Origin of the sequence: Dongia deserti, assembly GCF_003574735.1 — a bacterium.
Classification (GTDB): domain Bacteria; phylum Pseudomonadota; class Alphaproteobacteria; order Dongiales; family Dongiaceae; genus Dongia_A; species Dongia_A deserti.
On the sequence record NZ_QORW01000026.1, the window covers coordinates 1 to 55,609 of the forward strand.

The following is a 55,609-nucleotide window of genomic DNA, read 5'->3' on the forward strand; positions in this document are numbered from 1 at the left end:
GCCAATGCGGATAAGCTTATCCATGGACGGCTCCCTTCAATGAGATCTGCAACGACCTCATTCTGGCACATCGATGCCGCGCGGGGGCCGTCCACACCATCACGAGTTTGCCTGCCACCTTTCCGACATGCCCATCGAAGCTCGTGGATGGTCGGACCAAGTCCGACCATGACGCAAGAGCCAGAGCGAGTGGAAGGAACAGCCAAACGTCAAACCTTCGGCCGCATCGCCTCGCGCGGCAGGCGCACAGGGAACCTGGCCCGGATCGCGTCGTCCACCGCATCCGGCACATGCCGCGGGAAGTTGCGTTCGAGGATCAGCTTGGTCTGCTTGATCGCCTTGTCGACAATGTTGGTCGAGCCGCGCTCCACCCATTCCTTCGGTGACGTGCGATCGCCGACAGTCGGATAGACGTATTCCTTCTGCATCAGCCGCAGTGTCTGCTCGGAGCCGAGATAGTGGCCCGGTCCTTCCAGGCAGGTCTGCCTGATGGTCTCGACCGACAGGCTCTCGTCGGTGACTTCAATGCCGCGGATGGTGCGCTGCGTCGCGCCGAGGATGTCGTTATCGATCAAGATGCTTTCGAGGCAATAGCCGAGCAGGCTCGCGTGCATGCCGGCGGATTCGTAGATCAGGTTCGCGCCCGCATTGCCGACCAAAGCATGGTTGTACGCCTTTTCGTAGCCGGCCTGCGCGTCGGGGATCTTGGAATCCGTCATGCCGGAGGCAGTGCCGCCCGTCAGGTCGTAGAACTGGAACATCTGCGCGCAGCCTGCCGAGAGCAACGCCTGCTCCGGCGAGCCGCCCGACATCGCGCCGGTGCGCAGGTCGGACACGAACGGCCAGGTGCCGAAGATCGCCGGCGCGCCGGGCTTGAGGGCGTTCACGTACACCAGGCCAGCGAGGCATTCCGCGACCGCCTGCACAATCGTGCCCGCCAGCGCCGCCGGCGAGGTAGCACCCGCCTGCGCCGCGGATAGCAGCAACACGGGCATGCCGCCTTCTACCGCGACTTCCAAGCACCGGCACGCATCCTGCGCGAACTTGAGCGGCGGCACGACGAAGCAGTTCGACTGGCTGACGAAAGGACGCGCGCGCCACTTGTCCTCGCCGCCGGCGATCATGTGCAGCATCTCGAGCGAAGCGCGCAGATGCCTCGGGTCCACCCAGCTGGTGCCGACATGCTTGGTCGTGCCCATCACGGCTGCATAGCAGGTGTTGAAATCCATCTCGAACGGATCGGGCAGGTCCCGGCACACGACGGCGCGCTGAAAGAAATGGATGTGCTCCATCTCATCGACGACGCGCGCGATGTCGTAGAGGTCCTTGGTTGTGCTCTCGCGATATTCGCCGGTGACTGGATCGATGATATGCACCGCCGCGCCGGCGGTGCCGAAATAGACCCTGGTGCCCCAGGGCTCCATGTCGAACTTGGGGTCCTGGGCCTGCAGCGGAAAGCGCCGCGCCGCCATCGCCACCGTGTCCTCGACCAGCGCCCGCGGGAAGGTGAGCCGCCCGTTCGAGCCGAGCTTTGCCCCCGCGCGCGTCATCGCCTCGATCCCGCTGGGGATCGCGTCGGCGAATCCGATCTGCTCCAGCACGTCGAGGGCCGCAGCGTGGATCTTCTGCATCTCCTCCTGGCTGAAAAGCTTGAAGCGCCCGCCATTCATTCCCGGCCAAACCGGGCGCTCATTCATGGCGAGCGGCGCCGCACGCAATGCACGACGCGCCTCCCGCCCCCCACGGCGCGGCGATTCAGCTTGAACAACGCTCATAAGATGACCCTTCGGGTGAAGCCTGACTTCCTTCTGATTTTCCCTTGAAAACAATGGGTCAACAAGCGAGACTATTTCACGGAAACATGAACCTGGCTCATGGAATGAAAGGCCGAGATCTGCCCCCGCTCTCCGCCCTGCGCGCTTTCGAAGCCGCAGCGCGGCATCTAAGCTTTCGGGTTGCGGCGGAGGAGCTAGGCCTCACCCAATCGGCCATTTCCCATCAGGTCGCGGCGCTGGAGCAGCATTTCGGCGCACGGCTGTTCGACCGGGCCGGCCGCCGGATCGCGCTCAGCGAGCCGGGCAACCTGCTGTTCCCGCTGGTGCGCGACGGCTTCGACCGCCTGACCCAGGGTGCCGAGCTGCTGCGGCGCTCCCGACTGACCGACGATTTGCGGGTGCAGGTCTATGTGACGGTCGCCGTGCGATGGCTGATCCCGCGCCTGCATCGCTTCCAGAGCGCCAACCCGAGTGTGGTCGTGCGCATCAATACCAGCGTGCTGGATTGGGAGTTCGACCCCCACATCGCAGACCTCGGCCTGATCTGCACGTCTTCGCCCGACCGGGCGGGCCTGCACTACGACCTCTTGTTCGAGGCGCTGCTGTTCCCGGTCTGCACGCCGGCGGTGGCGCAGAGCGGGCTAGGCCTGCGCCAGCCCGTGGACCTCGTGAACCACGCGCTGCTGCAGGTCTATACCACCGCCAACGACTGGCAGCTCTGGCTGAATGCAGCCGGCGTACCCAACCTCAAGGGCCGCGCCGCACCGCAATTCGATTCCTATCTGCTGGCGATCGAGGCGGCGCTCGATGGTCAGGGCGTCGCCCTCGCGCCGCATTTCATGGTAGCGGAGGATCTGAAGCTCGGGCGCCTCGTTCGTCCGTTTGCCGTGGAGGTCCGCCAGCCAGCCCGCTGGTATCTGGTCTGCCCGGCCGAGCGCCGCGCCGAACGCGCCATTGAGGCCTTTGGAGCCTGGTTGAAGGCCGAGGTGACAGGCGATCCCGCCATGTTGCAGGCCGCCTAGGGTTTTTGAGCTGGTTCAAGCATTTGCCCAGCCGGACTTGGGGCGGAAGGCCTTTTTGCCCCGATGCCGCCCTTGCAAAAACCCTGCTATTTACCTAGCTTCCCGCTCGACTTCCGGTGGCCGGCGGGGTGTAGCTCAGCCTGGTAGAGTACCTGCTTTGGGAGCAGGGTGTCGCTGGTTCGAATCCAGTCACCCCGACCATCCGGAAAAGGGCGTTTCTGGGGAGTTTGGGATGCAGGTGCGGATCTATCAGCCGGCGCGGAATGCGATGCAGTCGGGCAATGGTAATACCAGGCAATGGGTGCTCCAGTTCGTCTCGCCCGTGAAGCGCGAGGCCGATCCCCTGATGGGCTGGACCACTTCCGACAACATGCGTACGCAGGTGCTGCTGAAGTTCGACACCAAGGAAGAGGCGATCGCATACGCGCAACGCGAAGGTTACGCCTATACGGTCGAGGAGCCCGCGCCCAGACGGCTTCAGGTGAAAGCCTACGCCGACAATTTCAGATATGATCGCGTCGGCCGCTGGACGCACTGACAGCGGCATACGGCCAGACCCCGTAGCTCAGCCCGGATAGAGCAACTGCCTTCTAAGCAGTAGGTCACTGGTTCGAATCCAGTCGGGGTCGCCATTATAGATCGATGCCTTAGCGGTCTCGCGCCAAACGTTACTTTTTAGCCCAGCAAGCACATAGCAATCACCGCCTCGGACGTTAACTCTGCCGCGCTACCACTAGTCGCTTGCACTTTGTTCTCGTATTGTTCCCATATGGGCGCATGCCCGATACCGACCCGATGCCCGCCCATGAGAGGCGAGAGTCCATCAGCCACTACGCTGGCCCAGAGTGGGTGCCATGGGCCTATTGCCGTGACGAGCTGCGCTGCGGGCACAATGTGCGTTTGGATCTGGCCGCGATCATCGCGCGCACGGGCGACATGTCAGCCGATCGCTTCAGGCGCCGGCTGCGTTGCTCAAAGTGCGGCGGGCGTGCGCGGCTGGTGATCGGGCATCAGTGAAAGAGCCGCCGATCCCGCCGCATTCGACGCCCAGCGAGTGAGCGCATGTCGTGTATGATGCAACAGTCCCGCGACGACGGCATAAGGCGCTTTGCAGGGGTGGGAAATGCAGCTAACACAACGACTCGGATGGATAATAGCCGCTGCTGTCGCACCGATCGTACTAATTGATCTCTACAACGCCTACTCGTTGATAGAGCAGGAGCGCGCAAAAACCCATCGTCTTGCACTGGACTACGGTCGCAATGCTGCCTGGGAAATGCAGCGCATACTGGACGGCTTGCAAGGGGTGTTGCAAACCGTGGCGCTGTCGCCCAGCGTTCGCTCGCAGAATTGGGAGGTTTGCGAGCGGTTCCTCCAAGACGTGCTCGCGAAGCTTCCCCAACTGACGTCGCTCGCGGTAGCTGATCAAGGCGCCGTGGTGCGATGCGGACCAGGCTCAGCACCACCAGTGTCGGTGGCGGATCGACCCTATTTTCAGCAAGCCCTCAGCGGCAGGAGCTTCGTCGTTGGGGAGTATACCATCGGCCGCTTCAGTAACCGTCCAGTTTTGCCGCTCGCTATGCCCGTCGTAACTCCCGGGAATAAAGTCGAGCAGGTCGTCATCGCCGCCATCGATCTCCAATGGCTCAGCGCAATCCTTGCGGAACGGGGTGCAGCGCCAGAGGGATCAATTACGATGGCAGATCGGCAGGGCACAATCATAGCTCGCCAGCCCCTACCGGAGCGATTCATAGGCACTCGTATTCCGGACGCCTTTCTCCATCTGCTACACGAGCCCGCGGAAGGCAGCATAGAATTGACCAGCCAGGATGGCACTGAGCGGGTACTCGGCTACGAACCTTTGTCTGTGCCACCGTACGACATCTATGTCAGCGCTGGAGTTGGTGTCGATTATTCCTATGCCGGAGTTTATGCCGCGGCATTCCGGTCGCTTCTTGTCATAGGACTTGCGGTTTCGGTAGCTATTCTAGCGTCCACCTTATTCGGCCGCCGCTTCATCGCGCAGCCTGTATCACGTCTGGTGGCAACGGCACAACTCTGGCGTGCGGGGGATTTGAAAGCCAAGTCAGGCCTGAGCGGGCGCGACGAGTTCGGCACACTGGGGGAAGTGCTCGATGGTGCGATAGATCAGGCGCGCCGGCGCGAGGAGCGCATAACCATGCTTATGCGCGAAGTCACGCATCGGGTGAAGAATCAAATGGCCGTGATGCTTTCGATGGCGCGACAGGTCGGCCGTAACGCGCTCACCGTGGAGCAGTTCCAGAAGGCATTCAGCGATCGCATCATGGCGATGTCACGCTCGCACGACCTGGTGTTCTCCGGCGGCGAGGATGCGCGGCTTGCGGTGCTGATCCTCTCGCAGCTCGAGCCGTTCGCAATCGGCACGCGCGTGAGCCTCTGCGGTCCAGAAGTGTGGATCACCGCGCAGTCGGCGCAGCATATCGGCATGGCAATGCACGAGTTGGCAACCAACGCGCTGAAGTATGGCGCCTGGTCGAGCCCGGCCGGTCGCGTCGATGTCACCTGGAGCACCGTGGACGGCGAGCCGAAGGCCCTGCGCATCGTGTGGAAGGAGCATGGCGGGCCAAACGTGTTGCCGCGCGCGTCCATGGGCTTCGGCAGCACGGTATTGGAAAGCGTTGTCGGGCCTGCGCTCGGGGGTTGGTCGGAGCTGACCTTCGAGGCGACTGGCGTGCGGTGGACCTGCGAGTTCGCGGGACACTTCACCTCGACGCCGCCGGCTTCTAAAGCGGCGTAATTACGTACCTAATTTCGAGAATTAGCCATGTGCGGACGCTACGCCATCACGCTCCCGCCCGAAGCCGTGCGCCAGTGGTTTCAGACCATAGGCCGAGCTGCCGAACTGGCCAGCGTACTACAACGCCGCTCCCACAGCGGCGCTTCCTGTCGTGCGTCAAAGTAAGGAAGGAAGTCGCGAGCTGGTGCCTGATGACATGGGGCCTGATCCCATGGTTCTCCAAGGATGGCAACTCTCTTTCTCCACCATCAATGCCCGTTGTGAAGGTCTCCAGACGGCAGGGACATACGTGAAGAACAATACGCCGGAGCTGCTGGCGTAGCCCCCCAAAAAATTGCGCCGGCAGCGGCGGGGGACCACTGCCGGCGCGGTGCCACCTCTGGGGAAAGGCGGCTGTCGACGGGCTACCGTGGGGGACGGGCACCGCCGACAAAGACTAAACAGCCGGCAAAGAGCCCCAATACGAGTTCATCAGGCCTGGGATTATCCGCACCTTGACCGGTCACCGGCGCAATCATTCCCACCGGGAGCCGGTGGTGGGGCATCGGACGGGTTCTAATGGATACGTACATCGCGATACTCGTGCCCGAGGGCGCGAGCGGCTGGACTATGATTTACCGGGGTGCGTGGATGCCGCAGGGTGACTGCCGGTGCGCTACGGTTTCACCGATCCAGCTGAGGCGAGATCGTTTGTCTCGCCCGCAAGTTCCTCCGAATTGAGTGCCCGTGCTGCCAAGACTCGCCAGCACTCCTCCATGTTAGTGAGCATGTTGCGACGGGGCATATCCTCCGTGCCTTCGGCCATGTGCTTGCAGTCGGCGGCGAGCGATAGATATACGTCGGAACGCTTCATTGTGCTGTTCACATTTGACCGATCCAATTGCCCGTCCGGGTGAAGTAAACAATGAGCATCAAACCGCGATAGGAGCGGAATCCAATCGAGCATCACCTGGAGTGGTCTGCACTTTTAGGTGCGGTCGTTACTATCTTCCCGAGGGACCCGAGCCACAAAGTGACCGGACTCCCATAGTTCGGCAGCCACCGCGAGAGAACTACTACGCAACAGGTCCTTAGTCCGCTGGATAGCCTGTTCTTCGCTCTCTAGCTCCAGGGACTCGAAGTTTCCTACCGTGTCATCTTGATTGATGAGAAAGCAGCGGAACCTCGGCATCGTTCGAACTCGGCATTAGCCAGGTGTAATGCGTCAACAACACGCCGTGGCAATGTTCGTTCCTCGTTCTTAGCTTGCCAGAGCCCCCCAAGCCGAGGGCTCGCGAGCCGTTCAAAACGCGGCGCTGCGTCGTGCCGGCGACCGGCTTCACCAAGCCAAAGGGCGATAAAACTGCGCATCTCGCCACCAGGAAAGATCGCCAGCCGATCGCGCTCGCAGGCCTCTTGGACCACTGGGTGAGCATAGACAAAGTTGAGAGGAAGGAAACCGTCGTTGCGACGGCGCCGAGGCATTCGCGGTACAGTTCCATGAACGGATGCCCGTGCGTGCTCGAGCTGGAGGACATTGAAGCCTGGCTGCGGGCCTCACCAGATGAAGCCGCGGCACTGATGCGACCAGTGAAGGACGTGCTGCGGGAACGACCGCTCGGCAAGGCGATCAACAATGTGAAAAACAACGGGCCGGAGTTGCTGGCGCCATAGTGGCCGACGGCAACGGCAGCCTGGCCGCAGGTTGCCGCCGGCCTCGCGCCCATCGATGGCAAGCGATGTCCGCGTGGAGCGTAACGCTAGCGCGGCTTGCCAACCGGCGGCATGTCTGGTTCCTCCCTCCTCAGACGCTGCCGGCGCGGCGTCATGCTCGGGGATCATGAATGTCGGAGTCCCCCAGGGCGCTTATAAATACTACCCTTCGTGACGCTGAGCTTCGAGCGTCCTCGAGCAACAAGCAGTGGATATCTGAGGCTGCCTAGTGGATATCTGCGATTGAGCGGTGGATAACTTGCGCACACTCGTCAGCCTGAATAAAGAACCCCGCCAGCTGCTCAGCGCGGTCTATCTCTGCGGGCTGAATCGCACTCAAGCGCGGATGCTACGTCCGACTGCCGCCGGTATCCTTGACAGACTTCCCGAGTGCACGCGCAACATCCTCAACCATCGGGCCAGCCTTCGAGACAGCATCGCGCAGCTCGCCCGGCGAAACGCCGAACCGCTCGGCCCAGTAACGGCACTCGTACTCCTGGCTTACGTCAATGCGAAGCCGATCAGCGGCGTGCTTGGTGGGGTCATCAACCATGGCCGGTGTCCTTGATGCTATTCCAAACCTAGATCACGAAAACAGCTTCAACTCCCGCGAAGTTCCGGCCGTCGGTTTTGCTGGTCATGCAACGCGCCCGGCTGGCCGCGGTTGACGGCCTGTGAATTTCTTAGCCCGCAGGTGGAAAATGCAAAGCAGAATCCTTGGACTAACGAGCGCAGCTCTGGTGGGTGCCTTCATGGCATCGGCAAGTTGGGCCGCCGATGACGCCATGTTCTTGAAGGAAGCGATCCAGGGCTCCATGGCAGAAGTCCAGATCGGAGAGCTGGCCCAGAAGAACGGTGAATCGGAAGACGTGCGCGCCTTCGGTGCAACCTTGGTCGAGGACCACTCCCAGTCATTGGAGAAGGCTACCGACCTCGCCAAGGACGTCGGTGTGTCCGTGCCAGATGAACCCAAGCCGGAGGCGCAGAAAGAGTTCGAGGAACTCCAGAGCCTCTCGGGCGCCGAGTTCGACAAGGCGTTTGCCGAGCACATGGTGATGAATCATCAAAAAGAGATCGAGAAGTACGAGGAGCAGTCTCAGTCCGGTGAGGGAGAAGTGGCGGAGTTCGCGAGCGCGACCTTGCCGACACTGCGGCAGCACCTTGAAGCCGCTCGGAACCTGGCGCCAAACAAATAGACTTCGCAGGGGAGCGGTGGCATCATCGCTCCCCTGCCTGAGAGTGATGGGACCGCGCACTTCCTAATAACATCTTCGAGGATCTGCTGTCCGCCGCCGCAGCAGCGCAGCGGCCACGCTGTTGGTCTGGAGTGGCAGCGTCCGATCCTATGTATCAAGTCATTTCCGGTCCGCCGATCGAGACCGAGGCCGATCACTTCTTGCGCTGTCCTGATTGCGGAACATGGATCGATTGCCGTCAGCTTGGCGAACTCATCGCGCATGAGGACTGGTGCTCACGGCAAAAGAACAGAACTCCCATTCCTGGACGGGGCAGTCGGTAGCCGATTGGCCGGAACGATCGGCTAACAGTGCTGTTGACGCATTTGGCGACTCACGACGCAGGCGGTCGCTAGGGCGGCGAGGCTCTCCCCAGAAGCATCTCGCCGCCCTTTGCTGTGCCCGAAGGAGGAGAGCCATGCCGAAGGTTGTAGTCGTCGCGTTTTTAGCTGCCATAGTTCTGTCCGCCTGTTCCACGAATCGGGAGAGAACTACCCTGATGTTCCCCGAGTGCGAGAACGTTCCCGCAGCGGACCAGGGCAAAGTCAAGTGCATAAATCGACCAGAAACACCCGAACAGGCGGCACCGCCCGGGCTCGTCGGAATCGACTAAACCACGAGAGCCTACGGCCGGAGTTCATTTCCTTCGCGCGGTGCCACCTGATCGACCGTTCGCCGAACGGTCCTGATTGAGTGCACGAGGTGAAGCTGGACGGTTGGCGAGTTCAGGTGGTGATGCGGTCTAATGGCGGCACCAAGGGCAGGAAACAACGCTTGAGCATCATAGCGCCACCAATCGCGACCAAGGTCATGGTTATGGCGATAAGCGGGAAATACAACGCGTGCCAGAAACCGAGATGGTATGAGGCAACTTTCACCAGCCCAATGAAGATCGTGTTGGTGAGATAGATGATCAGGGTGTATCGACCCAGAACATCGAGAGCTCCGAGGTGCCATGACTCAGTCGCGCGCATGAAACCAGGAATCGCCACGACAGAGAGTGCCGCCGCGGCCCAGCGAGCGGCGACCGGGTCGTCGTCGGAGCCTGCCGGCACAACCACGACGAAGAGCATGAGCGCCGGTACCCACAGCAACCCCAGCCAACGCAGCGTGTCATCGTGATGACGACCTGCGATCACGCCGACAAGGAAGAAGAAGCTCAAGATCTGCAGCATATCCCACGCGAACCATCTGCTGCTGGGCAGCCACCAGAAGATCATCGCGATCAGCAGCAACCAGACAACCCGCCCACCGACCGCGCGGAAAGCCAACGGAAAGATGAGATAGATCACCGACAACGCATAGATGTACCACAGAAACGAAGAGAAGCTTGCGGTCGGCGCAAACAGCAACTCCAGCAGTTCCGCCGCACCATCCACTTTGTTGTCCACGGCAGGAGAGAACGATTGGAACGTCAGTTTCCCCACAAACACCAACAGCCCTATGAGCAGATATGCTGGCAATAATCGCATGATCCGCCTTCGCGCGTCTGTCAGATCGTCTGCCATGGTGGCATGTTGGCGCCAGCTGAAGCCGTAGACCAAGCCGCTGACTGCCATGAAAAGCGGCATATGGAACGTATAGATTGCGCCCTTGACGGCCATGTACCACTCGACGTTCTCGCCTGGTGGCGCCTCGCGCGCAATCAAATGCCCGAGCACAACCAAGAGAATTGCGAGCCCTTTGGTTCGGTCGATGTATTTGAAACGTTGCTTCAATGCGCTCGCTCCGCAGGAGCGGTGACCGTCACTGCTAGACCGCCGCTCCCGAGATCGTCATCCCGAGAGGGCCGCGCTTTCCTGCAGCATCGTTAGTGGCTTATGCGAGGAACTCGGCAACTTCCGCGCAAACTCAGTTGGGCAGATTCGCTGCTCATTCCCACGTCGCTGAACAATGCCCCGTGTGATGCATTGCCGGCGAAGCGGTGTGAAAGCCGTGTCGTGCCGTGATGAACATGCGAGAGCGAGATGCGATTTGCGAATGCTGTGCTGATCTTCATTCCTACTGGTAATTGAGGAGTTTGGCGTCGTCGCCCTGAGATGGGATTAAAACTCCACGCCAAATGATCTCCGCCGCCTTCCAGAGGTGTTACTTTCTGACTAAAGTCACACGTGACAATCACGCGTCAAACAAGGTGTCGCTCAGACGGCAGCGCTTCAGCAGAAAACAAATCTCGCTGCCCACTGTTCAGAGTCTCGGTCGCGCCCCTTTCAGCGGGGTATTCCCCAAGCGGCCGGCATAAAGGGCGATGCGTTTTGGGCGGCCCTCGCCTGGAGCGCGTCGCCACTATCTATCGCAAAGAAGCGGCTTCACGCGGCGAGCTGATCGACATCGGCGAAGGGGTCGGTAGCACGCTTCGCTGCCTGTTCTTGGAATGGCTTCGATGACGCGTCAGACCGTTGGTGATCGATAGACCGTTTGGTGACCGGCCATTTGCTCTACCTAACACTACGACGCACGGCGTCGCTCGGAACCCAAATGAGGGTTCGATGGCCTCGCATGCCTGCAATATGAAAAGGCCAGGACCATGTTGACGTTGATCCCGTCCTCCGACAGCGGAAGGAAGAGCGTTTCCTCTGTCACATACCGGCCATTCGGCGCCATGAACGGTTCAGCATCGAGGAGTGGGACCTTGGTTGCTACAACCCTGTCATAGCAAGCAATGGCATTAGCTGGCGTCGGCGCGAAATACCCCTCCGCTACCGACTTACCAGTTGGATCGTAGCCGCGCACTTCGACGTCCCCCGTCCCGACCAGACGATATACGTACCTTCGTTCGTCCGGAACGACATCAACTAGGCATATGCCTGGCAGCACCGCCCGAGGCATTTCGATCGGATCAAGATCCGATCGGGCCGGCATGCGTCGTCCGCGGCACTTCTCCAGCCAATAGCCGTACAGAGCCAGCGTGTCCTGGTGGCAGTTCGGCGGTAGCTTGAGTTGATTGTCGTTGGCGGACATCTGCTTTGAAACCTCCTACACCATGAGTACTGACCCGTTGTGAATGGAAGCTTAAGAGATGTTGAGGGCGTCCGCGGCAAACGACGTATGCCCTTGGGCATAGCGCCATCGCCGACACCCGCCATTTGGCTTGGAACAGGTCGGTTGCTGGTCAACCTCCTGCCCCAAGGACACATCTGTCCTTGAAGAACGGTCCGCGCTGGAACATTTCGTGTCCGAATTCATTCCTTCAGCCAGTATGCGGAAGGGTGCGACCGTGGGAGCCTTGAAGCTGAAGGTCGGTCGCGAGGCTGTGATCGTGGCGGCTGTCATGTGCGCCGCTGGGGTCGGTTCTGTCATCGTCATCGCCAGCCACGAGCCGCATCCGGATCTCGCGGCGCCGGCGCGGATTGTCGCGCCCGGGCTGGTCAGGCTTGATGCACCCGAAGGGAAGCGCCTCCTGTTCGAAAGCGAGGCGAACGCCGCATTCCTGCCACTGGTTTCCTACTTCGAAACGCAGAAGACCCTCACGCACTGCGGGCCCGCTTCGATTGCCATGGTGCTGAACGCGCTCTCGGTACCGGCGCCGACGGCCACCGCCTATGGCTCCTATCCGCTTTTCACGCAGGAGAATGTCCTGAACGGGTTGACCGAATCGATCGTCACCGATCGCGCCGTCGAACGGCGCGGCATGGCCCTTACGGACGTTGCGCAGGTGCTCGCTGTCTATGGCGTGTCTGTCGACACGCGCTATGCCGGCACATCGAGCGTCCGTGAGTTCCGCAAGCTCGCGGTCGAGCATCTGGAGAGGCCGGGCGGCCACGTCATCGTCAATTACAGCCGCACCGCTTTGCAGCAGGATGGCCCCGGCCATATCTCCCCGCTCGGCGCCTACGACGCCGATAGCGATCGCTTTCTGATCCTCGACGTGTCGCGCTACAAAGCGCCCGCGGTCTGGGTCTCCACCGCGCAACTTTTTGCGGCAATGGCGGAGCCGTTGGCGCCCGATAACGCGAGGACGCGCGGCTTCCTCCTCATCCGCGCGCCATCCGACAACGATCGCAGGCCGGCTTCCGCGCCCCCCACCTAAGTATCGGCAGTATCGGCGCAAATCGTGGGGTGCCAAGGTGCACTGCAGCGCGCCGGAACTTTCCGCCCCCCCAAGCGTTGCAATCCCGTTTTACCTGCCGCCTGTGGGACAGACATCGCCGGGACAGGTCCATGACGAGTTTCAAGGAATTCTGGCCGCTCTATCTGCGCGCACACCAGCACCGCAGAACACGGATCGGACACTACTTTGCCACCGCGATCGCCCTGTCCACCGTGGCGACGTCGTTTGTCTTGCAGGCAATCTGGCTGACGATCCTCGGCATCATCATCGGCTATGGGATTGCCCTCGCCTCTCATCGGCTCGGCGACGGGTCCAAGTCGCTGGTGCTTGTGAATCCCGTATGGGGCGCGCTCGCCGACTTCAAAATGTGCTGGCTGGCGCTCACGGGCGGGCTCGCGGCTCAGCTCGCGCAGCATGTTGGTCCCGCGTGCGAGCAGGTCGAAGGTTCCATGGCCGAGAGCCCGCGCTAGGCGCAACCTTTCCCGTATCAATTGCTCGATTGGTGACGCGCCAGCCAGCGCAGGACACGCCGGCGCAGCGGCGGAATGTCGAGCGCGACCAACACCGCGCCCAGCGGCAACATCCAGAAACCTACCACCGGCAAGAACCCCACCAAGCCGCACGCCATTGCCAGGATGCCGAGGCCGGCACGCACGCCCGGCGGCAGGTGCCGGTCGCTCCAGATTGCAGCCCTGTTCACGGCCGCCAAGGTCTGCTTCCAAAATCTCCGAATCCGCGACATCGCCATCCTGACCGCTCCAGACGTCCCAAATGACACAACACCATGCAGACGAAAAAGGGGCCAAGGCGAGCATGGGCAGAAAAGTGGCGGCGCGCCGGCAGGACGGTTTTGCGCCAGCGTCGCCGCCGTCCGGCCGGCTATAGGGAACTGCCGACCCGGATCTAAGGAAGGAATGTAACCTCGGGATGAGGGAATCCCACGCGACCGCCCCTCCGCATTCTGCGTTCGAGCGAAGGAAATTCCTTGGAACGAGACGCAAACAATCAGACCGCGGGAACATTGCACGTTCGCCGATGTTGGTTTGTGAATCCCTAGCCGATGCGCTTTCAAATGCTGGTAACCGGCTTCACCGATCTATCGTTCCGCGTGCTGCTGCGCGAATCCAGCCGGCGGCGCGACGAGGCGCTCGAGGAAGTCAGGGAAGAGATTGCGGGGTTTCTGGCTCTTGGGCTGGTCGTGATGGTTCCGCTGCTCGGGCTCCACGCAGGTTCTGAGTTCGCGCTGGTCGAGGAATCCGAAGCGGCGGAACCGTTCGGCGGCGCCAGCACGTTCGAACCGCCGCTGGTCAATTTCGAGGCGGTCGTGGACCGGCTCGAGACCAATTCGCTGAGCGCGTCCGAGATTCGGACCGTGCAGACCCAGCTGAAGCACAAGGGATTCGATCCAGGGCCGATCGACGGCATCGCAGGCCAGCGCACGCTTTCGGCACTTAACGCCTATCGGCAATCCATCCGCCTCTCGCCCGTGCTGGCCGTCAGCCGCGAGACGGTGTCGGCACTGAAAAGCCAGTAGACGGCGTTCATCGGTCCGCGCTCCTTCCCTAGGCCGATCGATATAGGCCGTTCGCCGACTTTCCGGCAGGCTGCGATTTGTGTCAGATGCGCGCCGACTTGTGCCGATTTGCGCCGCAGGCCGCGACGATGACTGTCCAGAATCCTGGCTTGAACCTTCCCGATAACGTTGTGCCGCTCCCGGCTGTGCATCGCCGCCGTGGGCAGGCAGCGGGCGAAGTCTCTCGACCATCATCGCCGCGCACCCAATGTCGCGCCGCCGTATCCGGCGCGGAGCTCAATGCCCGCCTCCTGATCCTGCTTGGTATTTGCACGGCCAGCGCGGCCGTCATCCTTTCTACCGTACACATTCTGCAGGCATCGTAGCGCCACGCGAGGGGGCTGGTCGGCGGCTGGCCCATTGAGGGACGGGCCGCCGCCGTACCAGAGACCCTGCCCAGCGGTCACCGCGCGTCTACGCCTTCAGAATGGTTGCGCAGCACAGGGGACCGGCAAACAATCCCTCCTCGCTCGAATCAGCAGAGGTCCGCGTGGCGGTCTACAAGAACCCCGAAGACGTGCGTTCGGACCTCGTCCGATTCATGCATCACTGGTGGCTCAGCAAATGCCGCGGCGACATTCCGGATCGTAGAGACCTCGATCCGGCGGACATCAAGCCACTGCTCCCCACCATCCTCATCAGCGATGTCGAGCACGATCCGTTCCGCATTCGCTACCGCTTGGTCGGAACACGCGCGCGAGAAGCGACCGGCTTTAATATTGTCGGGCGATATCTCGACGAGTTGCTCCCGACCGATCCCGACGAGCCGTGGATGGATGATTACGCGCTTGCATATCGCACGCGCTGTCCGGTTCTTGGCGTCAGTTCGGTCAAGAAGACCAGCGGCGGGATCTTCACCTACGAGTTCGGATTGTTCCCGCTCCGCAACGGCGGAATAGCCATCGACCAGTTTGTGGCCGTGGAGGATTATGGAGACTTGCGCTCGACCCTGATGGACCTGATCGAATGGCGGGAGAGAGAGCGCGACGAGTGACTTGGGTCGATCGTTGCGCCTCGCGCAAACCAGCTGTTTTCCTTACCGCTCTCTTCATCATAAACGCGTCGCTCATCGACGATATAGCTACAATTTTCGGCTGATTTAAGCCGAATGCCGTTTGTTGCGTAGCACTGATAGTCGTGTGTATCATCATCATATGTCTCTGTCGCTGCGCTCCTTGTTGCCTGGGTTGCAGCGGTATGAATGTAAGCGGGGTCGACATGCCCCGCCTAGCAGGCCGAGACAGTTGGCTTTACGGCAAAGATGAGTGACCGACGATGACTATGGGACTCATTGGATTGGCTTTGGGAGCTGCAGCGAGTGCCGGCGGCACGACGTTCCGGTTGAGTACGTTTCAGGGCCCTGGCAACTATCGCATCCCCGTGGGCGCGACCGTGTCGTTCCTCGGCGGCATGATCATGTCCGTCAGCGTGGTGCAGCTTCTGCTGTCCGTGTTCTGAAACGACGGGCCTCCTTGCGATCGGCATCGCCGAACGGCGATCAAATGACGCGCGTGGCCACGATCTTGCAGTGAGACCACTCAGTAAAATGGGCCGGGTGAAGTCGGCCCATTTTGATTTGCTCCATCCATTCCCGTGCCGTTAGCCGACCGGCTCGGTGGCTTCGCAGGTCACCGGATCGTCCTTCTTGATCGTGCGGCAGTTCAGGCGGCATTGCAGCACACCGTTATCGCCGCGCATTTGGGTGAACACCTCAAGGCCGGCTCTTTGGCACGCTTCGAGCGTAAGGTGCCCGCCGAGAAAGACCTCTTTGCTGTTTGCATCGGTCCGCGAAAGCGACCAGATGTTCGGGCTGATGGGATCGACGACGCAACTGCTCAAGGCAACGCTCAGCAAGGCGACGAGTATGGATCGGCTCATGGTCCCTCCCCTCTCCGTGCGCGTAGTAGCCGCTGCAGAGTGCGGCGCCACTATTCTACCAAGCGCAGCGCCTGATGGCGACGAGCGGTTATAGTTAATGGGGGCGTTGGGCTTGATCGCGCAGCGCTCTCGGCTCACGCCAGATCGAGTGCGTGGCGCTTGAGGTCCGCCAGGTCGACATGCTCGAGCGCCAACCGGTGGGTAGCGCCGAGAACGACGCGCGGTGCGGCACCAGCCTCCAGCGCTTGTTGCCAGCGGTCGGCGCATAGACACCATCGGTCGCCTGGCTTCAAGCCGGGAAAACCCAACTCAGGCCGGGGCGTCGACAGATCATTGCCAACGCGTTTGGAGAACTCGAGAAACGCCGTGGTCATCTCCGCGCAGACGACGTGGCGTCCGCGATCGTCCACACCGGTCGAGCAGCATCCGTCGCGATAAAAGCCGGTGACCGGATCGATCGAGCACGGCGCCAGCCGATCGCCGAACACGTTCACATCATCTTCGAGGTTGTCATTTGCTTGCATGCGAGGAGCCTCCGCTCTCTACAACATCAATCACAACGTCCCGCTTCTTAAGATTGCAGCAGCCGGCGACCTGATCTTTCGATGGACAGCAAACGGCACTTCAGGCATCTAGGTTGCTCTCTCCGCGGCGAGAGGGCCACGACTCATCCATGAACGACGCAAGCCCCTCAACCAATCCCGTTCTGGTCAAGGCCCTGCGCATTTTATCGGAGTTGGCTGCTCCGGGCAGCCCGGTTTTCGCCGAATGGTCCAGCACCTTCGCAGCCGAGCTGGCTTCGTTCCTCCCGCCGCCGCCTGAGGCGCCGACCGACCTTATCGCGACGGAAGGCGTCGGCCCGGGCGCGGTATGGCACGCCGAGCAGCTCGCGACCTTGTGCCAGCCACGCCCCACCGACGAGTCGCCCCCCGAGCGGGCGCGGCGGGTCTACCATGCCAAGATGCTGGGCCATTGCCTCGCCCCTGATCGGGTGGAGTTCCGGCCCCTCGTGACCATCCTCATCCCGGTGTTCAATCGCGCGAGGCCGCTGGTCGAAGCGGTGGAAAGCTGCCTGTCTCAGACCTGGCGGCCGATCGAGGTTCTGGTGATCGACGACGGCTCGACCGACGATCCGGCGGCTGCACTTGCGCGCTTCGGCTCCGACGTGCGGCTCTGCCGCCGCGCTCATGGCGGTGTCGCCGGCGCCCGCAACCTGGGCCTCAAGGAAGCGACCGGCGACTTCGTTCATTTCCTGGACAGTGACGATCTGCTGCTGCCGAGCGCGGTCGAGCGCAAGCTGGAAGCATTTCGCATCTGCGCAGATTCCGACCTCTGCTACAGCCAGTCGCAATGGATCGACATGCGCGTCTCGCCGCCCGCGGAGATGAAAGAGCGGTTCCGCACGATCGATCATCCGATCCGATCGATGATCGTCGGGTTTCCCTTTCTCCTGCAGACCGTGATGATCCCGCGCTGGCGCCTGCTCGCAGCGGCATCGTTTGAAGAGGACCTGCGGCGCTCCTCAGACTTCCGCTATTGGCAGCATCTCGGCCTCGCCGGCGTGAAGGTGATCGGCAACCGCACGCTTGGCACGCGGCTCAGGCGCTTTCATGACAGCTTGCATATGACGCCTGAGCCGAAGGATGACAGCCATGCCGTGGCACTGCTGCGCGGACTGCGCGATCTTGCCCGTCATCCGCACGCGTGGCGCCATGGCGCGGATTATCTCAACATCCTTGACGCCGAGCGCGCGCGATACTGGCTTGCTTCGGCGCGTTCGGAACGCGTGCGCAGTGCGGCAACAGAGGCCGCCGAGGCGCTGAAAGAGGCCGCTCAAGGCATCCCTTCCGCGCTGCCGATGTTTGCCGCCATGCGCGCCCATCGAAGCCGTCTGCAAGGTCACGGCGGATGGCCGGATGGCGCTCCTGATTCGATCTATCGCCTGCTGACGGATACGATCGATCGCTGTTGCACTATGGCTCGCCGCTTCGACGATCGGGATATGGCATTCTGGTCGCCCGGATCCGAGGCCTCGGTGATGGAAAAATCTTTGGCGCGCTTCTTCACCGCCATCGAAACATATTGCGAACCACGAAGGCGTGCGCGTCTGGCCGGCGCGTTGCTGAGTCAATGCCCGCGCATTCCGGGAGCGCGCCTCGTGCGGCGCGCGGCCTTCAGGCAGCGCCTGTTCGGCACCGCGATCGCAACGCGCATGGTGGGTGGCCGGATGACGCGAAAGGAAGCCTAACGGAGGCCGGCTCGTTTCAACTCGCCATCAAGCCGCCCGCAGATCCAAAAACCGAACATCCTGAAGTCGCTGACCAGGGACCAGAGCGGGTAGCGGAAGGTCGCGGGCCTGTTGTGCTCGACAAAGAAATGCGCGATCCACGCAGGTCCATAGCCCGCGATCGGCGCGACGATCAACCAGCCCCAACCCTGCCCCGCCAGGAACAGGGCTAGCGAAACCAGCACCAGTGCCGTGCCGAGGAAATGCCAGGCGCGGGTCTCGGGCCTGGCATGTTCGCGCAGATAGAACAGCCAGAACTCCGCGTAGCTGCGGATGCGGCTCTCTTCCATCGCTATTCCGCCACCTTCTGCCGCACCGCTCCCGGATGCGTCACAGCCCCATAACGCGCCGAGGAGACCGTTTCGCCATAGCGCCAGATTGCACCGGATCGATACTGCGCCAGGCGGGGCTTCCAGCCGGCCCTGCGCTTCGCCAGTTCCTGATCGGACAATTCGACCGTGATCGAGCCATTGTCGGCATCGATCTCGATGACGTCACCGTTACTAACCAACGCGATTGGGCCGCCGACCGCCGCTTCCGGCGAGACGTGGCCGATGCAGAAGCCGCGTGTGGCGCCCGAGAAGCGCCCGTCGGTGATCAGCGCCACTTTCTGTCCCATGCCCTGGCCATAGATTGCCGCGGTGAGCACCAGCATTTCGCGCATGCCGGGCCCACCCTTCGGCCCTTCGTAGCGGATCACGAACACGTCCCCTGCCTTGTAGGCGCGATCGTTCACCGCCGCGAATGCGTCTTCCTCACGGTCGAAGCACAGGGCCGTACCGCGGAAGCTGGTGTTGGTCATGCCTGCGACCTTCACCACCGCCCCGTCCGGCGCAAGGTTGCCTTTCAGCACCAGAACGCCGCCGGTCGGCGCCAGCGGATTGCTGGCGGGACGGATCACGTCTTGGTCGGTGCGGAACGTCACGCTTTCCAGGTTCTCCGCCATCGTCCTGCCCGTGACCGTCATGGCGTCACCATGCAGATGGCCGCCCTCGAGCAACGTCTTCAGCACCTGCTGCACGCCGCCGGCGCGATGCATGTCGCTCGCCACGTATCGGCCGCCCGGCTTCAGGTCGGCGATGTAGGGCGTGCGCTTCAGGACCGCTTCGATGTCGAACACGTCGAAATCGATGCCGGCCTCGTTGGCAATCGCGGGCAGATGCAGCAGGCCATTGGTCGAGCCGCCCGTTGCGGCCACGACTGCCGCCGCGTTCTCCAGCGCCTTGCGCGTGACGATGTCGCGCGGCCGCAGATTGTCCCTGAACAGCCGCATGACCGCTTCGCCGGATTGGAAGGCAAAGGCCTCTCGCTCGGCGATCACCGCGGGCGGTGAGGATGAGCCGGGTAATGCCAGGCCGATCGCCTCGGACACGCAGGCCATCGTGTTGGCGGTGAATTGCCCGCCGCAGGCGCCAGCCGATGGACACGCGATCTTTTCGAGCGCGGTGAGCTCGGCAAGGTCGATCTGGCCAGACTGGTACTTGCCGACCGCCTCGTAGACGTCCTGCACGGTCACGTCCTTGCCCTTGAAATTGCCGGGCAGGATGGAGCCGCCATACATGAAAACGGACGGCACGTTGAGCCGCAGCATCGCCATCATCATCGCCGGCAGCGTCTTGTCGCATCCGGCGATCGCCACCAGCGCGTCATAGCAATGGCCGCGCACCGACAGCTCGACCGAATCCGCGATGGTCTCGCGGCTGACCAGCGAGGATTTCATCCCCGAATGGCCCATCGCAATGCCATCGGTCACGGTGATGGTGACGAACTCGCGGGGTGTTCCGCCCGCCGCGCTGACGCCACGCTTGGCGACCTCGGCATGGCCCTTGAGCGCTGTGTTGCAGGGCGCGGATTCATTCCAGCTCGACACCACGCCGACGAACGGCTTGGCGATGTCCTGCTCGGTCAAGCCCATGGCGTAGTAGAAGGCGCGGTGCGGCGCACGCTCCGGCCCCGCTTTCACGTGGCGGCTGCTGAGATCGTCATTCGGCTGCTGGCTCATGAACCATTCCTCCCAATGCTAGCCACGATACGCCCGGCCATGGGCAGGTCAATATGCGCACCAGTGCAGGAATGGCAGACGGCCTCTGCAATTTCTTGAAGGTCGGATCAACGGCTGGAGCTCTCGACCGATTTCCGCGTTGCACCACGGCGGAACCGGTCGAAGGCGATACTCCAGGGCTCATCCTGCCGGTCGCGGTAGATGCCGTATTTGAAATAAGTGCAGCCCACCAGGCCGCTATAGCCGAAAGGCTCCGCGCGGTCGACGATGCCGCTGTCATCCTCAACGCCATAGAGGCCATCGGCAAAGGGCTGTCCGTCGAGCCAGCCTTCGACGAAGCCGCTATCTCCGGGGCTCGCACGCCCCTGTGGCATCACCTTCACGTGCAGCAGCACCTCGTGCCAGCGATCGAGGAACGGATCGCGATGGCGCATGAGCTGTCCCACCGAGATCTTGCGCGCCTGGTCCCCGGAGACTGCGAGCTGCAACCCCATTACGTCCCCAACATTGTCTTCGATCAGGCGCAGGGAGACGGTGGGATTACTGTGCGCATTCGCCGGCAGGCCGAATGGCCGCGGGCCGAGCGGGCAGGTCTCTGGATGCTGCTTCAACTGCGCGATCACCAAGCGCTGGCCGGCGAACCGCCCTTTCATGGCAGCAGGCACCATGAAACGAAAGCCGTACCAGACCTCCGTTCCCAGCGGCAGACGCGCGGCATCCGGTTCGGCAAGCTCGGCTCGTTCCGTGCCCGCATCGTCCGGTTCGCAGCGGCCCACTGAACTTGAGTTGCTGGGATCGAGGGTCAGCAGCAGCGCCTGGCCGCTCGGGCTTTCGGACGTCGGGGTCGGGATGAATCTGGCAACGCCTTTGCAAAAATAGGCGGTGTTGACGCTCTGGTCGAGCGTGCCCTCGAACTCGGCAGACAAGGTGAGGGCATCCGCCGGCACGACTTTGGTCGCGCCTGCGGCTTCGACCGGGCTTGGTGACTGAGCAGCCGTCGCCCCCGGCAGATACACGCCGATAAGCAGTATGAGCGCTGAGACTCGCGACCCTGGAGCCATCGATTCCAACAGGTTTCAACTGGTACATGGTCATTCTATCATGCCGGGTTCAAGCGGCGAACCCGCCGGCCGGTGCGTTCCGTCACAAGTCGCGCAGGCGCAAGAGTGCAATCTTATGCACTTCCGAGAGAGCGGTCCGGAACTCAACCTCCTCGGTATGGTGAATGCGCCGCTCAAAGGCTTCGAGGATCTCGCCGCGGCTTTTCCCTTTGACGGCCATGATGAAGGGGAAGGGAAATTTGGCCTTGTAGGCTTCGTTGAGCTCGGTGAAGCGCTGGAACTCGGCCGGCGTGCATTGGTCGAGCCCAGCGCTCGCCTGCTCAGCGGTGGATTCCGCCGTCAGCTCGCCGCGCATCGCCAGCCGCCCCGCCAGATCCGGATGCGCGCACAGCAACGCCAGCTGCCGCTTGCGCGGCGCCGCATCGACGATCGCGGCCAGTGTCCGATGCAATCCTTCCACCGTGTCGTGTTCCTGCTTCAGGCCTGCTGCCCAGGCTGCTTCGGCGATCCATGGCGAATGCTCGTAGACGCGGCCATAGAGCACCACGAACTGCGCGCGATCGAGGCTGCTCGGCGGCCCCCGGAATCTCTGCGCCGTCACTCGGCACCCGCCTTGTTGTCCGCCAGCCATTTCGCGATCATCAGCCGCTCCTCCGGCAGCATGCCGGTCTTGTTTCCGATCGGCATGGCCTTGGTCAGCACGACCATACGTTCGATCTGCGGTGCCATGCGCCGGATCTGGTCGGGCGTGTCGAAGGCGATGCCTTTGGGCGGCACCCTGTAGGCCGTGTCGGTCGGGTTCGCCGAATGGCAGGCCTGGCAGCGGTGCGCCACGATTGCCTGCACATCAGCAAACGTCACCGGGCCGATCGATTCGAGATCCGGCCCTGGCCTATAGCTGGCATAGGCGATGGCACCCATCCCCACCATTGCCGCATAGAACAGGACCGCCGTCACCGGCGAACCGGACGCGCCCGCGTTCTTCATGTTGGCATAGAGCCGGAGGAGGCCGCTGAACAGCAGGATTCCGACGACCAGCAGCCAGCTCTGCGCGTGCTCGAACATCATGGGGTAATGGTTGCTGATCATCATCAGCACGACGGGCAGCGTCAGGTAGTTGTTGTGCAGCGATCGCTGCTTGGCCTGCTTGCCGAGTATCGCGTCAGGAACCTGGCCACCCATCAGTGCCGCGACCACCTTCTTCTGGTTCGGGATGATGATGAAAAAGACGTTCGCGGCCATGATCGTGCCGAGGAACGCACCGATATGGACAAAGGCCGCGCGACCACTGAACACGTGCGCAAAGCCGTAGGACGCCACGCAGGCCAGCAAGAAAACCAGGAAGGCCAGCAGTCCCGTCCGCTCGCCGATCGGCGAGCGGCACAACAGGTCATAGATGATCCACCCGGCAATGAGGCTGCCGACGCTGATGCCGATCGCCGTCATCGGCGTCAGTTCCATCACCCGCGGGTCGATCAGCAGATCATTGGCGCCGAGATAATAGATCACCGCCAGCAGCAGGAAGCCGGTGATCCAGGTGAAGTAGGCCTCGTACTTGAACCAGTGCAGGTCCGCGGGCATCTCGGGCGGCGCCACCATGTATTTGGTCGCGCGGTAGAAGCCGCCGCCATGCACCATCCAGGTTGCGCCGGCCAGCCCATCTCCCATGCCCTGCTCCCGCCGCAAGCTGGCATCCAGCCAGATGAAGTGGAACGAGGTGCCGATCCACATGATGCCGACCATGACGTGCGCCCAGCGCAGGGCGAGGCTGATCCAGTCGGCAACGATCGGGTCCATGGCACCCCTCGAGGCAATCCCCTTAAAGGCTACCTCTTAATCTACCAAAGCTGGCCCTGGCCTCCGACGGCATTCCCTGGCATTGTAATGAAAATCATCTTCAAGGAATCGGTGACAATGCCCGATACCGAAGATCTGGCCATTTTCGTGCGGGTGGTGGAGTTGGGGAGCTTGTCGGCCGCCGGCCGCGACATGCGCCTGTCCGCGGCGGTGGTCAGCAATCGGATCGCCCGGTTGGAAAAGAGCGTCGGCACCCGCCTCCTCAACCGCACCACCCGTCATGTCAGCCTGACCGAGGACGGCTCGCGCTACTACGAGCATTGTGTCGTCATCCTGAACGAATTGGAGCAGGCGGAAAGCTCGCTGGACGCGATCACCGCGGAGCCGCGCGGCCCGATCAAAGTCACGGTGCCGACGGTGTTCGGCCGCCTACACATCGCGCCTCATATCCCCAAGTTCGTGGAACGCCACCCACAGATGCAGGTCCGCCTGCATATGACGGACATGCTGGTCGACCTGATCCAGGAGCGCATCGACCTCGCCATCCGCATCGCCGAACTCACGGATTCGACCGCGATCGTGCGCAAGCTGGCCAACAATCGCCGGCTGATCGTCGCCTCGCCCGACTACCTGAAGCGCCGCGGCACGCCGCAGGTGCCGGAGGACCTGCTCGATCACAATTGCCTGCTGCTGCGCTTCCCGGGCTCCAAGCAATATCGCTGGACCCTGCGCGGGCCCGATGGGCCCATGACGTTGCGCGTCTCCGGCAGCATGGACAGCAACAACGGCGAAGCCCTGCGCGACTGGTGCTTAGCCGGCCACGGCCTCGCCCTCAAGTCGCTGTGGGAGATCGTGGACGATCTGAACGAAGGCAGGCTGGTGCCGGTGCTGACCGACTACCCTCCCCCCAGCCACGGCATCTACGCGCTCTACCCGCACAGCCAGCACGCCCCGCCCCGCGTGCGCGTCTTCATCGACTTCCTGGCGGAGGTGTTCGGCAGCAAGCCCAGTTGGGAGAAGAAGCTGAAGATCAAGCTACCTTGAACGAGCCGAGGGGAAATCTGAACGCACGGTTTTCGCCGCGCCGCCGCACTGATGTTCCTGGTGATCGCCGCCTGTAGCTCGCCTAACCAGCAAGATGCCGCCTCTCGCGCGGTGCGAGCCGCTAGACCGCCTGCCGACTACACTCTAATCGGCTCCGCCGATACGAGCGATGGAAAGAATATCCAGATCGGGCTTAACACTAACCTCGTTGGCGTCAGCAAAGAGGACGAGCGGCTTTCCATTCACTTCGGCTTCCACTGTCCAAATGCTGTGCACGATGCGCGCCCAGCTGACTTCGGGTCTATCGGCGACGGCCTGAGCGTTAATACCCCAATTGTGTTCTCGCCGCCCGTGTCAGCCCTCGCCGAGGTTCAGAGCGCCGTCAACTTGGTGACAAAACGTAGTCCCGATCGCACGAATGTTGTTGGTGCTCTCTTTCGAAGCCCCGAGCACCGCTATATCTTGCTGGTCGAGTTCGACGGCGCCGCCGGCGAACGCGCTCTTTATTTCGACGTCACAAACTGGGCGATAGCAAGACTCGAATCGTGACGAGCGTTAGCTTGCCGCCATCAGCTCCGATAGCCACTGGGCGGCGATCCTAGCCTTCTTCGCCTCGACATACGTGAATCCGATCACCAGCCCAGGCGCATAGGAAGGAGCGTGCCAGGCTGTCGGACGACGAACGCACGATCCTTTTCGGCCAAGCCGCAAGAGCCTGAGCCAGCGGGCGGCAACACCGATCTAACGCGAAATTGACTGGGGTATCGTTCGCAAACGCGTGATCCTATATGATGGAAATCGCGCCGCTTGCGAGAGCACTCATGACCCCACATCGCATAACCCTGATCGCGTTGTTGTTGATCGGCCTCGCGGCGCCCGTCCGCGCGGAGGTGGAGCCGCACCGGAAGCCGGACATCGCCGTGTTCGACGAAGTGTGGCGGCTGGTCGATCGGCACTTCTACGATCCAGCATTCCGCGGCCAGGACTGGGATGCCTTGCGCGGCCGATATCGGCCGCTGGCCGCAGCGGCGCCGAACGCGGATGCGCAGGCCGAAATCATCGACGAGATGCTGGCGAAGCTCGCTGCCTCCCACACCGCGCGCTATCGGCAGGATGATCCGGCCTACTATCAACTGGTCGATATCTTCTCCGGTTCGCTGCGCCGGGAACTGCGCAGCCTCTTTCCCAACGGCGTGCGCTATCCCGGGATCGGCCTGTTCACCCGCCGGATCGGCGACAAGCTGTTCGTCTCCGGCATGATTGCCGGCTTGCCGGCCGAGGAAGCCGGAATCCTGGTCGGGGATGAGATCATCGACGCCGACGGAAAGCCCTTCGAGCCGGTTGAGTCCTTTGACGGCAAGGTCGGCCGGAGCGTCACGATGCGTGTGCGGCGTACGAGCGGTGGGCCAGTCGTGCCGATCACGATGAGGCCGCAATGGATCGAACCCGACAAGGCATTCCTCGATGCCATGACCGACGGCGCGCGCATTATCGAAAGCGGCGGCAGGAAGATCGGCTATGTCCGCATCTGGTCTTACGCCGGCGAGCGTTACCAGGGCAGGCTCGAGCAGCTGCTTTCCACTGGCAAGCTCGCGGATGCTGACGCATTGATCTGGGATTTGCGCGATGGCTGGGGCGGCGCACAGCCCTACTATCTCGACATCTTCAGCAAGCTCGGCCCGACCATGACCTTGACCGACCGTGACGGCGATCAGGACATGGTCAACGTGAAGTGGCGCAAGCCGGTGGCACTGCTGATCAACGGCGGCAGCCGCAGCGGCAAGGAGGTGCTGGCCTACGGCTTCAAGAAATACGGCGTCGGCGAGGTGATCGGCACGCGCACTGCCGGCGCCCTGCTCGCCGGCCGCGCCTTCCTGCTGCCGGATGACAGTCTGCTGCTGCTGGCCGTCAGCGATGTTGCCGTCGACGGCGAGCGCCTGGAGCGCGTCGGTGTCTCCCCGACGATCGAGGTGCCCTTCCCGCTCGCATACGCTGCCGGCAAGGACCCGCAGGTCGACAAGGCGGTCGAGGTGCTGACGCGGCAGATCGGCGGTTAGTTAAGCGGCACCAGGACGTGCTGTTTCTCGACATCGGGCATGAATGATGCTGCGAAGCCGTTGCGCGCGATGGCGGTCAACTCGCCCGCCGACAGCGTCAGTGCCGCCGCGACGGCCGCGAAATTCTCGTTCATATAGCCGCCGAAATACGCCGGGTCGTCCGAGTTGATCGTGACGTTCAGCCCCGCGTCCATCAAGCGGCGCAAGGGATGCTGCTTCATGTCCCTGACCACGCAAAGCCGCAGGTTGGAAAGCGGGCAAACTGTCAGCGCCAATCCATCCTTGGCGAGCCGCTTGACCAGCACCGGATCCTCCAGCGAGCGGTTGCCATGATCGATGCGGTCGACCCCCAGCACGTCGATCGCTTCCCAGACGTATTCCGGCGGCCCCTCCTCGCCCGCATGGGCGACCAGCAGGAACCCTTCGTCGCGTGCGCGGCGGAACACGCGTTTGAACTTGGAGGGCGGATGGCCGACTTCCGATGAATCGAGACCGACGCCGATGATCTTCTCTTTGTGCTTCAGCGCTTGGTCCAAGGTGCGTTCGGCATCCGCTTCATCGAGGTGGCGCAGGAAGCACATGATCATGCGCGAATGCAGGCCGAGCTGCGCCTCCGCATCCGCCTGCGCGCGGGTCAGACCGGCAAGGACAGTCTCGAACGCAACGCCGCGCGCGGTGTGGCCCTGCGGATCGAAGAAGAACTCGACGTAGCGGACAGTCTGGCTCGCGGCCTTTCGGAAATAGGCCATCGCGAGATCGTAGAAGTCTGCCTCTTTCAGCAGCACCGACATGCCCTGGTAATAGAGGTCGAGGAAGTCCTGCAGATTGGTGAACGCATAGGCGCGCCGCAGCGTCTCCACATCGGGATAGGCGAGCCGCACATTGTTGCGCTTGGCGAGCGCGAACAGCAGCTCCGGTTCCAGGCTGCCTTCGATATGGATATGCAGCTCCGCCTTCGGCAATTGCGCAATGACCGCGTCGATATCTGACATCAATCAAACCCATAAATACAAATCCCCTCCCCCGAAACGGGGGAGGGTTAGGGAGGGGCAAGCCAGAGCACACTTGGATCGAATCTTCGCTCGCTTCCCCCACCCCAGCCCTCCCCCAGCTTGGGGGAGGGGGAAACTACGCGCCGATGTTAACTCGGAATCTGCCCGTCGATGCCTTCGGCCAGCCAGTTCATGCTGGCGATCGCGCCGTCATCGAGTTCGGTCCCGGCCGGCACCTTTTCCGCGCCACTCTGGTCCTTGATCGGGCCTTTGAAGATCACGATCTTGCCTTCCCTGATGCCCTCTTCGGCGGCCTTGCCAGCCTTTGCGACATCGTCCGGCATATTCGCGTAGGGCGCCATCACCAGCATGCCGGAATCGAAGCCGCCCCAGACATCCTGGCTTTTCCAGGTGCCGGCGATCACGTCCTTGGCGCGCTGGATGTAGTACGGATTCCAGAAGTCGACTGAGGCGGTCAACTGCGCCTTTGGGGCCAGCGCGCTCATGTCGCTGGCCTGGCCGAAGCCAAGGACGCCGCGCTGCTGCGCCACCTGCAGCGGCGCGCCCGAATCGGTGTGCTGCGCGATGATGTCCGCACCCTGGTCGATCAGCGCCTTGGCGGAATCGCCTTCCTTGCCCGGATCGTACCAGGCGTTCACCCACACGATCTTCATGCGCGCCTTCGGATTGACCGTGCGCATGCCGATGATGAAGGCGTTCATGCCCATCACGACCTCCGGGATCGGCACTGAGCCGATATAGCCGACGATGCCCGATTTCGAGAGACGGCCGGCGATGACGCCCTGCACATAGCGTCCTTCATAGAAGCGGATGTTGTAGGTGCTGACGTTCTCGGCGCGCTTGTAGCCGGTGCAATGCTCGAACTTCACGTCGGGGAAGCGCTGTGCCACCTTGATCGTCGGGTTCATGTAGCCGAACGAGGTCGTGAAGATGAGCTTGTTGCCCTTGCTCGCCAGCTCGGCGATCACGCGCTCGGAATCCGGCCCCTCTTTCACGCTCTCGACGAAGGTGGTCTTCACTTGGTTGCCGAGCTCTGCCTCCACCGCCTTGCGGCCGACATCGTGCGCATGTGTCCAGCCGAAATCCTCCACTGGGCCTACATAGACGAAGCCGATCCCGAGCGGGTCGGCCGCCGCCGCTCGCCCGATGATCATCGGCGCGGTGCCGGCCAACAATCCGGCGCCGAGCAGCGTGTTGAATGTCCTGCGTTTCATGGTTCTGCCTCCTTGTTCCCCGTGTTCGTTGACCTAGTTGTCGCAAAGTTTCCAGGCCCCTGCCAAGAAAATCTCCGTTATCTCACCCCGCCGCGTGGAACGGCCGCCCCAGGCAGGCCGGTGCGTTCAGCCGGATCCTCGCCCGGTCGCGTGAGATCACCACCAGCACGACGATGGTCGCCAGGTAAGGCAACGCCGAAACCAGCTGCGACGGCACGACCAGCGGATAGCCGAACAGATTGATCGCGCCCGCCGCCTGGATCGCGAGCGAGCCGTACATGATCCCGCCGAATAGATACGCCCCGACCAGCAGCCAGATCGGCCGCCAGGTCGCGAACACGACCAGCGCCACCGCGATCCAGCCGCGCCCAGCCGTCATGTTCTCGGCCCAACTCGTCGCGTAGGCGAGCGACATGTAGGCGCCGGCCAGGCCGCACATCGCCCCGCCGAACAGGGTCGCGAGATAGCGGATCAGGATCACCGGGTAGCCGATCGCATGCGCCGCATCGTGTGAGTCACCGATAGCCCGCAGCACCAGCCCGCGATGGCTGCGCCGCAGGAACCAGGCGACGACGAACAGCGTCACCAACGCCAGATAGACCAGCGCATCCTGGCCGAACAGAACCCTGGGCAGCGCTTCTACCGCGGTGCCGACATAGGAAGCACCCACCAAGGCACTGAGTCCCGTGCCGAAGATGGTGAGCGCAAGTCCCGTCGCCACCTGGTTGGCGAGAAACGTCAGCGTGAGGATTGCGAAGATCAACGACATCGCCATGCCCGCGAGCAAGGCCGCCAGCACGCCGAGTAGGGAACTGCCCGTGTGAACGGTGGTGGCGAAGCCCACGATCGCGCCGACCAGCATCATGCCTTCAACGCCGAGATTGAGCACGCCAGATTTCTCTGTCACCAGCTCGCCCGTCGCCGCCAGGAGCAACGGCGTCGACGCGGTCATGACGCTGAGCACGAAACTGACGATGATCACCTGGTCCATCAAGCGCCTCCCGCCGCAGCGGGCTTCGGCCCGCGCAGCCGATAGAGGATCAGCACATCGCAGGCCAGGAGGAAGAACAGTAGGATGCCCTGGAAGATGCCTGTCACGGCGTTCGGCATGCGGAGATCGATCTGCGCTGCTTCGCCACCGAGATAGGAGAGCGCCAGGATGAGCCCGCCGAAAATGACCCCGATCGGATGCAACCGCCCCAGGAACGCAACGATGATCGCGGTGAAGCCGTAGCCCGGAGAGATCGACGGCGTTAGCTGCCCGACCGGCCCTGCAACCTCGAACATGCCAGCGAGGCCGGCGAGGCCGCCGCCGACCATCAACGACAACCAGATCAGCCTGCTCTGGCTGAAGCCCGCGAAGCGCGCTGCGCGCGGGGCCTGCCCCAGCACGCGCAGCTGAAACCCGATGACCGAGCGCGTCAGTACGATCCAGCCGATGATCGCAACCAGGAACGCCGCCAGCACGCCGAGATGCACGCGCGTGCCCTCGACCAGCATGGGTGGCGTCGCGTTGGAAGAGAACAAGGCGGTCTGCGGGAAGCCGTATCCCTCCGGATCGCGCCACGGGCCGGTGACGAGATAGATCAGGAGCAGCTGCGCGACATAGGTCAGCATCAGGCTGGTCAGAATCTCGTTGGCGTTCCAGCGCGTGCGCAGATAGGCCGGAATGGCAGCCCACGCCATGCCGCCGAGGATGCCCAGCACCATCATCGCCGGCATCAGCAGGATGGCGGGCGCGTCCGGATAGCTGAGCGCCAGCCCGGCCGCAAAAATGGCGCCCAGTGTGTATTGCCCTTCCGCGCCGATGTTCCACACGTTTGCGCGGAAGCCGAGCGACAGGCCGACGCCGATCAGGATCAAGGGCGCAGCCTTCACGAACAACTCCGGCAGCCCCGTCGTGCTGGTCAGCGGCGAAATCAGGTACACGTAGAGGGATTGCAGCGGGTCCTTGCCCAGGACGGAAAAGATGATCGCCGCCGTGACGACGGTCAGCGCCAGCGCCAAGAGCGGCGACGCATAGGTCCAGAGGCGCGAATGCTCGCCGCGTGGCTCAAGCCGAAGCAACATCGCGCCCTCCGGACGTACCATGCATGCCGCCCATCAAGAGTCCGATCTGCTCCACCGATGCCTCGCCGATCGGGATCGCCTGGGACAGCTTGCCCTCCGCGATCACCGCGATGCGATCGGCCAAGGCGAAGATCTCGTCCAGATCCTGCGAGATCACGACCACCGCCGTCCCGCTATCGGCAAGGTCCATCAGCGCCTGGTGGATCGCGGCCGCCGCGCCCGCATCGACGCCCCAGGTCGGCTGCGAGACGACCAGCACGCTCGGGCTCTGCTTCACTTCGCGGCCGACGAGGAATTTCTGCAGGTTGCCGCCTGAGAGCGAGCGCGCTTCTGCCGACGGGCCGGTCGTGCGTACATCGAAGCTCTTGATGACGTCATCCGCAAAGCCCGCCGTCTTGCCGGAATCAATCAGGCCGTTGCGCGCGAGCGCGCGGCGGATGTGACCGGAAAGAAAGGCATTTTCGCTGAGGGACATGCCGCTCACCGCGCCATGGCCATTGCGCTCCTCCGGCACGAAACAGCCGCCAAGCGCGCGCCGCTCGCGTGGACCGAGCTTTCCCGCGTGCGTGCCGTCGATCACGATCGCATTCGGGCTTGCGGCCAGCATCTCGCCGGACAAGGCCGCCATCAGTTCCGCCTGGCCGTTGCCCGCAATGCCGCCGATGCCGAGGATCTCTCCGCCTTTGACCGCAAGGCTGACGTTCTTGAGATCGGTGCCGAACTGCTGCTCGGACTTGAGGTTGAGAGTCTTCACCTCGAGGCGCGGCCCCCCATTGGCTTCGCCGCGTGCCTGATGGCTGGCGGCCTTCAGCGCGGTGCCGATCATCATCTCCGCCAAGCGTTTGGCGGTCTCCTGGCGCGGGTCGCAATGCGCCACCACCTTGCCCAGCCGCATGATCGTCGCGCGCTCGCACAAGGCGCGGATCTCTTCCAGCTTGTGGCTGATGTAGAGGATGGCGCAGCCTTCTTTCGCCAGCCGCCGTAGCGTCTCGAACAGGCGCTCCACTTCCTGCGGCGTCAGGACCGAGGTCGGCTCGTCCATGATCAGCAGCTTCGGCTTCTGCAGCAGGCAGCGCACGATCTCGATTCGCTGGCGCTCGCCGACCGAGAGGTCGTGCACCGCCTTGTCGGGATCGAGATGCAATCCGTACGATCTGGAGATTTCCGCGATGCGCGTGCGCAGGCCCTTGCGGTCCGCGGCGTCGGTCAGGCCGAGCGCGATGTTCTCCGCAACCGTCAGCGTCTCGAACAAGGAGAAGTGCTGGAATACCATGCCGATGCCGAGGCGACGTGCATGGTTGGGGTTCTGCACCACGATTGGCTCGCCCTGCCAGCGGATCTCGCCGGCGTCGGGCTTCAGCACGCCATAGATGATCTTGACCAGCGTGCTCTTGCCGGCGCCGTTCTCGCCGAGCAGGGCATGGATCTCGCCGGGCAGGACAGTCAGATCGACACGGTCGTTGGCGAGACAGCCCGGAAACTGCTTCACGATGCCGGTGAGCGACAGGAGCGGGACTGTCGTCCCGGTCGCCTTGGTGGTTTCCGCCTGCCCTGTCATGTCCCCCTCTGCTTATGTTGCAGTTTTAGCGGGCGCCGTCATGGGTGTCATCCGGCCCCGCGCTTGCTCCCTGTGGATTGTTCGTGCGCCGAATCGGCCTGCTCCGCCGCCGACAAAGTCAACAGCTGCGCCGCCGTCGCGACTGCTATCGCCATAGGCTGCTTGCCCGGAATTTGGGCAAGACCGATCGGGCAGACCAACCGCTCCAGGACCGCCGACGCGTGGCCACGATCCTTGAGGCTGCGCAGGAACCGCGCCTTCTTGGTCGCGCTGCCGATCAGGCCCAGGAACGCGAAGTCCTCACGCCGCAGAACCCGATCGCAAACATCGAGATCCAGCTGGTGGGAATGCGTGAGGACCAGGAAGACTGTCGATGGCGGCGCGTCGTCGACCTTGTCCGCCAAGCGCGGCGCGACGATGTGGCTCACACCCGCCGGAATTTCCGCCGGGAATCCATCGAACCGGCTGTCCAGCCACGTCACTTCGAACGGCAGCTCCGCCAGGACCTTGGCCAGCGCGCGCCCGACATGGCCGGCACCGAACACCCACACTGGTCGAAAAGCGCGGCGGACGGCTTCGATCACTTGCCAGCCCTTGCCGCCTTCCGCGATCCGGGCGCCATCCTCCAGCTGCTCCGCCTCGGCCCATTGTTTGGCGCCGTCGCCCGACGTCAGGAGGAGCCGCGTATCGGCGTTGGACAACTGCGTCTGCCACTGGGTCAGCCAGCGGCGGTCCGTCTTGGCGAGCGGTTCGAGCAGCAGCCGCACCGCGCCGCCGCAACATTGGCCGAGGTCGGGCCCAAGCGAGTAGCGCATCAGATCGGGACGCGTCGCCTTGTCTGCCATCATCCGCCGCGCGGCATCGATCGCCAGCAACTCCAGTTGCCCGCCGCCGACCGACCCTACGATGTCACGCTCCCGCACCAGCATCTTGGCACCGGATTCGCGCGGCGTGGATCCCTTGGCCTCCGCTACCGTAACCAGCACCGCCTTCTCATCGGCGGCGATGCACTCCAGTGCGGCGGAGAGCCAGTTCATTCCGCTGCCTCCATGCGCGCCTGTAGCTCCTCGATCGCGAACAGCACCCGCTCAGGTGTCGCCGGCGCATCGAGGCGCGGCAGGATGCGATAGTTCGCGATGCTGGCGATGGCATCGGAAATGGCGCGGAAGGCCGAGATCGCCAGCATCAGAGGCGGCTCGCCCACCGCCTTGGAGCGGTGGATCGTCTCCTCGCGGTTTGGATTGTTCTCCAGCAGCTGCATGCGGAAATCCGCCGGCCGATCGGAGCAGGTCGGGATCTTGTAAGTGCTGGGCGCATGGGTGCGCAGCCGGCCTTGCTCGTCGAACCACAATTCCTCGCTGGTCAACCAGCCCATGCCTTGGATGAATCCGCCTTCTACTTGCCCCAGGTCGATTGCCGGATTCAGCGACTTCCCGGCATCATGCAGGATGTCGACCCTGAGCAGCGTGTGCTCGCCGGTCAGCGTATCGATCATCACCTCGCTGACCGCAGCGCCATAGGCGAAATAGAGGAATGGCCGGCCGCTTGCCGTCTCGCGGTCATAATGGATCTTGGGCGTGCGATAGTAGCCGGTGGCCGAGAGTGACACGCGGCCCATATAGGCCTGCTTCACCAGGTCCCTGAACGGTACTTCCTGATTGCCGATACGCACGCGGTTGGGCAGGAACGCGATATCCTCCGCCGTCACCTTGTATTTCTCGGCGGCGAATTCGGTCAGGCGCTGCTTGATCTTGCGCGCGGCCGCCTGCGCCGCCATGCCGTTCATGTCCGAGCCGGACGAGGCCGCGGTCGCCGAGGTGTTCGGCACCTTCCCCGTATTGGTCGGCGTGATCTTTACCTGGTCGAGATCAATCTGGAACTCCTCCGCCACTACCTGCGCGACCTTGATGAATAGCCCTTGCCCCATCTCGGTACCGCCGTGATTCAGGTGCACACTGCCGTCGGTGTAGACATGCACCAGCGCGCCGGCTTGGTTCAGGTGCGTGGTGGTGAAGGAGATGCCGAATTTCACCGGCGTGAGTGCAATGCCCTTCTTGAGATACGCATTCTGCCGGTTCCATTGCGTAATCTCTTGCCGGCGCCGGCGATATGCGCTGCTTTCCTCAATCTGCGTGATCAATTCCGGCAGGATGTTGTCCTCGACCTGCATGTGATAGGGCGTGACGTTCCGTGGTGCATCGCCATAGAGGTTGATCCGCCGCACATCCAAGGGATCGAGCCCGCGCTCGCGGGCGATGGCGTCCATCACCTCCTCGATGCCCAGCATGCCCTGCGGCCCACCGAACCCGCGGAAGGCGGTATTCGATACCGTGTTGGTCTTGCAGCGTCGGGAGCGGATCTGCACGGCCTCGAAGAAATAGCCGTTGTCGGCATGAAACATCGCGCGATCCGCGATCGCGCCGGAGAGATCCGCCGAATAGCCGCAGCGCGCGGCGTGATCGAAACTGATGCCGAGGATGCGGCCCTGGTCGTCGTAGCCGACCTCGTAGTCGATGCGGAAATCGTGACGCTTGCCGGTCGCTATCATGTCGTCGTCACGGTCCAACCGGCACTTCACCGGCCGCTTCAGCTTGACCGCGGCCAGCGCTGCGATCGCGGCCCATTGCGAGCCCTGCGTTTCCTTGCCGCCGAAGCCGCCGCCCATGCGCCGGCATTCGACCGTCACGGCGTTGTTCGGGCGGCCCAGCACGTGGGCGACATTGTGCTGCACTTCGCTCGGATGTTGGGTCGAGCAATGGACAAGCACATCGCCGTCTTCCATAGGGACGGCCAGCGACGCCTGGCCTTCCAGATAGAAATGCTCCTGGCCGCCAAGGCGGAACTGGCCCTTCATACGATGCGGCGCGTGCGTGATGGCGGACACCGGATCGCCGCGCTTCATCACATGTTCCGGCAGCACGAAGGATTGCGTGCGCAGGGCATCGTCGACGGTCAGAAGTGCCGGCAGTTCTTCGTACTCGATCTTCGCCAGCCTGGTGGCGCGTCGTGCGGCTTCGTGGCTCTCCGCGATCACGGCGAACAACACTTGGCCGTGGAACTCGACCTCCTCCGTCGCGAACAGCGGATCGTCACCTGCGCCGATCGGTGAGACGTCGTTCGTGCCGGGGATATCAGCCGCGGTGAGGACGAGCACGACACCCGGCGCCGCGCGCACATTCGAGAGGTCTATGTTCTTGATCCGCGCACGCGCGCGCGCCGAGAGGCCCGGCGCCGCATGCAGCGTGCCGGCCGGCTCCGGAATGTCGTCGACATAGATTGCAGCGCCGGTCGCATGCTTGGCCGCGCTGTCATGAGCGAGGGTGTTGTGCACGCCGCCGCGAATGGTCGTCGGCTCTGCGGTGGCTGCGCTATGCAAGTTCATGCGCCGCCCTCCGCTCCACCACGATCCGCGTTCGCGCCGCAGGTTCCGTCGTCTCGATAAAGAACTTGCGCAGCAGGTTCTGCGCTACCTGCAGCCGATATCGGGCGCTTGCCCGCATGTCTGTGATCGGCGCGTAATCCTCCGACATGACCCAGCACGCGGCCTCGACGTTCTCCCGGATCCATTCCTTGCCCTTGAGCGCCGCTTCGACCTGCCGCGCGCGCCTCGGCACCGGCGCCATCCCACCGAAGCAGATACGAATGTCTTCGACTTCCTTGTCCGCAAGCGTCAGCGCGAACGCTCCAAGCGAGGCAGTGATATCCTGATCGAAGCGCTTCGAGATCTTGTAGCAGCGCAGGATGCGCTTCGGCTCGGCGACCGGCACCTTCACGGCAACGACGAACTCATCGGGCTGGCGGTCCTGCTTGCCATAGTCCAGGAAGAAATCCTCCAGCGCCAGCTCGCGAAGGCGATCGCCGCGCCGCAGCACCAGGCGGCTGCCGAGCGCGATCAGCGGCGGCGGCGAATCACCGATCGGCGAGCCGTTGGCGATATTGCCGCCGATGGTGCCGGCGTTCCGGATCTGCTCCGAGCCCAGGCGCCGCAGGATGTCGGCCATATCCGGATAGTGCGCCTCGACGGTCGCCATCGCGTCGGTGTAGGTGATGGCCGCGCCGATCTCGATCCAGCGGTCGTCGACCGTGATCCTGTTCAACTCCGCCACCTCGCCGATCCAAATGATCGGCCCCAGCTGGCGCAGCTGCTTGGTCACCCACAGGCCAACATCGGTCCCACCGGCCAAGATCGTCGCGCTTGGATGATCCGTCAGCAGCTGTGCCAGCTGCTCCACGGAACGCGGCGCAAAATAGCTGTGTCCGTTCGCCTCCAGGTGGGGCATGGCGCCGTCATCCAGCGCCTTGAGCGCAGCGATGGTCTGCGGCGCGCGGTGTGCGAAGCGGTCCGGCTGTCCGGCCGCCTTCATCGCTTTGGCGGCGGCGGCAATCGGCCCGTAGCCGGTGCAGCGGCAGAGATTGCCGGCGAGCGCATCGTCGATCCGGTTGCGGTTCGGTGTGCCGGCCTCCTGGTAGAGCGCAAATAGCGACATCACGAAGCCGGGAGTGCAGAAGCCGCATTGCGATCCATGGCAATCGACCAGCGCCTGCTGGCAGGGATGCAGCATGCCGTCGGAGCCAGCCAGATCCTCCACGGTCAGCAATTGCTTCCCGTCCAGCGCGCCGACGAACTGGATACAGGAATTGACCGCGCGGTAGCGCAGCCGGTCGCCCTCCGGCTCCGCCAGCACCACGGTGCACGCGCCGCAATCACCTTCGCCGCAGCCTTCCTTGGTGCCGACGCGCCGCTCCACCCGGCGCAGATAGGTGAGGACGGTCGTGTTGGGATCGATGGCGGAAAGCTCGCGTCGCTCATCGCCCAACAGGAACCGCACCGGCCGGGTCTGATCCTTCTTCATCAGCTTCCCCGGTACGTGGAGTAGGCGTAGGGCGAGAGCAAGAGAGGCACGTGGTAATGCTGCTTGGGCACGGCGATGCCGAAGCGGATGGTCACATGGTCCAGGAATTTCGGCTCAGCCATCCCTTGACTTTGACCGGTCCGCTCGAAATAGGCGCCGGCTTCGAACACCAGCTCGTAGATGCCGACCGTGAACGCGGCGCCTTCCAGCAGCGGCCGGTCGCACCGGCCGTCGTCGTTGGTCGTATAGCCGCCCAGCTTCTCGCGCCCGCCGGATGGCTTGACCCGATACAGCGTGACCGCGATTCCAGCGCCCGGTCGCCCGAGGGCGGTATCCAAGACGTGCGTCGTGAGCCGTCCCATCCGTCCCCTGCCTCCTCGAAAATCGGCAGTTCCCGCAGGTCCAAAGCTCGCCAGCGCGCCTCCTGCAGATGCAAAAACCATAACGCGATTCTGCGGCGTCGTGACGCGGGATTATTCAGAAACGGCATCAAAACACTATAAAGCAGGCTTTGAAGACGGGCATCCAACCCAAACAAAGTAACCAAAGACTATGCTGCACACCAAATAGCTTATGCGGCAATTCTCCAGTCTGGTCGCAGGCGCGCAACGCTGCCTATGGATGGCCCAGCCCGTCATTGCTAGGGTCCGGCGCAGCCCACCAAAAGGATAGATGATGAGCGCCCTGGCATTCCGGACCGCAACCGCAAGCGACCTTCCCACCATAATCGCCATGATCGCCGACGACCAGCTCGGGCAGGCGCGGGACGATGCCAGCCTGCCGCTGGATCAGCGCTATCTCGAGGCCTTCGTCGCGATCGAGCGCGACCCCAACCAGCGGCTGGTGGTGGCGGAGCAGGATGGGGCGGTGATCGGCTGCATGCAGATCACCTTTATCCCCGGCATCTCCCGGCGCGGCGCTTGGCGCGGTCAGATCGAGTCGGTCCGGGTCGCGCGGTCCAAACGTGGCGGCGGCATCGGGGCCGCCATGTTCGAATGGGCAATCGCCGAATGCCGCCGGCATGGCTGCAGCCTCGTCCAGCTCTATACCGACAAGAGCCGGAAGGACGCCCACCGCTTCTATGAGCGCCTGGGCTTCAAGGCCAGCCATGAAGGCATGAAGCTGTCACTATAGGTGCTGGCAGGGGTCCTAATCCCTTCGCCAGTGCCCATGCGGCTGCTGGTTCGGACCATACCAGCCGGAGTGCGCGCCGCTGTTCCCCCACCAAGGCTGGTAGCCGTAACCATGATTGGCCCGGCGCTGAGTGGAGCAGCGGCTGGTTCGCCGGTCGCACACGACGCCGCGCGTCGGGGAGAACAGAAAGACCTGGTCGCCGTATTTCTTGTAAGCGCGGTTAGCCTCGCGCTCGCCCAGGTACCGCATCGTCGCATGATAGCTGATGCCGTAGCGGTCGTAGCAGATGTCGCGGGCCCGGTCGCAGGCGACGCCGCTTGCAGCCGGATGGCGGTGCTTGCCCTTGGTCCCGAAATACGCTTGCTGACCGAACGCGCCACTGGGGTAGCGCACATGATGGTCGTATGAGCCCGCATAGCTGCTGTTGACGCCAGCAGACAGCACCAGGGCAGCAATCGCAATGGCCCAGGGTCGGAGGAACATGTCGTACTCCCTTCTTGCTTGAACGCCTCGCTCAAGCAACGAAGGGCGATGTGTTTCCCCTGTGCATGGCCGTGCTGCAGTCACTCGATCGTGACCGGCGGACGCCGGGCGCTCACGAAATCGCGAGCGCTCCACGGTGATGCTGCCTCGCCGTCACCGGTTGCCAGGCTTTTCCCTCTTCGGCTGTCTCGGCAGGATGAGAAGCTGCCTGGGTTCATCCGACCGGTCTCTCGTTGAGGGGCGATCGAAACGATCCGCATCGTCATTGCCGACAAGGCGCTGTTGCCGTTCGCGAAGAGCAGGCAATAGGCGCTGCGTCGCGCCATCGTCGTCATCGTCCCGCAGCCTCGGACGCTGATTGCTGGTGCGCGGTTCGATCCGCGCAGCGCGGGACGGCTGATCATCGAAAACGCGCTCCGTCCAGCGACTGCTTGAGCAGGTCTTCGTACGGCGATCACAGGTAACGCCCGACCGTGGCGAAAACACGAATACGTCGTCGCCAAATTTCTTGTAGGACCGGTTGGCCGAGCGCTCGCCGAGATAGCTCATGGTTGCCGGATAGTTGAGCCCATGGCGGTCGTAGCAGACGTCGCGCACGCGATCGCAGGTCAACCCCCGCGCCGGGCTGAAGTAGCGGTCGTCATCATCATCGTCGAAACCGTAGAAATGGGAATGACCGAACCCGCCGTAATAAGGGCTGTCATAGTAATCGTAATAGGGGCCGCCGTAGGCCCCGCCGGGATAGTAGCCGTAGTCGTCGTAGTAGCCGCCATAGTCGTTGCTGGCACAGCCAGCCAACGCGAGGGTTGCAACCGCAAACGCGCAAAATCGCAGGAACATGGTGCCCTCGCCGATAGTCCAGACCGTTATGTAAACAATCGGCTTACGGTTCGTTGCCTGTTCCTTTGATCCGCCGCGATCACATGATCGCGAGGCGCGGTGCGGCAGTCTCCTTGGCAATGCGGTCCCTCGCCACTTCGGCCAATATCCAGTCTCGAAAGGCCTTGATCTTGGCTGATTTCTGGCGCTCCTCCGGATAGACTAGCCAATATTTCATATCGTAGTGCGAAACCACCGTGGGCAGGATCTGCACCAGCCGTCCGGCCGCGAGATCCGTGTCGAACAGGGCCGGCGTGACCAATGCCACGCCCTGCCCCGCCATCGCCGCGCTGCCGATCATCTGCTGCGTCTGCATCTGGACGATGGGACCTTTGAGTCGTGGCAGCTTTGAAACGCCGGCCTGAGCGAACCACCGCTGCCAGCATTCGTCAGTGCAGTCGAGCAGCGGCAGAGGCAACAGGTCCTCAGCGCGTTTGATGGGACCAGCGCGCTTCATAAACTCCGGACTGGCGACGGCCGTCAGTTCAACCGGGAACAACTGATGCGCTTTGACGCCCGGCCAATCACCTTTGCCGCTGCGGATGGCGACGTCGAACTCTTCCATCGCGAAATCGACAACACGATGCGACGCTTCCAGACGCACGGCGATGTTCGGATGCGCCATCTGGAAGGTGCCGAGCCGCGGCACCAGCCAGTTGGTGCAGAAGGTGTTGACCGCGCTGACCGACAGCACGCTCTCGTCGGTTTCGCGCAAGCTCGCGAAGGCTGCGTTCAACCGCTGGAACGCCTCCGCCACTGCGGGCGCCAAGCGCTTGCCGGCTTCGGACAGCACGACGCGGCGCGGCTGGCGCAAGAAGAGCGGCGTGCCAACGCGGTCCTCCAGCAGCTTCACCTGGTACGAGACGGCGGCCTGGGTCATGCCCAGCTCTTCCGCCGCCTTGGTGAAATTGCCGTGGCGGGCGGCGGCCTCGAAGGCGCGGATGGCGGACAAGGGCGGCAAACGCAGCATCGACGATCCATAAGGTGGCTTTATGCTCTTCCCCTGAGGATCGGTTTGAATGGCGGGAATGTCGAGGGCAAATTCCACATCCAGACATAAGCCATATTTGGCCTCAGGAAACAGACGGGTCGGCCATGAGACAAGCTCTTGAAATCCACGGACTTCCCCGGCGCGAACGGCTCGACGCCGGTTGGCTCGGCCGCCTACGCATCTGGCTATTCGGGGCGAACAAGGCCGATGATGCGATCCCGCTCGAGGCGCGCTCGCCCCACCTGCTGCGGGACATCGGGCTCGCGGAAGATGTGCGATCAAATCATCTGCTGCGGGAGCACAACTTCTTCCGGCGCTAGGGGGCGTCGCGCGACTATCAGGCGCGACGGGCACTCGATTTCTTGCGCTTTGCCACCACGGCCTCGTATGCCGCCTGCAAGCGTGCGGTGGCCGAAGGCGCCTCGGATTTCGATCGCTGGCGCGCAGGCGCCGTCAGGTGCGCTTCCCGCAGTTCGGACATGAACTCCTCCCACAAGGAGGGGCCACCCTCATCGAGGACCTGAGCCCGGATGCCGAGTTCCTCGCTCACCGGCAGATACTTGCGTCCCCACACCGCCATCTGGGCCAGAACCGGCAGCAGCTCGATCCCCTGTTCGGTCAGGCTATAGAGCGCCTTCTGCTTGTGGGTCGGGTCGTCCGCCTTGGTGAGCAGCCCTTGCTCGACCAGCCTCTTCAGCCGATCGGCCAGGATGTTGGAGGAAATGCCCTCCTCCGACCGCATCAATTCCCGGAAGTGCCGTTTGCGACCGAACATCATGTCGCGGAGGATCAGGAGGCTCCATTTATCGCCCAGCACTTCCAGCGTGAGATTGATCGGGCAGCCCGATCGGTGTTCATCGCCCATTCCGTCGCCCTCCAAAAAACCGCTTGCATAATCGCACCAGTCGTCCCAATATGCAACCGGTTGTAAAACGAAAGCACTAGTAGACGGAGTCTATCGATGAAGCTCTACTCTGCACCCGGTTTCACCAGCCTAGCCGACCACATCGCGATGCTTGAGGCAGGCATCCAATTCGACGTCGTCAAGGTCGACATCGCGATCAAGCAGATCGAAGGTGGCGGCCGCTACACCGACATCAATCCAAAAGGTTATGTGCCCGCCCTCGTGTTCGACGACGGCGAGGTGCTGACCGAGAATGTCGCGATTCTGGCCTGGGTCGCGGATCGTGCGCCGGAGCTCGCGCCGCAAGGTCACTTGGCTCGCTATCGCCTGCTCGAGATGCTGAGCTTCATCGCGAGCGAGATTCACAAGCGCTTTCCCACCTACCTGACGCTTCCGGAAGATGTCAGGGAGCCGATCGCCCAGGAAATACTGCACTGGTTCCGCTTCGTCGCGGACCGACTGGAGCGGGGGTATCTGTTCGGGGAGACCTTCACCGTCGCGGATCCTTATCTCTTCCAGCTGGCATGGGGCGCGGCGCAACTGGGTTTTCCGTTGCCGGACCCGCTTCCCGATTACGTCGCGCGGATCGAACGGCGGCCTGCGGTGCAAGCGGCGCTGCGCCGCGAAGGCCTGGCATGAACGAGCGCATGATCCGCGCCGACGGAGTCGCGCTCGCCACGCAAAGCTTTGGCGATCCGGCCTGGCCGCCGATCTTCCTCATCATGGGCGGGATGGCGTCCATGCTCTGGTGGCCGGAGGCGCTGTGCGAAAGGCTGGCCAGCCATGGCCGCTACGTCATCCGATATGACAACCGCGACACCGGACGCTCGACGAAGTATCCGCCTGGCGAACCGGGCTACACCTTCGACGACATGGTCGATGACGTGTTCCGGGTGCTCGACGGTTATGCGATTCCGGCCGCCCACATCGTCGGCATGTCGCTCGGCGCCATGATCGGCCAAGTCGCCGCCATCAAGCGTCCGTCGCGCGTGCTGTCCCTGACGGCGATCAGCAGCACACCGGTGGGAACGGACACATCGCATCTGCCGCAGTTCAGCGAAGCCTTCATGGCGCAAATGGAGGCGGCGGAGAAGGTGGACTGGTCCGACCGATCGCAGGTGATCGCCTGCATGATCGAAGATTCGCGCGTTCTCGCTGGCACGGCGCATCCGTTCGACGAGGCGCAGACCGGGGCCTTCATTGCACAAGACTATGATCGGTCGGGCGGTTACCTAAGCGCGACGAACCACGGGGCTCTGAAGATTGGCGACGCGTGGCGCGGCCGGCTTTCCGAGATGAAGGTGCCGCTCCTCGTCATTCATGGCACTGCCGATCCAGTCTATCCGATCGAGCACGGCGAAACGCTGGCCGAAGCGGTCGCCAGCGCAAGGCTCGTCAGGCTCGAAGGCGGCGGCCACGAGCTGCACCTGGTCCACTGGGATACGATCGTCGCAGCGATCGTCCAGCACACCGCGCAATGATCAAGGCGGAGACTGACGGCGAAGCTAGGTCGCGGCGCGCGCTGCGGGTGGCCGCCGGCGGCGGCGCGGCTTTGCGGGCGGAGTCGCTTCCGGCTTCGGGCGCACACGAACGCGCCTGCCCTCGGACTGGTCGAGCTCGAACGCGCCTGACTTGCGCACAAGATCGCTGAGCTTGGCGACGCCATAGCTGCGCGGATCGAAATCCGCTGCGAGATTGGCAAGGCGCGTGCCGAGAGCGCCGAGGCCGACCCAGCCATCATCGCTGTCCATCTGGGCAATGGCGGTCTTGAGAAGCGGCACCGCGTCGGCCGGCGTCTGCGCGGCCTTCGCCTGAGCCGCCATGTCGGGCTGCACCTGCGCGCCGACCAGCAGGTTCTCCGTATAGATGAAGCGCCGGCAGGCCTGGCGGAAGCTCTCCGGCGTCTTGCGCTCGCCGAAACCGAACACGTCCAGGCCCTGCTCGCGGATGCGCGCGGCCAGCCGCGTGAAATCGCTGTCGGAGGAGACGAGGCAGAAACCCTCGAACCGTCCGCTGTGCATCAGATCCATCGCATCGATCACCAGTGCGATGTCTGACGCGTTCTTGCCGGTCACATAGGCGAACTGCTGATGAGCGATGATTGCGTGCTTGGCGAGAATGTCGGTCCAGCCGCGCAAGGCGCCCCTCGTGAAGTCGCCATAGATCCGCCGCACGCTGGCCTCGCCCAGCTGCGCGATTTCCTCGAACAGCCGGTCGGCGATCTTGGCCGACGTGTTGTCGGCGTCGATCAGGACAGCCAGGCGCGGCGAGCGGGGTTCAAGGGCCATGCAGATATCTCCATACGGAACCGGTCTTGATCTCAGCTCTTAGCACCTTAGGTGGGAGAATACACGGAGGGAGTGCCGCCATGCCGCAGCTCAAGCTCGATCACTGCGTCATCCACGTTTCCGATTGGGAGCGCTCGAATGCCTTCTATCGCGACGTTCTGGGCGCCGAACTCATTCCTCAGGACGATGGCTGGGCTTATCGCTTCGGCGATACGCAGCTGAACTGCCATGGACCCGGCCATCGACCGGATCTCGTGGCGCGGCTGCCGGTCCAGCCCGGCAACAGCGACCTCTGTTTCGAATGGCCCGGGCTGATTGCCGAGGCCGTCTCGCACCTGGAGGGGCACGGCATCGCGATCGAAGTCGGCCCCGTCCCGCGCAATGCGGTACGCGGCGCCGGCATCAGCATCTATTTCCGCGACCCGGACGGATCGCTGCTCGAGTTCATCTCGTACGAGAAGGCATCCTGATGATGATCTACTCTGCAGCCCGCGTGCCGCACGGCGCGTCGCGCAGATAACGGTCCGTCGAAGCCGGATACTTGACCAGCATCGCGGCAGGCCGGATCGGCCGCGCCACTAGGTTGCCGCCGCAATTCGGGCAGACGCCGCCGAACACCGTCTCGGCGCACGTTGCGCAGAACGTGCACTCGAACGTGCAGATGCGCGCCTCCGCGCTCTCCGACGGCAGATCCTTGTCGCAGCACTCGCAGTTGGGTTTGAGTTTCAGCATGGCTTCGGCCCTAGGTTTGGTTCTGTTTGCTTTGCGATCTCTATTGAGAGAGACACTCCTCCGACACTCAATGGCGTTACCAGCTACGTCTTGCGATGCGCTAGTAGAATCTTGCCCGCCATTCGCCTTCTCCTAGAATGGATGGTGCCCGCGGCCGGACTCGAACCGGCACGGCCCTTTCGGGCCGAGGGATTTTAAGCCAGCTCCGCGCGGTTATCCTATTTCTATCCGGCAGCGCGAATTCATTCGCTAAGCGCCTGAGATAGATAGACTTTCTGTCCGGCGCAACCGACCTTGTATAGCCGGAACTGCGAAGCAGCCGGCTTTCTGGCGGCCCCTGGTTGGCCCCTGAATGTCGGCAAGGAACGGAGCGCTCGAATGGCCAAGATCAAACTCACAAAGACCGCGGTCGACGCAGCCACGTTCGGCGCCAAGGAGTACGAGCTGCGCGACAGCATCGTGCCTGGGTTTCTCCTGAAGGTCACGCCCGCTGGCCGAAAGATCTTCATGGTTCAGTATCGCACCAACGCGGGTGAACGCCGGAAGCCAGCGATCGGCCGTTTCGGCGAACTCACAGTCGAGCAAGCTCGCTCGATTGCTCAGGACTGGCTTGCAGACGTGCGCAAGGGCAAAGACCCAAGCGCGGACAAGACGGCTGCACGTGCGGCTCCGACCACGAAACAGCTTTGCACCAAATTGATGGAAGACTACTCGAAACCAAAGAACCGGAGGCGAACGGTTGAAAGCAACCAAGGTTACATAGATCGCCACATCATTCCCAAACTTGGCGCTCTGAAGGTGCGTGAGGTCACTCGGTCGGATGTATCGGGCCTCATCACTCGGATGAAGAAGACGCCCGTGACCGCCAATCGCGTTCTGTCCTGCCTTCGCAAGATGTTCAACATGGCCGAGGTCTGGGGTTTTCGTGACGACGGCACCAATCCATGCCGCCACATCCCGAAGTACCCGGAAGGCGGCAAGACACGGCTGATAACCGATGATGAGATGGTTCGGCTATTCGGCTACCTCCAGCGGGCGGAGGTGGAGGGACTGGAGCACCCGTTCCTCACCCTTGGAATCCGTCTGCAGTTCGCCTTTGCGGCTCGCATGTCAGAGATCATCAACATGAAATGGGATTGGGTTGACTTCGCTAATCGGCGCATCGTCTGGCCAGACAGCAAGACTGGCGAAATCTCGAAACCCATGAGCGAGGATGCTTTCATCCTTCTCTCAACGGTGCCGCGCTTGGAAGACTCCCCTTACGTCGTGCCGTCCATTTTCAAGCCCGAGCGACCAATGTCGCAATACACTTATTTCAAGGGGTGGAAGCGCATCCTCAAGCGAGCAAAAGTTCCACACGTGGGAACGCATGGGATCCGCCACCGCGCCACCACGGAGATCGCGAATTCGGGCGTGCCGGTGAAAGTCGGCATGCAGCTCACCGCTCACAAGACAGTCACTCAGTTCATGCGCTACGTGCACACGGAGGACGACCCTGTGCGCGCGGCGGCAGAAATCGTCGCCTCTCGACGCAACACCCTTCTACAGGTCGTGGCAAACGCCCCCGAATCAGCTGCTCCAACGATTTCCGCGCCGGCTCCCCCTCCTCCAGCGCTCGTTGAAGACGGCCGCTACACGTCACGCACGAAGCTCGGCGCCTATCGCCCATTTCGACATCGCTGCGGCGCGAATCGAGAAGTTCCGCCGGGAACCAAGCGAGCCGCTGATCGACAAGATGATACGCTCGGGACACGGCGCGCTCACCGTGGACTATCAGAGACTTCCTCCCCGGCATGACGCAGGCGCAATTGGTTGCGGGACCTACAGCAGACGATCCCGGCAAAACAAAATGACCGGCCCCCTCTCGGGGATCGGCCTGGCTCGCGATATTGGGTCGCAAGAATCGTTGGTTGCGGGGGCCTGCAACCAACGATTCTTGCAACTCGTTGAGCAGCATATCCCGCGACTTGTCGCTTGAAACCTGACGGATGGCCGATCAGGTGGCGCCGGAAACGCGCGAGCCCAGCGATGCGGAGTGGCGCTGCGTCATCAAGTGGCACGAGAGCGGCAAGCGGCATTCCGGCTTGCGGATCGGGCAGCCACAGATGATGGCTGCCATGCGCATCTCGTAACACGACATGGCGACCGTCTGGTCGATCGGCCTCGAGCGATGCCGGCGCAAAGTCGGCAGCAGCGAGTGGGTGAGCACTGGTGAAGCTAGCGGGCGCCGAAACCAGGACAACGCTGATGGGCAGCAGCTCCGGCCGCCAGACCGTCGGCGCAGATCCGGCCGGGAGGTCGGGATTGCAGGCGAAAGCACAACCCCCAGCGCTCGCCAGCGGCTGTCGCGGCCTCGTCAGCGGTGTCGCGACTGAGCTTGCTGTAGTCTCTCCGGTATCGCGGGTTTCGGCGCAGGAACTCCCAGGCGAGGCCTGCGCGATCCAAGTGGTTCAATTCGTCGGCGGCGCTCGACGACCGCCAGTCGCGTATCCTTGGCATGCGCGGCTCCCGTCCAAGGCTCTGCACAGGGTCGCTCAGATATTCAGATCGTGCCGCTATAGGAAGCCCTCAAAGCTCGAACGCGTGATGCGCAAGGAGCGGATTTGCAGTGCGGCTGAAAGGCGGCTTTGCGCCTTTCTGGATTTAGTGCTCGTCCGACTGGAGGAGATGTTTGTAGCCGACCTCCGTCATCCAGCGGGCCCGCGCAAGGTGACTATCATGCACGCGTCGCGCGCGTTCGGGCTGCCGCTCGGGGTCTAGTCCAAAGATGACCCGAACGGCCTCACGCCAGTCGGCACCTTCCTCATGTGCATCGAGCAAACGAAGGTAGGTTACGAAATGCCGCTCGTCATACGGCGTGAGCTGCGGGCTGTCAGGCGGGGAGTCGTCGAAGGGTGGTGCGCTCATGGCAAGACTCGCTGGCATACAGGAGTACGATATTCGCGATGCGGGCTACAGAATTGCCACGACGGTGCCCGCTCTGTCGATGCGGAACGGGCATCGCGTAGGTCGCGTTCATGCATCACACATGGCTGGAAGGGCCTCCCGAGTCGCGTACTTCTTGTCCGGAAGTGCTGGCGATTCGGCCGTGTCTCGCGCGCCAGCAGTCGTCGGCCGTGTATTATAATACGTAGCGCTAAAATACGCGATTGCTTCCTATCCTGCGGATGGACATTCGCAGGATTTTTGGAGCCAACGTGCGCCGGTATCGGCTGGCGGCCGGCCTCAGCCAAGAGGCCGTTGCCGAGCGCATGGGCGTGGACCGGGCCTATATCAGTGGCATCGAGCGCGGCCGGCAGAACGCGACTCTCCTGACCATCTGGCAGGCATCACAGGCGCTGGGTGTTCGTCCGGTCGATCTGTTCGACGAGAATGTGCCCAAGGTGAAAGCGTGATATCGCGCGAGCCGGGCCGCGAGGCCCGGCGAGCGCCGGCGCAAGTGCGCCCGCGGCCGATCCGCAAAGGCGGATCAGCGGACAATCGTAGAGCCGGAAACCCACCGAAGCGCAAAGCCGCGCAACCGAGCTACCGGCTGCGCGGCTCTCCGGAGATCAGGCGGCACGCTCCAGCAGGCGCTTGGCCTTGCCCTCCAGCTCCAGGCGGGTGTCCTGGTGCGCCTTGCTACGGGCAAGTGCCGTGATCCCCTGCACGAAGTCGAACACCGACTCGGGCGGACGGCCTTCCTCGTTCAGCACGGTCTCGATGATCCTGACCGTCTCAGGCTTGGAGAAGCCGCGCTTGCGCAGGAAGCCTTGTCGGTCCTCGTCAGTGCGGGCAACGACCCGCTCGCGGGCCGCCTTGATCCCCGCAACGAACGGCGCGGGACTGGAATTGGCGAAGCTGTCGAGCGCTGGTGCTGCCTCGTGGGCGAAGCGCTGCGCGGCGAATTTGCTGTGCCGGATTGTGATTTGCTCGAAATCCTCGACGCCCCAGAGGTTCCGATTCTGGCATACCGCGCGGAGATAGAACGACGCAATGCCGAGCGTCTTTGAGCCAACTTCCGAGTTCCAGGCGTAGAAGCCCCGGAAATAGAGGTCCGGCGACCCGTCCGCCAGCTGCCCCGCTTCGATGGGGTGCGTGTCGTCCACCAAGAACAGGAACACGTCTCGGTCGCTGGCATAGAGCGTCGTCGTTTCCGCTGTCACGTCCACGAACGGATTGTGCCTCATGGTCGACCAGTCGAGCACACCCGGCACTTTCCAACGCGTGTCACCGGTACCGTCGCCCGCGATCCGCTGCACGGCGGCGACAAGCTCATGATCCCAGATGCGGCCGTAATCCGGGCCGGTGACCGCGCGGAGCTCCACGCGTCCGTCCCCTGCTTCGAGCGTCTTCACTAGTTCGGCGCGATGCGACAGCAACCCATGCTGCAGGTTGATCGCGGCCAAGGGGGCCGGAAGCTGGCGCATGTAGGACGAAGGCGCACCGACCAGTCCGCACAACTGCCCGAAGCTCCAATGCGTCGGCGAAACGGGCTCGTTACGTCCCGGCACGATCAGGGCCAGCCGCTCGGCATTGTCGCGGCTCGCCTCCACCTTCACGGCGCGGCTCTCCACCGTCCGTGCGGTGGCACGCTCGGCGCGGCCGTGCACGGCATCATGCAGCGCCGTCAGGCTGAGATAACGCTCGTCGTCCGGGCGCGAGAACCATTCCGATGAAACGCGGCCGATACGCTCGCCACGCGATGTTTCCACGCGGAAGCCGCTCGAAACCGGACGCTCATTCGGGTTCAAGGTCATCATGGTCATGGGTCTTCTCCTATTGGCTTGGGGTGTCAGCGCAGCGCTGCGCTGCACCCCTGCCCGTCGGCGAGACCGGGGTAGCAAGGGCAAGGGCAGCCAGGGCGGAGGGGGATCACCCGACCTGCACGGAGCGAAGTGGAGGAAGGTCGGGGAGACCGCCCTGGGCGAGCGTCAGCGATCCCTTGCGCGCGCGAGGGCAGAGCCCTTAGAAAATCGGAATGATGGATTGGACCGCAGGTCCGCCGCGATCGATCGGAAGGTGGCGGTTATGAGCAGGCCAAAACGCCCCGCTCCGGAGAGCGGGGCGTCGTGATCCGGCGAGGTCAGTCGCCGCTGCGGCGGGACCAGATGAGGCTGTAGCTCTGCCCGTCCTCGGCCTCGACCAGCGAGGCGTAGATCGGAGTCGCGAAGCTCGGGTCGTCGAGCTTGACCGAGACGTATTCGCGGTCCTCCTTCGAGGTCTTCTTCCAGGCAGCGCCGAACTCGACAGTGCCGGCGAAGATGCGGAAGTCGGGGGCCTTGTCGTTGGACTTCTCGGCGGCCCGGATGGCCGCCTTGACGTTGAGGGTCAGTGTCTTGACCGAACCCGTGAAACCGTCGCCCGACTTGGTGAAGGTGCCGATGGTCGCCATGATAGTCTCCTTTGTCTGTCTATCGGACCGCGCCCATCGCGGCCTCGATGGCGATCGACCGGTCGGAGGCGATCGACGCCGCACTCGCCCGCGAGCCGCAGCGCAGCGGAGGACGGCCGGGACCGACTATTTTGTTTCGCGATGCAAAGCCGAAGGCAGCGGAAAATAGTCGGTCCCGGCTGTTGCGGCAGAGGCGATCGAGGCGCAAGCCGGCCTGCGGCCAGATCAGGCCATCCGAGGCGGCGATGGGAGCACCCGACACGGAGTGACCCGGAAGGAGACTGGCGTTCCTCGGATGCAGGAGACAAGAGGCAGATGGTTTGTCGGGTGCAAAGACGTGCGGCGTCGCAGAGGCGACGGTCCGTCTCGGTCGAGTCAGCGCCGGACTGCCCCTTGCGCCATGCGGACTTGCCGGGTTCGGCGCCGTCTGGAGAAACCTCGAGAGCGCACGCTCTCCTCCTCAAGAGACGTTGGCCGAAGGGCGTATCCGGTCCGATCATCGACGCTGGAAGGAGGGCCGGCTGCATGTAGATGTGCCGTTGCCTCAGGCCTCGGAAGGGCGAGTCTGGCGAGCGCCGTTGAGCCTGCTATTGCGCCACCGGCAATGCCGAAAATTTGTCGCCAGGTCTCTGATGTATCGCCGATGCCACTAAGACCGTGAACGACGCCGTAGCCCGCGATAACCGCTGGGATCGCGAACAGAAGTGCCACCACGATCCGGACTGGAAGAACGCGAATGCTGAAAGCGAGTTGGCCCAGCACCAGCGCCACGGCTCCCGCAAGGATGGCGAGCGCGATCACACCCACCGGTCCCGTGCCGCTGTCATTGGCGTACAGGCCGGCCACGATCGCGGCGTAAACCGGAAGAGCGTATGCGGCGAGTTGGAAGATCAGCGCGCACAGCGCTCCCAAGCCGAGAAGGCTGAGGACGATTCCGAATCCAAGCGTCATACGCCACCTCTTCGCCGCCCAGCACCTCTATTGGCGCGCATCGCCAAGAGCGATTCTACAGTGCGTGCCGCAGATTGCACTGCCTATTCGCTGCACCCGCAGAGTTGAAACCCGTGAGCCCATCAAAAGTGCGCCGCCGACCGTCGGGTCGGCGGCGCGAAAAATTGGGGCCGCCCTGAGGCAGCCCCAAGCCGCGTTATTCAGCTGCGACAGCCGACTCGTGGGTTTGCGTCCCGATGTCTGGCCCGGAGGTTCTGAGAAGCGCGGGCAACCAGCCGGTTCCGGCGAGAAGCTGTTCGGCGGCCTCCGCCATCGCCTGCTTCTTCATGCCCCGCAGCCGATGTGCCGCTTCCTCGCCCACGGCCTCCTGCACGGCCTCAAGGATATGCGCCTTGGTGACCCGACCGAAGTAACTCCGCACTGTCGGCGCCCAATGCGCTGTCATATCGAGGGCGAGCGCGCCCGCCAGCCCGTCAGCCGTCGCCCAGGCACGCGGCTTGCGATCCCATGGCTGGCGGACTGCGAACACGGTGAGCGACGTACAGTGCGCGAACAGGGCCATCCGGCTGTCGTGGTCGAGCCCTACCACGAACGTCCACAGATCGGCGGCGTCCTTTGGCATCTGCACGGCCCAGGTTTCGTGCCGCTCGGCCAACTTCCTCGCCGCCGCCGTGTCCTCGATCCCGTCAGCATGCCCACCCAACGGCGTGCTGGCCGGCGTGATGTCGAGACAGGCTCCCGTGTCATAACCCCGATAGAAGGTCTGCGCGACCAAGGCGTGGGTGACGGCAACGAGGGCAATGTCGGGGCTCTCGCCAACTGCGATGCGGAGCGCCAGGGTGCGATGCGCACTCAGATCGCGGATGAGAAGGTCCGACAGAGGCTTGCCGTTGTCGTCCTCCGTGTCCTCCTGCTCCGTCTTAGGGGACACGGCGGCTTCGCCCTCGATGCCTTCGTGATCTCCGGTGACGATCTCGCCGTTGCTCTCCGTTTCCGGCGCCCGATCGGGCTGCTTCTCATCCTCGGGACGGATGAAGCCGCGTTCGATGCGGGCCGTGCCGTCGTGGTTCAACACCACGAACACGCCGCCATGCGCGATATCGTCGGCATCGTAGGCGCGCTGCCGTTCCGATAGCCGATCGATCCCTGCCTCAAGCTCGCCGAACTTGGCGTCAACGTCGTCGGGAAGCTCTTCGGCGCTATCGTACTGCTCCGACAAAGCATCGTACTCCGCCTGGACGGCATCGAGTTCTGCCTGATCTTCGGGCGAGAGAGGGACCGGCTGCCGATAGATGCGCCGCAGGCCGTGCGCGTGCGGATAGTCGATGAAGGCCTGCACCCACTTCCATCCTTCGGTCTGAACCTCGGTCGCGACTGTTTCCAGTTTCTCGACAGCGAGACGATCAAGCAACCCGGCATCCGCGAAGTAGCCGCCGTCGTCCTCCGAAAACAAGTCGCGCAGAACCGCTCCACCCGCCGCGATGTAAGCGTCCGCTCCAACGAATACGGCACGCCGGTCGCTCGCTCGAACGTGGGTTTCCGTCATCATTCGGCGGATGACGGACGGCTCCTTGTTCCAGGACAGGTTGCCATAAACCTGCTCTTGGCGCTCATGGTCCTCGCTGATCGCGAAGGCCATCAACTGGTCCAGTGTCAGCGCACCCTCGCGATAGACCTGCATCAGCTTGGGGCTGACTGCGCCGAGGCGGAGTCGCTGGCGTACCACGTGGGGCGTCACGCCGAAACGCGCGGCGATCTCTTCCGCGCCCCAACCATTCTCTTCGCTCAGACGCCGGAACGCCTCGAACTGGTCGGCGGGGTGCATGTCGCTACGGGTCACGTTCTCGTCCAGGCTGATCTCGTGGGGATCGTTGGCCGCGTCGAGGACACAGCGGATTGGCTCGTTCTTCTTGATCTGCTTGCGGTTGGCGCGCAGAAGATGCGCCAAACGACGACCCTCGCCTACCGTGACGAAGTAGAACCCAGTTTCTACCCCCTCCTCGTCCCACTCGGGTTCGACGACCAGGTTTTGCAGCATGCCCTTGGCTTCGATGCTTGCTGCCAGTGCCTCGATGGCCGCATCGCTGTGCGGCATCTTGCGGGCGTTCCGGGGCGACTTCTTGAGCTTGTTAAGCGGGACGAACACCTCGGAACGGTTCTCGGTGACAGTTTCGATCTTCTTGGTCATTGTCAGTCTCCTTTGGGTTGGGGTGTCAGCGCAGCGCTGCGCTGCACCCCTGCCCGTCGGCGAGACCGGGGGTAGCAAGGGCCAGGGCGGCCGGGGCGGAGGGGGATCGCCCGCCCGGAGGGCCGCACGGAACGCGCGGGTCTGCACAAGCGCATTTGCGCCTTTGGGCATTTCAGGCTGTCAGGGAGCGCGGAAGACCGGGGAGACCGCCCCGGTCGGCGCCGGCGGGGGCCGGCGCTCTACCCTGGCGCGCGCGAGGGGCGGAGCCCCTTTAGGCATCGTGGATTAGCTAGCCGGAAAGTCGAATCTGAGCTACCTAGTCCAGACCATGAAAAACTGACCTCGGAGCGTTTTTCGGGCTGGCGCAGTTTTCGAGATTGAGCTTGATGGCTGGTAACAGTTATTGTGTCCCTCAAGAATCCTGGCGGGCAAAAAACTGCACTCCACGGATTCGATCTCTCTGAGAATGTTGTGCAGTTTGATGCCTCTTGTAATCACTGCCTGTACTAACCGAAAGCGACTCGCGCCTGCGGACGAGATGCGAGCAGACGACCTTGCGATCGATTCGCTGGCCAGAGTGTCGCGAGCATGGACGGCGCGAGTGCAAAAGGCTCCGCGGATAGCTCCAGCATCGCGACTGTATTGTGGACGGTCGTTTATGGAAGCGACTGAGGCAGCCCGGCGCCTGGAAGGAACATTGGGAATCGTATCGGCCGGCCTTGGGTTCGTACCTGGGGAATTGTTCGTCCCCAGCTATGGCCTCACTGTGGTGTCCGGCCAGCCTGATAACGTCTTGGAGCGCATTTCCCCGCGTGTCTCGCCCAAGGACTGGTGGGACCGCCTATCAGCCCTATCCCCTCTGAACCATAGCGTTGCCAAAGAGGCGAGAGCTACCTCGGGGCTCATCGTGGTCGCTCTACCTGAGAGTTATCTTGAAATGATCTCTGGCGAACTTGCGGGCTTGCCCAAGGCTGTGCGCTCGCGCTTGCGAATCATGACAGGCACGATGTCAGAGCGCGTAGATCCTCGCCTGCGTGCCTGGCTCATGCCCTACGATGACCGACTTGATGGGCCTGACAGCCCCCTCCCCGGAACGCGGTCCGACTTCGCTACAAGAGCGGCGCGTCACTTCGTGGAAGCTGTGGCCGTCGTGGCGCCGAAGGCGGACGCCGCAGTGCACGCGGCGAGTGTTGGCACCCTCCTATCTAAGTGGCGGCGGCCGCGAGTGATCCTGCGGCAGCAGAAGACCGACTCTGAATTGCTGCAACTGCTGCGCCGTCATTGGAAGAGTGCGGATGGCAGGTCCGGGCGCCTGCTACGGGTGCTGCGCGACGACCTTCGCGTGTCTTGCGAGCAGGGACGCCTCGCCAGACTGGTAGCGCAGATCCGGGACGAACGGAGGGAACGCTTTGGGTAAAAAGGGTGGCGATCTGGTCGTCAGGGCCGTAAGGACTGAGCAGGGCGACAATATCGATGTGTTCGCCTTCTTCCTCTATGGATCGGACTTGGCTCGGGTTGCGGATATCAGCCGCATTCATCGGGATGAAAGTGGCCTGAAGGGGTTTCAGCGGAAGGAGATTCGCAATCATGTTCGTTCGATCGCTGAGTTTCTCAACAGTGGCCCAGTATTGTTTCCAAATGCCATTATTCTCGCGTTATCACCCAAGGTGAGGTTCGAGAACTCGCGCGGTCCAAGACCCAAGGGTCTGATTGAGGTCGGCAAGTCGGGCACACTCACCATCCCACTCCGCCCGGAGGGTGAGCGGGCCGCTTGGATTGTTGATGGCCAACAACGTTCACTTGCACTGGCCCAAGCAAAGAACAGTCGGCTTCCCGTTCCGGTGATTGGGTTCGTGTCAGCTGACCTGCAGATCCATCGCGAGCAATTCATCCTCGTAAATAAGGTTCGGCCGCTACACCCCCGGCTAATCAATGAGTTGCTACCAGAAGTGAGCACGCTCTTACCGCGCGATCTCGCCGCGAGAAAGCTACCGAGTGAATTGTGCAACTACCTGAACAGAGATCCGAAATCTCCTTTCCATCGCCTTATCCGCCGCGTTTCCGACCCAAAGAATGCGACGGGGGTCGTCACGGATACAGCCATTGTTGATGCGATCAGATTGAACCTCAAGCCGCCCATGGGGGCACTCAGCCAATACAAGCGAAATGGTAGCGGTTCGGATCCCGACGCCATGTACCGAACCCTGGTACTCTACTGGAGAGCTGTGCGGGACGTCTTCAGATCTGCGTGGGGCAAGCCACCGCAGAAGAGCAGGCTCATGCATTCGGCGGGTATCCGCGCAATGTCGGCCTTGATGGATCAAGTCATGCTTCGTGCTGACAGTTCGGCGACGCCCGACAAAGAGGTGCGGGAATCACTCCGGCGACTCGCACCACACTGCCGTTGGACAGAAGGGGCCTGGGAAGACCTTGGCTGGCGCTGGAACGAAGTGCAGTCGACCGCTCAGCACATCGCCAAGCTGTCTGATCACCTCATCCGCCTCGATCGCGAACTCTCACGGCCAGCCAGATGAGGTTTATCTACGCAGACAGTTTGGATGTCGTCGATCCAGCCTACGACTTCGTCCAGGATCGGAATGCGGAAGGCCGGACACCATACTGGGATGATGTCTATGCGCACGAGATTCTCGGTTATGCGCCGTATGATGGAATCCTGGTCTCGCGCGGAATCGTTGGCGGCGCGGCGGTAGGAGGTAAATACAC

The 55,609-nt window shown here is 63.0% G+C and carries 57 protein-coding genes and 2 tRNA genes (1 of these 59 cut by a window edge); 25 read left to right on the forward strand and 34 right to left on the reverse strand.

The window, feature by feature from the left end:
- Positions 1-209: 209 nt before the first annotated feature.
- Positions 210-1,775, reverse strand: a complete 1,566-nt coding sequence (locus tag DTX69_RS26930; RefSeq protein ID WP_119304689.1) for a trimethylamine methyltransferase family protein — start codon at positions 1,773-1,775, stop codon at positions 210-212.
- A gap of 104 nt (positions 1,776-1,879) precedes the next feature.
- On the opposite strand from DTX69_RS26930, the gene DTX69_RS26935 reads away from it, so the two are divergent.
- The 6 genes from DTX69_RS26935 to DTX69_RS26970 all read left to right on the forward strand — a co-directional run bounded on the left by DTX69_RS26935 (position 1,880) and on the right by DTX69_RS26970 (position 7,229).
- On the forward strand, positions 1,880-2,797 hold the full coding sequence (locus tag DTX69_RS26935; RefSeq protein WP_162917596.1) for a LysR substrate-binding domain-containing protein: 918 nt from the start codon (positions 1,880-1,882) through the stop codon (positions 2,795-2,797).
- A gap of 124 nt (positions 2,798-2,921) precedes the next feature.
- Positions 2,922-2,998, forward strand: a tRNA-Pro gene (locus tag DTX69_RS26940).
- Between the two features lie 31 nt (positions 2,999-3,029).
- Positions 3,030-3,335, forward strand: a complete 306-nt coding sequence (locus DTX69_RS26945; RefSeq protein WP_119304691.1) for an ETC complex I subunit — start codon at positions 3,030-3,032, stop codon at positions 3,333-3,335.
- A 16-nt stretch (positions 3,336-3,351) separates the two neighbouring features.
- Positions 3,352-3,429: transfer RNA gene (locus DTX69_RS26950), tRNA-Arg, on the forward strand.
- Between the two features lie 491 nt (positions 3,430-3,920).
- On the forward strand, positions 3,921-5,576 hold the full coding sequence (locus tag DTX69_RS26955) for a sensor histidine kinase (RefSeq protein WP_119304692.1): 1,656 nt from the start codon (positions 3,921-3,923) through the stop codon (positions 5,574-5,576).
- Positions 5,577-6,821: 1,245 nt separating this feature from the next.
- Complete coding sequence (locus tag DTX69_RS26970; RefSeq protein ID WP_119304695.1) at positions 6,822-7,229, forward strand: SOS response-associated peptidase family protein; 408 nt, start codon at positions 6,822-6,824, stop codon at positions 7,227-7,229.
- A gap of 388 nt (positions 7,230-7,617) precedes the next feature.
- On the opposite strand, the gene DTX69_RS26975 is transcribed toward DTX69_RS26970, so the two are convergent.
- Positions 7,618-7,821, reverse strand: a complete 204-nt coding sequence (locus DTX69_RS26975; RefSeq protein WP_119304696.1) for a DUF3606 domain-containing protein — start codon at positions 7,819-7,821, stop codon at positions 7,618-7,620.
- A gap of 232 nt (positions 7,822-8,053) precedes the next feature.
- Here DTX69_RS26975 and DTX69_RS26980 point away from each other — a divergent pair, with 232 nt between their 5' ends.
- On the forward strand, positions 8,054-8,464 hold the full coding sequence (locus DTX69_RS26980) for a DUF4142 domain-containing protein (protein WP_284736109.1): 411 nt from the start codon (positions 8,054-8,056) through the stop codon (positions 8,462-8,464).
- Between the two features lie 764 nt (positions 8,465-9,228).
- Here the strand turns inward: DTX69_RS26980 and DTX69_RS26985 are convergent.
- Together DTX69_RS26985 and DTX69_RS26990 are read right to left on the reverse strand one after the other, a co-directional pair.
- Positions 9,229-10,221 carry an acyltransferase family protein gene (locus DTX69_RS26985; protein WP_119304698.1) on the reverse strand — a complete coding sequence of 331 codons (993 nt, stop codon included), beginning with the start codon at positions 10,219-10,221 and terminating at the stop codon, positions 9,229-9,231.
- 730 nt (positions 10,222-10,951) lie between these two features.
- The gene (locus DTX69_RS26990; RefSeq protein ID WP_119304699.1) at positions 10,952-11,464 is read right to left on the reverse strand and encodes a PAS domain-containing protein; all 513 of its coding nucleotides are present in this window, start codon (positions 11,462-11,464) and stop codon (positions 10,952-10,954) included.
- Positions 11,465-11,675: 211 nt separating this feature from the next.
- Between DTX69_RS26990 and DTX69_RS26995 the strand changes: the two genes are divergently transcribed.
- Positions 11,676-12,533 carry a phytochelatin synthase family protein gene (locus DTX69_RS26995; protein ID WP_162917599.1) on the forward strand — a complete coding sequence of 286 codons (858 nt, stop codon included), beginning with the start codon at positions 11,676-11,678 and terminating at the stop codon, positions 12,531-12,533.
- Positions 12,534-12,664: 131 nt separating this feature from the next.
- The gene (locus tag DTX69_RS27000; RefSeq protein WP_119304701.1) at positions 12,665-13,024 is read left to right on the forward strand and encodes a DUF962 domain-containing protein; all 360 of its coding nucleotides are present in this window, start codon (positions 12,665-12,667) and stop codon (positions 13,022-13,024) included.
- A 17-nt stretch (positions 13,025-13,041) separates the two neighbouring features.
- On the opposite strand, the gene DTX69_RS27005 is transcribed toward DTX69_RS27000, so the two are convergent.
- A complete protein-coding gene (locus DTX69_RS27005; RefSeq protein WP_284736102.1) occupies positions 13,042-13,263 on the reverse strand; it encodes a hypothetical protein in 222 nt (73 codons plus the stop codon).
- A 351-nt stretch (positions 13,264-13,614) separates the two neighbouring features.
- On the opposite strand from DTX69_RS27005, the gene DTX69_RS27010 reads away from it, so the two are divergent.
- From DTX69_RS27010 to DTX69_RS27020, 3 genes are all read left to right on the forward strand, one after another.
- Positions 13,615-14,088: a peptidoglycan-binding domain-containing protein gene (locus tag DTX69_RS27010; RefSeq protein WP_119304702.1), complete on the forward strand. Its 474-nt coding sequence runs from the start codon at positions 13,615-13,617 to the stop codon at positions 14,086-14,088.
- A gap of 529 nt (positions 14,089-14,617) precedes the next feature.
- A complete protein-coding gene (locus DTX69_RS27015; protein ID WP_162917600.1) occupies positions 14,618-15,121 on the forward strand; it encodes a PAS domain-containing protein in 504 nt (167 codons plus the stop codon).
- Positions 15,122-15,402: 281 nt separating this feature from the next.
- Entirely contained in the window at positions 15,403-15,585 is a 183-nt protein-coding gene (locus tag DTX69_RS27020) for a hypothetical protein (protein ID WP_119304704.1), read from the forward strand.
- A 141-nt stretch (positions 15,586-15,726) separates the two neighbouring features.
- Here DTX69_RS27020 and DTX69_RS27025 read toward each other — a convergent pair whose 3' ends face one another.
- Positions 15,727-16,005, reverse strand: coding sequence for a hypothetical protein (locus tag DTX69_RS27025; protein WP_162917601.1), 279 nt, complete (start codon positions 16,003-16,005; stop codon positions 15,727-15,729).
- Positions 16,006-16,139: 134 nt separating this feature from the next.
- Positions 16,140-16,529, reverse strand: a complete 390-nt coding sequence (locus tag DTX69_RS27030; RefSeq protein WP_119304706.1) for a DUF2237 family protein — start codon at positions 16,527-16,529, stop codon at positions 16,140-16,142.
- Positions 16,530-16,678: 149 nt separating this feature from the next.
- Here DTX69_RS27030 and DTX69_RS27035 point away from each other — a divergent pair, with 149 nt between their 5' ends.
- Positions 16,679-18,253: a glycosyltransferase family A protein gene (locus DTX69_RS27035; protein WP_119304707.1), complete on the forward strand. Its 1,575-nt coding sequence runs from the start codon at positions 16,679-16,681 to the stop codon at positions 18,251-18,253.
- Here the strand turns inward: DTX69_RS27035 and DTX69_RS27040 are convergent.
- From DTX69_RS27040 to DTX69_RS27060, 5 genes are all read right to left on the reverse strand, one after another.
- A complete protein-coding gene (locus DTX69_RS27040; protein ID WP_119304708.1) occupies positions 18,250-18,582 on the reverse strand; it encodes a DUF962 domain-containing protein in 333 nt (110 codons plus the stop codon). The genes DTX69_RS27035 and DTX69_RS27040 overlap by 4 nt on opposite strands.
- A 2-nt stretch (positions 18,583-18,584) precedes the next feature.
- Positions 18,585-20,294 carry a dihydroxy-acid dehydratase gene (gene ilvD / locus DTX69_RS27045; protein ID WP_119304709.1) on the reverse strand — a complete coding sequence of 570 codons (1,710 nt, stop codon included), beginning with the start codon at positions 20,292-20,294 and terminating at the stop codon, positions 18,585-18,587.
- Positions 20,295-20,401: 107 nt separating this feature from the next.
- Positions 20,402-21,310 carry a heparin lyase I family protein gene (locus DTX69_RS27050; protein ID WP_162917602.1) on the reverse strand — a complete coding sequence of 303 codons (909 nt, stop codon included), beginning with the start codon at positions 21,308-21,310 and terminating at the stop codon, positions 20,402-20,404.
- 127 nt (positions 21,311-21,437) lie between these two features.
- Positions 21,438-21,956, reverse strand: coding sequence for a 2-oxo-4-hydroxy-4-carboxy-5-ureidoimidazoline decarboxylase (gene uraD / locus DTX69_RS27055; protein WP_284736103.1), 519 nt, complete (start codon positions 21,954-21,956; stop codon positions 21,438-21,440).
- Complete coding sequence (locus tag DTX69_RS27060; RefSeq protein ID WP_119304712.1) at positions 21,953-23,152, reverse strand: urate hydroxylase PuuD; 1,200 nt, start codon at positions 23,150-23,152, stop codon at positions 21,953-21,955. Before DTX69_RS27060 ends, uraD begins: the two co-directional genes overlap by 4 nt.
- A 117-nt stretch (positions 23,153-23,269) precedes the next feature.
- On the opposite strand from DTX69_RS27060, the gene DTX69_RS27065 reads away from it, so the two are divergent.
- The 3 genes from DTX69_RS27065 to DTX69_RS27075 all read left to right on the forward strand — a co-directional run bounded on the left by DTX69_RS27065 (position 23,270) and on the right by DTX69_RS27075 (position 26,253).
- Positions 23,270-24,196 (forward strand): LysR family transcriptional regulator, encoded by a 927-nt coding sequence (locus DTX69_RS27065; RefSeq protein ID WP_119304759.1) that lies wholly within the window; start codon positions 23,270-23,272, stop codon positions 24,194-24,196.
- Positions 24,197-24,247: 51 nt separating this feature from the next.
- Entirely contained in the window at positions 24,248-24,745 is a 498-nt protein-coding gene (locus tag DTX69_RS27070; RefSeq protein ID WP_119304713.1) for a hypothetical protein, read from the forward strand.
- A gap of 272 nt (positions 24,746-25,017) precedes the next feature.
- On the forward strand, positions 25,018-26,253 hold the full coding sequence (locus DTX69_RS27075; protein ID WP_162917603.1) for a S41 family peptidase: 1,236 nt from the start codon (positions 25,018-25,020) through the stop codon (positions 26,251-26,253).
- Here DTX69_RS27075 and DTX69_RS27080 read toward each other — a convergent pair.
- The 9 genes from DTX69_RS27080 to uraH all read right to left on the reverse strand — a co-directional run bounded on the left by DTX69_RS27080 (position 26,250) and on the right by uraH (position 37,323).
- Positions 26,250-27,245 carry an adenosine deaminase gene (locus DTX69_RS27080; protein WP_119304715.1) on the reverse strand — a complete coding sequence of 332 codons (996 nt, stop codon included), beginning with the start codon at positions 27,243-27,245 and terminating at the stop codon, positions 26,250-26,252. The genes DTX69_RS27075 and DTX69_RS27080 overlap by 4 nt on opposite strands.
- 149 nt (positions 27,246-27,394) lie before the next feature.
- Positions 27,395-28,480: a BMP family ABC transporter substrate-binding protein gene (locus tag DTX69_RS27085; protein WP_119304716.1), complete on the reverse strand. Its 1,086-nt coding sequence runs from the start codon at positions 28,478-28,480 to the stop codon at positions 27,395-27,397.
- Positions 28,481-28,562: 82 nt separating this feature from the next.
- The gene (locus tag DTX69_RS27090) at positions 28,563-29,471 is read right to left on the reverse strand and encodes an ABC transporter permease (protein WP_119304717.1); all 909 of its coding nucleotides are present in this window, start codon (positions 29,469-29,471) and stop codon (positions 28,563-28,565) included.
- Positions 29,471-30,550 (reverse strand): ABC transporter permease, encoded by a 1,080-nt coding sequence (locus tag DTX69_RS27095; protein WP_119304760.1) that lies wholly within the window; start codon positions 30,548-30,550, stop codon positions 29,471-29,473. The genes DTX69_RS27090 and DTX69_RS27095 overlap by 1 nt, the downstream gene beginning before the upstream one ends.
- The gene (locus DTX69_RS27100) at positions 30,534-32,108 is read right to left on the reverse strand and encodes an ABC transporter ATP-binding protein (protein ID WP_119304718.1); all 1,575 of its coding nucleotides are present in this window, start codon (positions 32,106-32,108) and stop codon (positions 30,534-30,536) included. Before DTX69_RS27100 ends, DTX69_RS27095 begins: the two co-directional genes overlap by 17 nt.
- A gap of 47 nt (positions 32,109-32,155) precedes the next feature.
- Positions 32,156-33,145, reverse strand: a complete 990-nt coding sequence (xdhC, locus tag DTX69_RS27105) for a xanthine dehydrogenase accessory protein XdhC (RefSeq protein WP_119304719.1) — start codon at positions 33,143-33,145, stop codon at positions 32,156-32,158.
- Positions 33,142-35,490 (reverse strand): xanthine dehydrogenase molybdopterin binding subunit, encoded by a 2,349-nt coding sequence (gene xdhB, locus DTX69_RS27110; RefSeq protein WP_119304720.1) that lies wholly within the window; start codon positions 35,488-35,490, stop codon positions 33,142-33,144. Before xdhB ends, xdhC begins: the two co-directional genes overlap by 4 nt.
- The gene (gene xdhA, locus DTX69_RS27115; protein WP_119304721.1) at positions 35,477-36,961 is read right to left on the reverse strand and encodes a xanthine dehydrogenase small subunit; all 1,485 of its coding nucleotides are present in this window, start codon (positions 36,959-36,961) and stop codon (positions 35,477-35,479) included. Before xdhA ends, xdhB begins: the two co-directional genes overlap by 14 nt.
- Positions 36,961-37,323: a hydroxyisourate hydrolase gene (gene uraH, locus DTX69_RS27120; protein WP_119304722.1), complete on the reverse strand. Its 363-nt coding sequence runs from the start codon at positions 37,321-37,323 to the stop codon at positions 36,961-36,963. The genes xdhA and uraH overlap by 1 nt, the downstream gene beginning before the upstream one ends.
- Before the next feature lie 313 nt (positions 37,324-37,636).
- Between uraH and DTX69_RS27125 the strand changes: the two genes are divergently transcribed.
- A complete protein-coding gene (locus DTX69_RS27125) occupies positions 37,637-38,095 on the forward strand; it encodes a GNAT family N-acetyltransferase (RefSeq protein WP_284736104.1) in 459 nt (152 codons plus the stop codon).
- Positions 38,096-38,110: 15 nt separating this feature from the next.
- Here DTX69_RS27125 and DTX69_RS27130 read toward each other — a convergent pair whose 3' ends face one another.
- From DTX69_RS27130 to gcvA, 3 genes are all read right to left on the reverse strand, one after another.
- A complete protein-coding gene (locus DTX69_RS27130) occupies positions 38,111-38,578 on the reverse strand; it encodes a YcgJ family protein (RefSeq protein ID WP_119304724.1) in 468 nt (155 codons plus the stop codon).
- A 153-nt stretch (positions 38,579-38,731) separates the two neighbouring features.
- Entirely contained in the window at positions 38,732-39,418 is a 687-nt protein-coding gene (locus DTX69_RS27135; protein WP_119304725.1) for a YcgJ family protein, read from the reverse strand.
- A 79-nt stretch (positions 39,419-39,497) separates the two neighbouring features.
- Positions 39,498-40,427: a transcriptional regulator GcvA gene (gene gcvA, locus DTX69_RS27140; protein WP_119304726.1), complete on the reverse strand. Its 930-nt coding sequence runs from the start codon at positions 40,425-40,427 to the stop codon at positions 39,498-39,500.
- Between the two features lie 125 nt (positions 40,428-40,552).
- Between gcvA and DTX69_RS27145 the strand changes: the two genes are divergently transcribed.
- Positions 40,553-40,768 (forward strand): hypothetical protein, encoded by a 216-nt coding sequence (locus tag DTX69_RS27145; protein ID WP_119304727.1) that lies wholly within the window; start codon positions 40,553-40,555, stop codon positions 40,766-40,768.
- A 17-nt stretch (positions 40,769-40,785) separates the two neighbouring features.
- Here the strand turns inward: DTX69_RS27145 and DTX69_RS27150 are convergent, their stop codons facing one another.
- On the reverse strand, positions 40,786-41,313 hold the full coding sequence (locus DTX69_RS27150; RefSeq protein ID WP_119304728.1) for a winged helix-turn-helix transcriptional regulator: 528 nt from the start codon (positions 41,311-41,313) through the stop codon (positions 40,786-40,788).
- A gap of 96 nt (positions 41,314-41,409) precedes the next feature.
- Here DTX69_RS27150 and DTX69_RS27155 point away from each other — a divergent pair, with 96 nt between their 5' ends.
- Positions 41,410-41,991, forward strand: a complete 582-nt coding sequence (locus DTX69_RS27155; RefSeq protein WP_119304729.1) for a glutathione S-transferase N-terminal domain-containing protein — start codon at positions 41,410-41,412, stop codon at positions 41,989-41,991.
- Entirely contained in the window at positions 41,988-42,833 is an 846-nt protein-coding gene (locus DTX69_RS27160; RefSeq protein ID WP_119304730.1) for an alpha/beta fold hydrolase, read from the forward strand. Before DTX69_RS27155 ends, DTX69_RS27160 begins: the two co-directional genes overlap by 4 nt.
- A gap of 24 nt (positions 42,834-42,857) precedes the next feature.
- Here DTX69_RS27160 and DTX69_RS27165 read toward each other — a convergent pair whose 3' ends face one another.
- Positions 42,858-43,640: an NYN domain-containing protein gene (locus DTX69_RS27165; RefSeq protein WP_119304731.1), complete on the reverse strand. Its 783-nt coding sequence runs from the start codon at positions 43,638-43,640 to the stop codon at positions 42,858-42,860.
- Positions 43,641-43,720: 80 nt separating this feature from the next.
- Between DTX69_RS27165 and DTX69_RS27170 the strand changes: the two genes are divergently transcribed.
- On the forward strand, positions 43,721-44,110 hold the full coding sequence (locus DTX69_RS27170; protein ID WP_119304732.1) for a VOC family protein: 390 nt from the start codon (positions 43,721-43,723) through the stop codon (positions 44,108-44,110).
- A 7-nt stretch (positions 44,111-44,117) separates the two neighbouring features.
- On the opposite strand, the gene DTX69_RS27175 is transcribed toward DTX69_RS27170, so the two are convergent.
- Complete coding sequence (locus tag DTX69_RS27175; protein ID WP_119304733.1) at positions 44,118-44,372, reverse strand: DUF1272 domain-containing protein; 255 nt, start codon at positions 44,370-44,372, stop codon at positions 44,118-44,120.
- Between the two features lie 378 nt (positions 44,373-44,750).
- On the opposite strand from DTX69_RS27175, the gene DTX69_RS27180 reads away from it, so the two are divergent.
- Positions 44,751-46,169: a tyrosine-type recombinase/integrase gene (locus DTX69_RS27180; protein WP_119304734.1), complete on the forward strand. Its 1,419-nt coding sequence runs from the start codon at positions 44,751-44,753 to the stop codon at positions 46,167-46,169.
- Here the strand turns inward: DTX69_RS27180 and DTX69_RS31140 are convergent.
- The 3 genes from DTX69_RS31140 to DTX69_RS27190 form a co-directional block, all read right to left on the reverse strand.
- Entirely contained in the window at positions 46,133-46,630 is a 498-nt protein-coding gene (locus DTX69_RS31140; RefSeq protein WP_407644004.1) for a DUF7012 domain-containing protein, read from the reverse strand. The two genes, DTX69_RS27180 and DTX69_RS31140, sit on opposite strands and share 37 nt — an antisense overlap.
- Positions 46,590-46,871: a transcriptional regulator domain-containing protein gene (locus DTX69_RS30860; protein ID WP_284736105.1), complete on the reverse strand. Its 282-nt coding sequence runs from the start codon at positions 46,869-46,871 to the stop codon at positions 46,590-46,592. Before DTX69_RS30860 ends, DTX69_RS31140 begins: the two co-directional genes overlap by 41 nt.
- A gap of 144 nt (positions 46,872-47,015) precedes the next feature.
- Positions 47,016-47,279: a DNA -binding domain-containing protein gene (locus DTX69_RS27190; RefSeq protein WP_119304761.1), complete on the reverse strand. Its 264-nt coding sequence runs from the start codon at positions 47,277-47,279 to the stop codon at positions 47,016-47,018.
- Positions 47,280-47,569: 290 nt separating this feature from the next.
- On the opposite strand from DTX69_RS27190, the gene DTX69_RS27195 reads away from it, so the two are divergent.
- Positions 47,570-47,767, forward strand: a complete 198-nt coding sequence (locus tag DTX69_RS27195; protein ID WP_456073063.1) for a helix-turn-helix transcriptional regulator — start codon at positions 47,570-47,572, stop codon at positions 47,765-47,767.
- 156 nt (positions 47,768-47,923) lie between these two features.
- On the opposite strand, the gene DTX69_RS27200 is transcribed toward DTX69_RS27195, so the two are convergent.
- From DTX69_RS27200 to DTX69_RS27220, 4 genes are all read right to left on the reverse strand, one after another.
- Positions 47,924-49,120 (reverse strand): DUF932 domain-containing protein, encoded by a 1,197-nt coding sequence (locus DTX69_RS27200; RefSeq protein ID WP_162917605.1) that lies wholly within the window; start codon positions 49,118-49,120, stop codon positions 47,924-47,926.
- 317 nt (positions 49,121-49,437) lie between these two features.
- The gene (locus tag DTX69_RS27205) at positions 49,438-49,746 is read right to left on the reverse strand and encodes a DUF736 domain-containing protein (protein ID WP_119304737.1); all 309 of its coding nucleotides are present in this window, start codon (positions 49,744-49,746) and stop codon (positions 49,438-49,440) included.
- 375 nt (positions 49,747-50,121) lie between these two features.
- On the reverse strand, positions 50,122-50,697 hold the full coding sequence (locus DTX69_RS27215) for a hypothetical protein (RefSeq protein WP_284736106.1): 576 nt from the start codon (positions 50,695-50,697) through the stop codon (positions 50,122-50,124).
- A 196-nt stretch (positions 50,698-50,893) separates the two neighbouring features.
- On the reverse strand, positions 50,894-52,885 hold the full coding sequence (locus DTX69_RS27220; protein ID WP_119304739.1) for a ParB/RepB/Spo0J family partition protein: 1,992 nt from the start codon (positions 52,883-52,885) through the stop codon (positions 50,894-50,896).
- A 1,409-nt stretch (positions 52,886-54,294) separates the two neighbouring features.
- Between DTX69_RS27220 and dbpB the strand changes: the two genes are divergently transcribed.
- Complete coding sequence (gene dbpB / locus DTX69_RS27230; protein WP_119304741.1) at positions 54,295-55,419, forward strand: DGQHR domain-containing protein DpdB; 1,125 nt, start codon at positions 54,295-54,297, stop codon at positions 55,417-55,419.
- A protein-coding gene (gene dpdA / locus DTX69_RS27235; RefSeq protein WP_284736107.1) for a tRNA-guanine transglycosylase DpdA crosses the window boundary here: on the forward strand, positions 55,416-55,609 show its 5' end (the start). It continues 1,198 nt past the right edge of the window; 194 of the gene's 1,392 nt are visible here — the first part of the coding sequence; its start codon is at positions 55,416-55,418; its stop codon lies off the right edge, out of view. The genes dbpB and dpdA overlap by 4 nt, the downstream gene beginning before the upstream one ends.

Coding starts and splice junctions, on each gene's coding strand:
- DTX69_RS26975 (WP_119304696.1), bottom strand. CDS start 7,821: ATGGTTGATGACCCCACCAAGCACGCCGCTGATCGGCTTCGCATTGAC.
- DTX69_RS26990 (WP_119304699.1), bottom strand. CDS start 11,464: ATGTCCGCCAACGACAATCAACTCAAGCTACCGCCGAACTGCCACCAG.
- DTX69_RS27070 (WP_119304713.1), top strand. CDS start 24,248: ATGTTCCTGGTGATCGCCGCCTGTAGCTCGCCTAACCAGCAAGATGCC.
- DTX69_RS27190 (WP_119304761.1), bottom strand. CDS start 47,279: ATGAGCGCACCACCCTTCGACGACTCCCCGCCTGACAGCCCGCAGCTC.
- DTX69_RS26980 (WP_284736109.1), top strand. CDS start 8,054: ATGTTCTTGAAGGAAGCGATCCAGGGCTCCATGGCAGAAGTCCAGATC.
- DTX69_RS27180 (WP_119304734.1), top strand. CDS start 44,751: ATGGCCAAGATCAAACTCACAAAGACCGCGGTCGACGCAGCCACGTTC.
- DTX69_RS27205 (WP_119304737.1), bottom strand. CDS start 49,746: ATGGCGACCATCGGCACCTTCACCAAGTCGGGCGACGGTTTCACGGGT.
- DTX69_RS27130 (WP_119304724.1), bottom strand. CDS start 38,578: ATGTTCCTCCGACCCTGGGCCATTGCGATTGCTGCCCTGGTGCTGTCT.
- DTX69_RS27200 (WP_162917605.1), bottom strand. CDS start 49,120: ATGACCATGATGACCTTGAACCCGAATGAGCGTCCGGTTTCGAGCGGC.
- DTX69_RS27000 (WP_119304701.1), top strand. CDS start 12,665: ATGACGAGTTTCAAGGAATTCTGGCCGCTCTATCTGCGCGCACACCAG.
- DTX69_RS27035 (WP_119304707.1), top strand. CDS start 16,679: ATGAACGACGCAAGCCCCTCAACCAATCCCGTTCTGGTCAAGGCCCTG.
- gcvA (WP_119304726.1), bottom strand. CDS start 40,427: ATGCTGCGTTTGCCGCCCTTGTCCGCCATCCGCGCCTTCGAGGCCGCC.
- DTX69_RS27100 (WP_119304718.1), bottom strand. CDS start 32,108: ATGACAGGGCAGGCGGAAACCACCAAGGCGACCGGGACGACAGTCCCG.
- DTX69_RS27165 (WP_119304731.1), bottom strand. CDS start 43,640: ATGGCCCTTGAACCCCGCTCGCCGCGCCTGGCTGTCCTGATCGACGCC.
- DTX69_RS27080 (WP_119304715.1), bottom strand. CDS start 27,245: ATGTCAGATATCGACGCGGTCATTGCGCAATTGCCGAAGGCGGAGCTG.
- DTX69_RS26930 (WP_119304689.1), bottom strand. CDS start 1,775: ATGAGCGTTGTTCAAGCTGAATCGCCGCGCCGTGGGGGGCGGGAGGCG.
- DTX69_RS26935 (WP_162917596.1), top strand. CDS start 1,880: ATGAAAGGCCGAGATCTGCCCCCGCTCTCCGCCCTGCGCGCTTTCGAA.
- DTX69_RS27075 (WP_162917603.1), top strand. CDS start 25,018: ATGACCCCACATCGCATAACCCTGATCGCGTTGTTGTTGATCGGCCTC.
- DTX69_RS26945 (WP_119304691.1), top strand. CDS start 3,030: ATGCAGGTGCGGATCTATCAGCCGGCGCGGAATGCGATGCAGTCGGGC.
- DTX69_RS27145 (WP_119304727.1), top strand. CDS start 40,553: ATGAGACAAGCTCTTGAAATCCACGGACTTCCCCGGCGCGAACGGCTC.
- DTX69_RS27025 (WP_162917601.1), bottom strand. CDS start 16,005: ATGAGCCGATCCATACTCGTCGCCTTGCTGAGCGTTGCCTTGAGCAGT.
- DTX69_RS30860 (WP_284736105.1), bottom strand. CDS start 46,871: ATGCCAAGGATACGCGACTGGCGGTCGTCGAGCGCCGCCGACGAATTG.
- DTX69_RS27160 (WP_119304730.1), top strand. CDS start 41,988: ATGAACGAGCGCATGATCCGCGCCGACGGAGTCGCGCTCGCCACGCAA.
- DTX69_RS27090 (WP_119304717.1), bottom strand. CDS start 29,471: ATGGACCAGGTGATCATCGTCAGTTTCGTGCTCAGCGTCATGACCGCG.
- xdhC (WP_119304719.1), bottom strand. CDS start 33,145: ATGAACTGGCTCTCCGCCGCACTGGAGTGCATCGCCGCCGATGAGAAG.
- xdhB (WP_119304720.1), bottom strand. CDS start 35,490: ATGAACTTGCATAGCGCAGCCACCGCAGAGCCGACGACCATTCGCGGC.
- uraH (WP_119304722.1), bottom strand. CDS start 37,323: ATGGGACGGCTCACGACGCACGTCTTGGATACCGCCCTCGGGCGACCG.
- DTX69_RS27220 (WP_119304739.1), bottom strand. CDS start 52,885: ATGACCAAGAAGATCGAAACTGTCACCGAGAACCGTTCCGAGGTGTTC.
- DTX69_RS27215 (WP_284736106.1), bottom strand. CDS start 50,697: ATGACGCTTGGATTCGGAATCGTCCTCAGCCTTCTCGGCTTGGGAGCG.
- DTX69_RS27010 (WP_119304702.1), top strand. CDS start 13,615: ATGCGCTTTCAAATGCTGGTAACCGGCTTCACCGATCTATCGTTCCGC.
- DTX69_RS27150 (WP_119304728.1), bottom strand. CDS start 41,313: ATGGGCGATGAACACCGATCGGGCTGCCCGATCAATCTCACGCTGGAA.
- xdhA (WP_119304721.1), bottom strand. CDS start 36,961: ATGAAGAAGGATCAGACCCGGCCGGTGCGGTTCCTGTTGGGCGATGAG.
- DTX69_RS27125 (WP_284736104.1), top strand. CDS start 37,637: ATGAGCGCCCTGGCATTCCGGACCGCAACCGCAAGCGACCTTCCCACC.
- DTX69_RS27060 (WP_119304712.1), bottom strand. CDS start 23,152: ATGGACCCGATCGTTGCCGACTGGATCAGCCTCGCCCTGCGCTGGGCG.
- DTX69_RS27175 (WP_119304733.1), bottom strand. CDS start 44,372: ATGCTGAAACTCAAACCCAACTGCGAGTGCTGCGACAAGGATCTGCCG.
- ilvD (WP_119304709.1), bottom strand. CDS start 20,294: ATGAGCCAGCAGCCGAATGACGATCTCAGCAGCCGCCACGTGAAAGCG.
- DTX69_RS27020 (WP_119304704.1), top strand. CDS start 15,403: ATGACTATGGGACTCATTGGATTGGCTTTGGGAGCTGCAGCGAGTGCC.
- DTX69_RS27095 (WP_119304760.1), bottom strand. CDS start 30,550: ATGTTGCTTCGGCTTGAGCCACGCGGCGAGCATTCGCGCCTCTGGACC.
- DTX69_RS27065 (WP_119304759.1), top strand. CDS start 23,270: ATGCCCGATACCGAAGATCTGGCCATTTTCGTGCGGGTGGTGGAGTTG.
- DTX69_RS27030 (WP_119304706.1), bottom strand. CDS start 16,529: ATGCAAGCAAATGACAACCTCGAAGATGATGTGAACGTGTTCGGCGAT.
- DTX69_RS27135 (WP_119304725.1), bottom strand. CDS start 39,418: ATGTTCCTGCGATTTTGCGCGTTTGCGGTTGCAACCCTCGCGTTGGCT.
- DTX69_RS26955 (WP_119304692.1), top strand. CDS start 3,921: ATGCAGCTAACACAACGACTCGGATGGATAATAGCCGCTGCTGTCGCA.
- DTX69_RS27040 (WP_119304708.1), bottom strand. CDS start 18,582: ATGGAAGAGAGCCGCATCCGCAGCTACGCGGAGTTCTGGCTGTTCTAT.
- DTX69_RS27085 (WP_119304716.1), bottom strand. CDS start 28,480: ATGAAACGCAGGACATTCAACACGCTGCTCGGCGCCGGATTGTTGGCC.
- DTX69_RS27170 (WP_119304732.1), top strand. CDS start 43,721: ATGCCGCAGCTCAAGCTCGATCACTGCGTCATCCACGTTTCCGATTGG.
- DTX69_RS27155 (WP_119304729.1), top strand. CDS start 41,410: ATGAAGCTCTACTCTGCACCCGGTTTCACCAGCCTAGCCGACCACATC.